This is a genomic window from uncultured Parolsenella sp., assembly GCF_958346945.1.
Taxonomy (GTDB): domain Bacteria; phylum Actinomycetota; class Coriobacteriia; order Coriobacteriales; family Atopobiaceae; genus Parolsenella.
This window is the reverse complement of sequence record NZ_CATVTL010000010.1, coordinates 1-52,619: the sequence shown is the minus strand read 5'-3', so window position 1 is coordinate 52,619 and position 52,619 is coordinate 1. Positions and strand designations below refer to the sequence as shown.

The window sequence follows — 52,619 nt, the reverse complement described above, 5'->3', positions numbered from 1 at the left end:
GAACCCCCATTGACGGAACCAGAATCCGCTGTCCTGCCATTAGACGACATCCCAAAGTTGCAATGCCTGTCTTCGCCTCAGCGCGAGAAAGAACTATACGGAAGAGCAAGGGTCCGCGCAAGTACTTTTTGGAAAAATTTTTGTGAGAAGCGTAAAAATATTCTGCCTACGCAATCCACCTGCGGTTTTAATAGGACATTCGTAACGAGAGGCCATGATACCCACCAAGAAGAGCCCTGAGGGCGCCCCGCTATCCGCGTCCCAGCCATGCGAGAAGCGACAAACGGTCGTTGGGAACGCGCTCAGCCATGACGTCGGCAAGCAGGGCCGAGAGTCTCTCGCCCACCGCGGGGCCAGGCGCGATGCCGCAGGCGGCCATGACGTCGGCGCCGCTTACGGCAAGGTCTCGGGTGCTCCAGCACAGGCCCTCGCGCTCGATCTTTTCGAGAACGGCCTCGTGGTCATCGAGCTCGCGGGCGTAGATGCGGTAGGCCGGCGCCTTCGCGAGCGCGTCGGCGCGCCTCAGGCAGACGAGCTCGCGCATGAGCTCAAGGACCTCGTCGCGTCGCTTGAGCCCGCTCATGGCGGCCACCGAGGCCGTGAGCTTGAGCACGGGCTCGACCTTGGGAGCGCAGGGGCGGTCGTGGTAGCGGACGAGGGCAAGGATGGGATTGGCGAGCTCGTGAGGGATGGCGAGACGACGCAGGAGAGTCGCGGAGATGTCGCGGCCCCGTCCGGGGTGGCCATAGAAGTGTCCCTGGCCGGCCTCGTCGACCGTGAAGCTCGTGGGCTTCCCTATGTCGTGAAGCATGGCGGCCCAGCGCAGGCGCTCGCTTGCCTTGCCAACAGTGAGCTGCTCGACACCCTCCATGACGCAAATGGTGTGCTCGAGCACGTCGAAGCAGTGATAGCGGCTTCGCTGGTCGAAGCCCTCCATCGGAGCAAGCTCGGGAAGCGCGGCGAACATGACCTCGCGCTGGTGACGAAGCGCCCACGCGGCGCGGCCAGACACCATGATGCCTCGCAGCTCGGTGCCGATGCGCTCTTGGGCCACGCCCGCAAGCGTGGGGGCGGCGGCGCGCAGGGCCGCCTGCGTGGCAGGCTCGATGTCAAAGTCAAGGCGGGCCGCGAAGCGCACCGCGCGCAGGATGCGCAGGGCGTCCTCGTCGAAGCGCACGGCGGGGTCGCCCACCGCGCGGATGACGCCCACGGCAACGTCCTTTGCCCCGCCAAAGGGGTCGAGAAGCCCACGGGTTGGATGCCAGGCCATGGCATTAACCGTGAAGTCGCGGCGTGCGAGGTCCTCGCGCACGTCAGTCACGAAGGTCACGGAGTCGGGGTGACGCTGGTCGGTGTAGGCGCCGTCGATGCGGTAGGTCGTGACCTCGACGGGCTCGCCGCAGACGACGGCTGTGACGGTACCGTGAGCCGTGCCCGTCTCGTGCACGACAAAGCCCGCCGCCTCGAGGGCGACCTTCGACTGTGGCCAGGGGGCACTCGTGCACACGTCGACATCGTGAGCCGCCACGCCGCGCAGGGCGTCTCTCACCCAGCCGCCCACGACCCAGGCCTCGTGACCGGCATCCTCGAGCGCCCGTAGGGTGAGCAGGCCATACTGGGGTGCGAGGGCGGGATCGATCGTGGCTTGTGGCATATGCGGCGACTCCCCTGATGGCGTTGGCTGGCTTAATGGTGCCAAGTATAGCGCCGCGGCGGCTGGCCCCGAATGCCCTCATTCCACAGCGTGATGCGTCTCTTGCCCCAGCCTTGCAGCGAAGGAATCAGATTCCTAGGAAAACGAGGTAATTAGCTTTTAGGGGATAGCTATATGCCCATATTCCTAGGAATTTGAAAGGAGGGATAAGGAAGAACCACCGATTGAGAGGAGTGGGATAGAACCGGGTTAGCCCACGGCGCGGGTGGCGATGACGTCAACACCCGTGTCGCAGACGTTGGCGACGATGACGTCGCCCGGGGCGATGGGGGCGGAGCAGCCCTCCCCCGCCGCCTTGGCCGCCGCGACGACGCAGGCCATGAGCCCCTTGGGGACGGGAGCGCTCGTGCGCACGGACAATGGCTCGGCCACGCCCGGCACGCACACCGTGGTGGTCACGACGCGCTCGGGGTGGGTCAGCTCGGCAGGTCCGTAGCTCTTGCCGCGGGCGCATCCCGCCCCCGAGACGTAGACGGCCTCGCCGGACGACGCGAGTTCCACCACAAGCGTGCACCCCATGGGGCAGCACGTGCACGTGACCTCGCGCAGCTGCTTGTCTGCCATTAGCGCTCATCCCCCTCGATGCGGACCTCGACGCCCTCGACCTCGTCCCACGACGTGGGCGGGCGCACCGCGACGCGGCACATCTCCGCAGGCAGGGCAACCTTGAGCCTGCGGCTCGCAAGCTCGGTGACGTCGCCCCTCCGCCTGGCCTCGATGACGAAGCGGGCGCCGCGCATGACCTTGCTTGGCCTAAAGGCAAGCGTCACGGGGTCGCTCCCAGCGCCGTCAATGCGGCTCGGCACGACGTAGCGCACGCCGGCCCCCGCCTCGACGGGGGCGGGGTCGCTCGCCCCGCGCGCACCGCTAGCCACCCAGGCCGCGGCGGCCTCGCCCGCTAGCGCGCCCTCGGCGGCAGCGAAGTCCGCGAGGTCGTGGACGTGCAGGGCGTTGCCGCAGGCGAAGACGCCCGGCGCGCTCGTCTCGAGGCGCTCGTTTACCACCGCGCCGCCCGTGACGGGCGAGATCTCGATGCCCGCCTCGCGCGCGAGCTCGCTTTGCGGGATGAGCCCGCACGAGAGCACGAGCGTGTCGCACGCGACGTTCACCTCGGTGCCAGGGATGGGCCGGCGCGTCGCGGGGTCGACCTCGGCGATGTCGACCGACTCGAGGCGCGCGGAGCCGTGGGTGGCGACGACCGTGTGCGAGAGGTGCAGCGGGATGCCAAAGTCGTCCAGGCACTGCACGATGTTGCGCGTGAGGCCGCTCGGGTGGTCGAGCAGCTCGTAGACGCCCTCGACCTCCATGCCCTCGAGCGTCATGCGGCGGGCCATGATGAGGCCGATGTCGCCCGAGCCCAAGATCACGGCGCGGTGGCCCGGCACGCAGCCCTGCAGGTTGATGAGCGACTGCGCGGAGCCCGCGGTGTAGATGCCCGAGGGACGCTCGCCCGCGATGCCCAGGGCGCCAAAGCCACGCTCGCGCGAGCCGCATGCGAGCACCACCGCACGGGCGCGCACCGTGTACGAGCCCCGCGGACGAACGACCTCGAGCGTGGAGGGCGCGCCGTCGTCTGTTACGTGGAGCGAGATCACGGTGGCGCCGTCCCAGACCTCGACGCCCGCGCGGGCGAGCTCCTCCGCCTCGCGAGCGGCAAACTCGGGGCCCGTGAGCTCGTCCTTGTAGCGCTTGAGGCCAAAGCCATTGTGGACGCACTGGCACATGATGCCGCCCAGCTCGCTCGCGCGATCGACGAGCAGCACGCGGGCGGCACCCCGCTCGCGAGCGGAAGTAGCTGCCGCCATGCCCGCGGCTCCCCCGCCAACGACCAAGACGTCGTAAGGCTCGTCGACGGGCGCGCCGCTGGCGTCAGCAGAGGTCGCGTCGCCCTTGCGCGCCTTGCGCTCACCCCGGGCGAGCTCCACATAGTCGGGGCGCGCGCTCGCCACCATCCACGAGCCACGCAAGCGCTTGTCGACGTCCTGGGGAGCCACGCCGAGCTCGGCAGAGACAACGCGCAGAAGCTCGGGCGTGCAGAATCCGCCGTGACAGCGGCCCATCATGGCGCCCGTGCGCCACTTGAGGGCGTCGAGGCACAGCACCGGCACGGGACCGTGGAGCGCGGCCACGACCTCGGCCGCACTCACGTTGCCGCAGCGGCACACGACCTCGCCCCAGGCGGGGTCCTTGGCGATGGCCTCCTCACGCTCGGCCGCGCTCATGTAGGCAAGGCGGCGTCGCGGCGGATTCGTGGGCCAGAAGTCAGACCGGCGCGCAAGGCCAAGGCTTTCGCCCACCTGCGAAGCGATCTCGACGCCCACGGCAGGCGAGCTCGTAAGCCCCGGCGACTCGAGGCAGGCGACATCGAACAGGCAGGGGACGTCATCGCAGGCGCCGATGACGAAGTCGTGGTTGGTGCCCTTGGCGCGCACGCCGGCGAAGTTGGTGATGGCGTCTCGCGCGCTCGCGCCGGGCCAGGTGCGCCGCGCGCCCTCGACGATGCCCGCGAGGCCAGCTGCCGAGGTGCCGAGCGCGTCGGGGTCGTCCTGCTCGGTGGCGCTGGGACCCACGAAGAGGTTGCCGTGGACGGTGGGGCTCACGAGCACGCCCTTCCCCTTGGCCGTGGGCACCTGGAACACGGTGCGCGCAAAGGTGGAGCCCAGGCGCGGGTCATAGAGCAGGTACTCGCCGCGCACGGGAACGATCTTTAGCTTGCTTGCGCTCAGCAGGTTGTGGATCTGGGCCGAGTGCACGCCCGCGGCGTTCACGATGGCGCGCGCCCGCACGACCTCGCCGCCAACGAGCACGAGGTCAAAGGCACCGTTGCCGGCGCGGGTAATATCAAAGACGCGCGCGTCGAAGCGGACTTCGACGCCATTGCGCACGGCGTTCTCGAGGGCCGAGAGGGCCACCTCGTACGGGTCGCAGATGGCGCCGGTGCGCACGCGCAGGGCGCACGTCACCTCGCCCGAGAGCGCGGGCTCGAGCACGCGTGCCTCGTCGCCATCGATGAGCTCGAGCCCCTCGACGCCGTTTTGGCGCCCGCGCTCGAGCAGGCCCTCGAGGGAGGTGCGGTCGGCCTCGTCAAAGCCCACGACCAGCGACTCGTTACGCGCGTAGGCAAACTTGAGCTCGGAGGCCCAGGTGGGAAAGAGCGCGGCGCCCGCCACGTTGTAGCGCGCCTTGGCGGTACCCGGCTCGGGGTCGTAGCCGGCGTGGACGATGCCCGAGTTTGCTCGCGTGGCGCCGCAGGCGATGTCGTCTCCCGCCTCGAGCACGACGACGCGGGCGTCATAGCGCGCGAGCTCGCGGGCGCAGCAGCACCCCGCCACGCCCGCGCCGATTACGGCCACGTCATAGGGGGCCGCCTCGGCGCCGTCCCTGTCGAACCCGCCTGCCAGCGAGGTCTCACTCATCATGGGTCTCCTCCCCAAGGGCTGCGCATTTCCCCCATTGTCCCCGCTTAATACGGGCAAGAGACGAGCCCATCGGCGAGCGAGCGCACCCAGCATGGCCGAGGCCATCGGCACCGGACGCTCGACCCTCAAGTTTGCACCAAGCCATCGTGCTACCATGCTTTGGGCAAAAAGACGCCCGCGGGCAAGCCCCGCGGGACACAAGGATTGGACGGCACAACCATGAACGTGGCACAGGCCCTCGAGCACGCGAACGCGCTCGTGTTCCCCGAGATCGTCTACTGCGGTGGCTTTACCGCGATGGACGCGGAGCGCCAGAAGAACGAGGAGGCGCTCGCAACGCTTCGCGACGAGTACGCCAAGAACGACAACCCCGGCTTTGGCTACGACGTCATCCGTGACCTCGCCGACCGCAACCGCGAGCTGTGCGACCAGATTGGCATCGAGCGCCTCAACAACACGCGCGACTCGAGCCTGGCGCGCGGCATGAGCGACTTCGACCTGTGCGCGGGCGTGGCGGCCCTGCAGAAGCGCAAGGCCTCGACCGTCGTGCGCGAGGTGGGCGGTGACCGCAACAACCTGGGCGTGGCCTACGTCACCAAGCCCATCCGCGGCACAGTGCTGGGCATCGACATCGAGACGACCGACCGCTACCCCGACCGCGGCTACATCATCAACGTGGGCTTCGAGCTCATGGAGCTCACGGCAGACGCCGCCCCCACCGACGCCGAGGCGCACTTCTGCGGCATCCCCGACCTCTATGCCGAGAAGGGCGTGCCGCTCGAGCGCATCCACCACATCTCATGGGCAGACGTCGAGGGCAAGACCCCCTTCCGCGAGGACAAGAAGCTGCAGGCAAAGCTGCTCAAGCTCATGCGCAAGTACCCCTACATGGCCCACAACGCCGCCTTCGAGGACTCCTGGTTCACGCTGCACCTCGACGGCTACGCCGAGGCGCGCCGCGCGGGCAAGATTGTTCCCGTCGACACGCGCGACATCTGCCGCCAGCTCGACCCCGAGGTAAAGACGCTGCCGCGCGAGTCGAGCCCGGCATCGCTCGAGAACTGGGCGCGCCGCCGCGGCACGCTCGCCGCAGCCGAGGCCGAGGTGCACCAGGGCCTCGATGACACCGAGCTCATGCTGCGCACCGTGCAGGCCGAGTTCGTCGCCCGCCACTGCTTCAAGGAGTAGGCGGGAAGCTCGCCGCGCCAAGGGACACCAGGGGGCGCCAACGCGCCAAGAAGGTCAGCCCCGAAAAGCCACGCGACGGCCGGCCGCGCACTCAGCGGCGCCCTTACCAAAACGTAACGCTCTTCGCCCCACACGAACGCCATCTCTGCGAGATACTAGAACCTCAAGGGAAGCCACGTCGTGAGGGGCGTTTTCTATGGGCAAGAAGAAGGACAAGAAGCGCGAGGCAAAGCTCGACGAGCTGGGACGCCGCGCTGCGGAGTTCGCGGACGAAACGCCCAGCCCCGCCAACGAGAGGAAGCCCAAGCGCGGCTTCAAGCGCGACTTCTCCTACACGCAGAACCGTGAGGTCAGCTGGCTGCGCTTTGATGACCGCGTGCTCGACGAGGCCTTCGACGAGACGGTGCCGCTGTTCGAGCGCATCAAGTTCTGCGCCATCTTCCAGAGCAACATGGACGAGTGGTTCATGATCCGCATCGGCGGCCTGTCCGACCTCGCCGAGCTCAAGCACCAGCCCGCCGACAACAAGAGCGACGAGACGCCCGCCGAGCAGCTCGAGAGCGTCTTCGGGCTGCTCCCCGGCATGTACGAGCGCCGCGAGAGCTGTCTCACCGACCTCGAGGCGCGCCTTGCCCTCGAGGGCGTGGAGCGCGTGAGCCCCGCCCAGTACACCGACGCGGACCTCGTGGCCGTCTCGAGGCGCTTCGAGGCCTCGCTCGCCCCGATTCTCTCGCCCATCATCATCGACCCGCGCCACCCCTTCCCCAACCTGAGAAACGACGTCATGTACGTGGCGTGCTCGCTCGACGGCGTCGACGAGCACGACATGCTGGGAATCGTCGAGGTGCCGCCCACCGCGGCGCGCATCGTGTGGCTGCCGAGCGGCGAGGGCCGCGTGCGCTACACACTTGTCGAGGACGTCGTGAGCTCGATGCTCTCGCGCTGCTTTGGCTCCTACGTGCCCACGAGCTCGGCCGTCGTGCGTGTGACGCGCAACGCTGACATCGACCCCGACGGCGAGGGCGTCGAGGAGGAGGAGGACTACCGCCAGCACATGAAGAAGGTGCTCAAGCGCCGCAGCCGCCTGCAGCCCGTGCGCCTCGAGCTCACGGGCGCGCTCGACGAGAGCCTCGTGACGCTCGTGCGCAAGGAGCTGGGGCTCGAGAAGCGCCGCGTCTTTCGCCTCTCGACCCCGGCCGACCTCTCCTACGTCTACGCGCTCGAGAACCGCCTGCCCGCAACCCGCAAGGCGGTCCTCACCTTCACCCCGTTCGAGCCGCAGCCCTCGCCCATGGTCGACGCCAGCCGCCCGATGCGCGACCAGATCGAGGACCACGACGTGCTGCTCACCTACCCCTACGAGAGCATGGGGCCGCTGCTGCGCCTGATCCACGAGGCCGCCAACGACGACGCCTGCATCTCGATCAAGATCACGCTCTACCGCGTGGCGCGCCACTCGCGCCTGTGCGAGAGCCTCGTGGCGGCCGTCGAGAACGGTAAGGATGTCACGGTGCTCATGGAGCTACGCGCCCGTTTTGACGAGCAGAACAACATCGAGTGGGCCGAGCGCCTCGAGGAGGCCGGTTGCACGGTCATCTACGGCTCCGAAGGCTTCAAGTGCCACTCGAAGATCTGCCAGATCACCTACCACGACAACCGCGGCCTGTCGCGCGTCACCTGCCTGGGCACGGGCAACTTCAACGAGAAGACGGCCCGCCTGTACAGCGACTTCATGCTCATCACGGCGCACCCCGGCATCGCCGAGGACGGCAACGCCTTCTTCCGCAATCTGTCGCTGGGAAACCTGCGCGGCACCTACCGCTTCCTGGGCGTGGCCCCCCTGAGCCTGAAGCCCCTCGTGATGGGCGGCATCGACCGCGAAATCGCCCGTGCCCGCGCCGGCGAGCCCGCACGCGTCTTCCTCAAGATGAACTCGCTCACCGACCGTGACGTCATCGACCGCCTCGCCGACGCGAGCCAGGCGGGCGTCGAGGTGGTCATGATCATCCGCGGCATCTGCTGCATGCTGCCGGGCGTCAAGGGACGCACGACGGGCATCGAGATCCGCCAGATCGTGGGACGGCTACTCGAGCACGCGCGCATCTACTCGTTTGGCGTTGGCGCCGACACGATCTACCTCAGCAGCGCCGACATGATGACGAGAAACACCGAGCGCCGCGTCGAGATCGCCTACCCGGTGCTCGACCCCACGTGCCGCCGCATCGTCTGCGACTACATGGCCCTGCAGCTCTCCGACAACGTGAAGGCACGCCGCCTCACGAGCAAGGGCACCTGGGCCCCCATCAAGCGCAGGGAGGGCGAGCCGGCCATCAACTGCCAGGAGCAGCTCATGGCGCGCGCCTACGCCCGCGCCCACGAGCTCGAGCCGCAGGCGGTGGCCCCGCTCGCGCCCGAGCCCATGCCAACCACGACGATAGCCGCGGTGGACGAGACGGTCGCCGCCACCGAGGCGGCCGCGCCCATGACGGCCGCCGCCAAGGCTAAGCAGGTCGAGCAGGTCGAGCAGGTCGACCAGGCAGCCGCAGCCAAGCATGGGCCCGCGGTCGCACCCATGGCGCAGCCAGCCATCGAGGACGAGCCCGAGCCGGCGGCTCACGTCGAGGCCCACGTCATCGAGGATGAGCAGCCCGCCCAATCGAAGGTCGCCGACGCAGACGCGCCCAGGGAGCAGCCCGCCGCGCCCGGAACGCTTGCCAAGCGCGCCCCAGGCCGCCTCGTGCGCGCCCTCGCGATCTTTGGTCTTGGCTTCAAGACGCTGTTCGGAAAGGACGAACAGCGCTAGCATCTAAGGGTTGAAAGATACCCAGACGCCCCGCGGGCCAACCCCATGCCCGCGGGGCCAGAAAGCAGGACACGCGCATGAAACTCGCCATCGAACGCATGACCTACGGCCCCGACGCCATCGCCCACACCCCCGAGGGCAAGACCGTCTTCGTGAGCGGGGCGGTGGCCGGAGACGTCGTCGAGGCCGAGCTCGTGAGCGACGGCAAGTCCTTCTCCAAGGCCCGAACGGTCAAGGTCCTCGAGCCCTCCCCCAACCGCGTGGCCTGCGAATGGATGCTCGCCGACGTGCTGGGCTGCGCCCCCTGGGCGCACCTTGCGCGCGCCGCGCAGCTCGAGGCCAAGCGCACCAACGTCGTCGACAGCCTGCTGCGCGTGGGGCATCTCGCCGACGCGGAGGAGCTCGTGGCCCCCTGCGAGGCCCCAAGCGACGGCTGGCGCTACCGCAACAAGGCCGAGCTCGCCTTTGTGCGAGACGGGCGCCACGCCACGCTGGGCATGTACGGCACGGACGGTTCCACGGTCATCAAGGTCGAGGACTTCCCGCTGCTCGACATCCCGGCGAAGGGCCGCGAGTCCAAGCTCGTGAAAAACGTCTCGGGCGCCCTGTCCTACCTCGCGAGTTCCCATGAGCTCGACATCGAGCGCGTGGGAATCCGCCGCTCGAGCCGTACGCGCGACCTCGAGATCGCCATCTGGACGCCCACGGGAGCTTTCCCACGCGCCCAGGCGCGCCGCGTGCTCGAGAACGTGGGCGCCACCTCACTCGTGCGCGTCATGACCAAGGGCCCCGCGAAGGCGCGCAAAGTCGCGGGCGTCGAGCGACTCGACGGCGCCGGCAGCTGGACCGAGCGCATCGCCGGTAACGTCATGCGCCTCTCGGCCCCGAGCTTCTTCCAGGTGAACACCCTGGGCGCCGAGCGCCTCGTCGACCTCGTGCTCGACGCGCTCGACCCGCAGGAGAACGACATCGCGATGGACCTCTACTCGGGCGCCGGCACCTTCACGCTGCCGCTCGCGCGCTACACGAGCTTCGTCGACGCCGTGGAGTCCTACGGCCCGGCCGTACGCGACCTGCGCCGCAACCTCGAAGACGCACGCCTCGACAACGTTGATGCCGTGGGCGGCGACGCGGACCGCGAGTTCCCCGACGACGAGGCCGACATCATCGTGGTCGACCCGCCGCGCGCGGGCCTTGCCGAGAACGTCGTGCGCCAGCTCTCCGAGCAGCCCGCGCGCGCCATCGCCTACGTGAGCTGCGACCCGGCGACGCTTGCCCGCGACCTCGCGCGCTTCCGCGAGTTGGGCACCTACGAGATTGCCTCGGTAACGCCCGTGGACCTCTTCCCCCAGACCTTCCATGTCGAGACGGTCACTAAGCTCGTCCGCCGCTAGGGCACGGCCGCGCGCCGCAGGCGGTGCCCAAGGCCCAGGCGCAAGGCAACAAACTCCCGCTACGACACGAGGCTCCCTTCGCGATACCATGGATGCGACCATCCACGCGAAGGGAGCTTTTCCATGCCTAGGGTTGCCATTCTTCTTGCCGACGGCTTTGAGACGATCGAGGCCCTGGCCCCTGCAGACGTGCTGCGCCGCGCAGGCGTCGACATCTCACTCGTGACCATCAACGACACGCCGCACGTGACGTGCTCGCACAACATTGGCATCGACTGCGACGCCACGATTGACGCCTACGACTTCTCGGCCTGCGACCTCATCGTTTTGCCCGGCGGCATGCCCGGCACCAAGAACCTGCGCGCCAGCGAGCGCGTCTGCGAGCTCGTGCGCGACTTCATGGCCACGCGAAAGGTGGGCGCCATCTGCGCAGCCCCCTCGATCCTAGCCGAGCTTGGCCTGCTCGTGGGCCGCACCGCCACCTGCTACCCCGGTTGCGAGGGCGCCTTCCCCGCGGGCGTGAGGCCCACCGAGCTCGGCGTCTACGTCGACGGCAACCTCGTGACGGCCTCGGGTCCCGGGTTTGCCGTGGCGTTTGGCCTGGCCCTGCTCGAGCAACTCATGGGCGAGAAGGCCGCGAATGACGTTGCCACCGGCATGCTCGTTGCGGGGCGTGAGTAGCGCATGGGCCTCTTTGACCTCAAACTTCCGGGGCGCCTCATTCTTGCCAGCGGCTCGCCCAGGCGCGTCGAGCTCGTACGCGAGATGGGCATCGAGCCCGCAGTGCTGCCTCAGGACGTCGACGAGACGCCGCTGCCCGACGAGGGCGCCCGCGCGCTCGTGACGCGTCTCGCCCAGCTCAAGGCCACCAGTGCCCTGGCAGATGCACGGGAGGGCGACATCATCCTCGCCGCCGACACGACGGTTGCCATCCACGACAAGGAGCTGGGCAAGCCCGCTGGCGAGGCCGAGGCTCGCGCCATGCTTGCCGAGCTCTCGGGGCTCACGCACGAGGTCTACACCGGCGTCTGCCTCATCCGCAAGGGCAACCCTAACCAGAAGGTTTCCTTCTCGGAGGTGACCGAGGTCGAGTTCTATGACCTTTCCGAAGAGGAGATCGCCGCCTACGTGGCCACCGGCGAGCCGCTCGACAAGGCGGGCGCCTATGGCATCCAGGGCCTGGGCCGTGCTCTCGTGCGCGAGATTCGCGGCGACTACTTCAACGTCGTGGGCCTGCCCGTGGCTCACACCCTGCGCGAGCTCGCGAGGCTTGCCGAAGCCAAGGCCTAGCCGGGGCGCACCCAGATTAGACAAATTAGGGAGGGGCTCGCCGCACGTACGCGACGAGCCCCTCCCCTTTACCAATAAACTGCAGCTAGACGGCCTAGAACTTCATCTTGCCGCCAGGCATACCGCCGCCCATGCCCATGTTCTTCATCATCTGCTGGAGCTGGCGCTTCTGCTGCTTGCGGTTGCCGCCCGCTCCCATCATGCCGCGCACCTTGCCCATCATCTTGTTCATCTCGCCCCACTGCTTCATGAGCTGGTTGACCTCCTGGACGGAGTGGCCCGAGCCCTTGGCGATGCGGGCGCGGCGCATGCCGTTGATGGTCTTGGGACGAGCACGCTCCTCCTTGGTCATCGAGTAGATGATGGACTCGATGGCGCGCATCTGCTCCTCGGTGTTGTCGCCACCCATCTGGCGCAACGCCTTGTCGCCGCCGGGCAGCATGCCCAAGATCTTGCCGACGCCGCCCATCTTGCGAATCTGCTTCATCTGGTTAAGCATGTCGTCCATCGTGAAGCCCTCGCGCAGCATACGCTCGGCGTCCTCGGCGGCCGCGGCGTCGGCATTGGCCTGGGCGGTCTCGATGATGCCCACGACGTCGCCCATGCCCAGGATGCGCTTGGCCATGCGGTCGGGGTGAAACACCTCGAGGGAGTCGGGCTTCTCGCCCATCGAGACGAACTTGATGGGCTTGCCGGTGACGGCACGCACCGACAGAGCGCCGCCGCCACGGGCGTCGCCGTCGAGCTTGGACATGATGACGCCGTCGAAGTCCGTGCGGTTCGCGAACTCGGTCACGACGTTCACGATGTCCTGGCCGGTCATGGCGTCGACGACCATGAGCACCTGGTCGGGCTTCACGGCGCGCTTGATGTCGACGGCCTCCTGCATCATGAGCTCGTCGATCTGCAGGCGGCCCGCGGTGTCGACGATCACGATGTCACGCAGGTGGTCGACGGCGTCGCGCACGGCCTCGGAGGCGATCGCCACGGCGTCCTTGCCATCACCTCGGTAGACCGGCACGCCGATCTCGCCGCCGAGGGTCTCGAGCTGGTCTGCCGCCGCGGGACGGTGGGTGTCGCAGGCGGCGAGCTCGGGCGAGTGGCCCTGCTTCTTGAGCATGTAGGCGAGCTTGGCGGCCGCGGTGGTCTTGCCCGAGCCTTGCAGGCCCACGAGCATGATGACGTTGGGCGTGCGGTTCTGCATGAGCGTGAGCTTACTCTCGCCCGAGCCGAGCAGCTCGGTGAGCTCCTCGAGCACGACCTTGACGACGTTCTGGGCGGGCGTGAGCGAGCTCAGGATGTCGGCCGTGAGGCAGCGCTCCTTGCAGCGGGCCACGAAGTCCTTGACCACGCGGAAGTTGACGTCGGCCTCGAGAAGCGCCATGCGAATCTCGCGCATCGCGACGTTGATGTCGTCCTCGGTGAGCTTGCCCTTGCCGCGCAGCTTGTCAAAGGTGTCTGTGAGGCGGTCGGAAAGCGAGTCGAACATGCAGGTCTCCTTGCTGGAAGTGCGAATACGTAGCTGGTAGAGGGCGTGCCCACGGGGTCATGTGACCCCACGGGCACGCGAGGAAGCAACCTAGAGGCTCTCGCCCACCAGGGCGCGGCAGAAGGCCAGGGCGTCGAAGCGCTGGAGATCCTCCATCTGCTCGCCCACGCCGATGCGCCAGATGGGCAGGTCGAGGTCGTGGGCAATCTTGACGGCGATGCCACCCTTGGAGGTGCCGTCAAGCTTGGTCACGATGAGGCCGTCGAGGTCGAGAGCGTCGTTGAATTCGCGCGCCTGGTTGAGGCCGTTCTGACCGGTCGTGGCGTCGACGACGAGCACGACCGTCACGGGCATGCTCGCGCGCTTGCGCGTGACCGAGACGACCTTCGCGAGCTCGCGCATGAGCTCGGGGCTCGTATGCAGGCGGCCCGCCGTGTCAATGAGCACGAGGTCAGAGGCCTGCTTCTCGGCGCTCTCGATGACGTCGTAGCAGACGCTCGCGGGGTCGGCGCCGCGCTCGCGCGTGACGACCTCGACGCCACTGCGCTCGCCCCAGACCTTGAGCTGCTCGATCGCCGCGGCGCGGAAGGTGTCGGCACCGCCGATGAGGACGCGTTCGCCGCGCTCCTTGGCGGCACCGGCGAGCTTGCCCACCGTGGTGGTCTTGCCCGCGCCGTTGATGCCCACGAACAGCACGCAGCTCGGCGTGTCGTCGAACGGGTCGGTCTTGACGACCGGGAACGTCTCGGCCAGGCGCTTGGCCAGGGCCTCGCGCATCTGGTCGGCCGTGTGGAGGGCCTTCTTGGCGGCCAGCTCGCGCAGGTCGTCGACGACCTCCATGGCGACCTCGGGGCCCATGTCGCCCATGACGAGGGTGTCCTCGAGGTCCTCCCAGAACTGTTCGTCGACCTCGCCGCCCATATAGAAGATCTGGTTGAGCGCCTCGCGAGACTTCTCGAGGCCCTTCTTCAAGCGGTCAGCAAGCCCCATCAGGCATCGACCACCTTTCCTGTCGTGCGGTCAAGCCGCTGGGATACAACATGGCTCACGCCGTCAGCCTGCATGGAGACGCCATAGAGGACGTCTGCCTGCTCCATCGTGCGCCTCTGGTGAGAGATGACGATGAGCTGCGTGGTGGCCTTGAGCTGTTCGATGGCGTCGAGCAGCTTGTCGAGGTTGGAGTCGTCGAGAGCGGCCTCAACCTCGTCGAAGACGTAGAACGGCACCGTGCGGGTGCGGTAGACGGCGAAGAGCAGCGCGAGGGCCGTAAGCGACTTCTCACCGCCACTCATGAGCGTCATCTTTGCGATGCGCTTGCCGCGGGGCTGGGCCACGACCTCGATGCCCGTCTCGGCCGGGTGGTCGGGGTCGGTCATCTCGAGGTGCGCCCTGCCACCAGGGAAGAGCATGCCGAATATCTCGACGAAGTTAGCGTTCACGGCCTCGAACGTCGAGAGGAACTGGCGGCGCATCTTGCGGTCGATGGCCGCGGTGATCTTGGTGAGGGCGCCGCGGGCGCTCTCGAGGTCCGCGAGCTGAGCTGCGATGTAGTCCGCGCGCTCCTTGAGCTTGGCGTACTCGTCCATCGCCACCTGGTTCACGGGGCCCAGCCCGTCGATCTGGCGGCGCAGGGCGTCGACCTCGCGCTCGGTGGCCTCGCGGTCGTCGGGTTCGGGCATCTGGAGGGCCTCCTCGAGCACGTGGCGGCCGTCTGCCGTGATCTGCGCGATGGCCTGCTCGACGCGTACCTCGAGCTTGCCCGAGTCGACCTTGAGGGAGTTCTGGGAGGCGCGGGCGGCCTCGAGCTCGGTGGTGACGTCGGCCACCTGCTTCTTGGCGTCGCCGATCGTCTTCTTGAGGGAGTCGGAGTCTGCCTCGGCAAGGCTCGCGCGGTCCCTCAGGCGCTCGGCCCACTCGAGGCAGGCAGCATGGATTGCCTCGTAGCGCTCGTGGAGCGGGTCGATGCGCAGGCGCAGAACCTCGAGCGAGCGCGTGCCCTCGCGGGCGGCGCGATCGCGCTCGGTAAGCTCGTCGATGCGGGTCTTGAGCTGGGACTCGCGACCCTCGAGGTGGCTCAGGCGCTCGCGCGAGGTGGCGAGCTCGAGGCGGGCGTCGGCCGCCTTCTTGGTGGCGCTGTCCTCGGCACGCGACGCCTCGCGGCGGCGGTCCTGGGCCTTCGCGAGGTCTTCGGCGATCTGCGCGAGGCGGGCGCGCCCCTCCTCGATCTTGGAGGCGAGCTCGTCCAGGCGCGGGCGGGCCTTTGCGACGCGCTCGGTGGCGGCCTCGCGCTTGGCGGTGACCTGTGCGCGCTCGTCGGCAGCGCTCGCGACCTGGCCCTCGAGGCGGCCGATCTCGGACGTGACGGAGCCGTGCTCGCTCTCGAAGCGGCTCACCTCGCCCTTGGCCTCGCTCACGGCGGCGCGGGCGTCCGCGAGGGCGCTCGCGGCGGCGTCGACCGCGGCCGATGCATCTGAGACGGCCTGGTCATGCTCGGCAAGGCCTGCCTCGAGCTCGGGCAGCTGGCCCTCGAGCTCGGCGATGCGGCGGCGGCGCTCGAGGGTGCCGGCCGCGGCGCCCGCCGAGACACCCGCCTGGGTGCGGCCGTCGGGCAGGGCCACGACGCCCTCGCGCGTGACGTAGGTGAGGTCAGGGTTGGCGGCGTGACCCGCCACGGCATCGGCGGCGCTGGCGACGACGCGCACGTCTCCCAGCAGACGCTCCATGAGGCCGCGGGCGCGAACGTCGACCGTAAGCAGGTCGACGAGGCGCTCGCCGGCCTGTGCCGCGTGGGCCGGGGCCTGCTCGGCAAGCGATAGCACCGTGAGGGCGCCGGCGGCGTTCTTGGTTGCGGCGGCCGCGTCCATGAGCGACACGACGTCCTCGGAGGTGGCGACGACGGGCGCCGCGAGCACGTCACCGAGGAGGCGCTCGACGACCTCATCGAGCTCGGCCGGGGCGCTCACGACGTCTGCGAGGCGGTAGCGAACGAGGCTGGCAAGGCTGCCGTTGGCAAGCACCCTGCCCTCGAGGGAGCCCGTGGCGGCGCCCAGCTGGGCGTCGACGTCGCGCAGCGCGCGTAGCGTGGCACGGGCCTGGGCAAGGGCGCTTCGGGCCTCGTCGAGCTCGTGGCGCGCCTGCCTGGCCGCCGCGCGGGCCTCGTCGTGGGCGGCCGCGCGCTCGGGCACGGCGGAGCGGGCCTGCTCGGCAGCCTCGCGGGCGCAGACAAGCTGGCCCTCGAGCTCCTCGGCGCGCGCACGTCGGGACGCCAGCGCGGCGTTGGCGGTCTCGACCTGCTCGTCAATCTGGGCGAGGCGGCTCGCGAACATCTGGTCCTGGACCTCGGCGTTGCCGATCTCCTCGTTGAGCTTCGCCTGCTCGAGCGTGGTGTGGTCGAGCTCGCGCTGGCAGGAGCGCTGCTCGTCGGTGAGGCGGGCCTGGGCGGCTCCGGCCTCGCGGCGCTCGGCGGTGGCCGCCTTGGCGGCGGGGTCGAGCTCGCGCACCTGGCGCGTGAGGCTCTCGACCGCGGCGCGCGTCTCGACGAGGCGCTCGGAGACGTCGTCGGCCTCCTTGCGGGCCTCGGTGCGCTGGCGCTCGACCTGCGAGAGCGTAAGGCGCGTCTCGGAGAGGCGGTCGACCATGTTGCGGCCCTTCTCCTCGAGCAGGCGCATGTCGCTCTCGAGGCGGCCGAGGATGTCGGCGCAGCGGCGGCGCTGTTCGCCGAGGTCGCCCACGAACAGGCCCTTCTGCTCGAGCATGCTCTGGAGCTTCTCGAGCTCGCGGGTCTTCTCATCGACGCGGTACTGCGCGAGCTCGACGGCAGCGGCGGCCTCCTTGGCCTGGGCCTGGAGGTCTGCCCACTGGCGCTGCAGGCGGCGCACGTCGTCAACGGCGAGCTGGCAGGTGAGCTCGGAGAGGCGTGTATCGAGCTCGTTGAAGCGCTTGGCGCGATCGACCTGGCGCTCGAGGGGGCGCAGCTGGCGGTTGATCTCGCGCGCGACGTCGCGGGCGCGCACGAGGTTCTTGTCCATGTCCTGGAGCTTGCGCAGCGAGCGCTCCTTGCGGCGGCGGTGCTTGGAGATCCCGGCCGCCTCCTCGATGAGGGCGCGGCGCTCCTCGGGGCGGCTCGAGAGGATCGAGTCGAGCTTGCCCTGCGAGATTATCGAGTGGGTGTCCTTGCCCAGGCCCGAGTCGTGCAGGATGTCCTGGATGTCCATGAGGCGGGCGGGGGCACCGTTGATGAGGTACTCGGACTCGCCCGAGCGATACATGCGCCTCGTGATGCCAACCTCGGTGAAGTCGACCGGCAGCGTGTGGTCGGTGTTGTCGAGCACGAGGGTGACCTCGGCCACGCCCACGGGCTTTCTGGCCGACGAGCCCGAGAACACGACGTCCTCCATGGCCTGGCCGCGCAGCATCTTGGCGCTCTGCTCGCCGAGCACCCACAGGATGGCATCGCTCACGTTCGACTTGCCGGAGCCGTTGGGGCCCACCACGACGGTGAGGCCCGGGTCGAAAACCATGTGGGTGCGGTCGGCGAAGGACTTGAAGCCCTTCAGCGTGAGGGACTTCAGGAACAATTGACGCCCTCCTCGGCAAGGCGCTTGATGGCGTCGTCGGCCGCCGCGCTCTCGGCGAGCTTCTTGGACGAGCCCTGGCCGCGGCCCATGCGCCTGCCCTCAACGAGCACGACGGAGGTGAAGGTGGGGCTGTGGGCCGGGCCCTCCTCGCCCTCGAGCTTGTACTCGGGTGCGCAGCGGAGCTCGCGCTGCGTGATCTCCTGCAGGCGACTCTTGGGGTTCTCGGGGCGCTCGGCGAGCTCGGGCGACATGTGCGGACCAAGCGTGCGCGAGACGAACTCGTGCGTGACGTCGTAGCCACCGTCGAGGTAGAGGGCGCCCACGACCGACTCGTAGACGTTCTCGAGGGCGGAGTGCAGGCCGCGCGCGCCCGTGCCCTTCTCGGACTCGCCGAACACGATGCACTCGCCAATGCCCAGCTGCTCGGAGACCATGGAGAGCGTCTTGCCCGAGACGAGCGAGATCTTGAGGCGGGTGAGCTCGCCCTCGTCCATCTCGCCGAAGCGCTCGAAGAGGTCGGTGGCGACGATGGCGCCGAGGATCGAGTCACCCAGGAACTCAAGGCGCTCGTAGGAGGCCGAGACGGGCAGGTGCTCGACGGCGCTGGGGTGGGTTATGGCGGCCGTGACGAGGTCGCGGTCGCGGAAGGTGTGGTTGCAGATCTTCTCGATGTGTCGAATCCGCTCGGTTGCGGCGCTATGGGGCATGCGCGCTCCCAATCTGTTGGTAAGTGTCAGATACGAGCAGGCCGCCCGACGGCGGCCCGCAAACGCTTCAATTGTACCCGTACCAGCACCGTTGCGCGAGCGCCGCGCGGCCAGTGGAAGAGGACGAACAGACGCAAGAGTCTGGGTCTCGGAGCGCGAAGAGCCGTCCCTCATTTTCAGGAAACATGACAAAGGGCTCTGGCCCCTTTGTCACGCCTACTTGGCCGAGGCGATGGCCTGGGCGAGCCTGCCGCAGAGGTCCTGGCGCACGCAGCGGGCCGCAGTAAGGGTGCCGTTCATGATGGCCTCGGGGTTGGTGGCGCCATGGCCCACGAGCACCGGAGCCTTGAGGCCGAGCAAGGCCGCGCCGCCGTAGGCGTCGCCCGACAGCAGGCTCGCCACGCCCTTGAGCGCGGGCTTCACCATGAGGGCGCCAAGGCCCGCCCTCTTGCTCTTGGCGCCCTCGGCCTTGAGGGCGGCCACGATGAACTTGGCCGTGCCCTCGACCGTCTTGAGGGCGACGTTGCCCGTGAAGCCATCGGTCACGATGACATCGATGGGGCCGGTGAGGATATCGCGGCCCTCGCAGTTGCCGCTGAAGTTGATGCCCTCGGCGGCGGCGAGCGCCTCGTGGCGGGCGAGCGCGGCCTCGGAGCCCTTGGTGTCCTCGGTGCCGTTGTTGAGCAGGCCCACGGTGGGGTCGTCGACGCCCAGCACGATCTGGGCGTAGGCCGTTCCCATGCGGGCGAACTGCACGATCATCTCGGGCGTACAGTCGGCGTTGGCGCCAAGGTCGAGGAAGGTCGTCATGTGGCCGTTGACGCCGGGCATGGCCGTAGCGAGCGCCGCGCGGGCGACGCCCTTGACGCGGCCCACGACGAGCGTGCCGGCAGCCAGGATGGCACCCGTGGAGCCGGGCGAGAAGAACGCGTCAGCGTCGCCGCTGCGCACGGCGCGGCAGCCCCGCACGATCGAGGAGTCGCGCTTGGCGCGGACGGCGGCCGTGGGGTGCTCGGCCATCTCGATGACCTCGGTGGTCACGAGCGCCTCGGTGCGGGCATGCTTGGCGCAGAAGGGCACGACGACGTCTTCGTTGCCCGCGACGACGACCGTGAGGTCCTCGTCGGCCGCGAGCGCGCGCTCGACGCCCTCGAGCACGGCCTTGGGCCCCTCGTCGCCTCCCATGGCGTCGACCACAACTCGAACCATCTGTGACTCTCCCCTCTTGCGCCGGACGTGCCGGCCACGACATAAAAAGGAGGCCGGCCCGCTGGGACCGGCCTCCTGGCCACTCTAGGATTTGGGCAGCTACTCGGTGACGATGACCTCGCGGCCCTTATAGTAGCCACAGCTCGGGCACACGCGGTGCGGGAGCTTAACAGCGCCGCACTGAGGGCACGTGGAACGGGCCGGCATGCTGAGCTTGCTGTTGGCCGAGCGACGGGTGTGGGTCGCGCCGCGGCCCTTCTTCTGCTTGGGTACTGCCATTGTTGACCTCTCTTACGAATCTCACGCCGCCAAGTACGCGCGACGGTCTTTCACATACAAACTGGAACTATAGCACGTTTGGTGCCGAGGGCACCAGCACTCCACAGGATTTGGTGCAATTCGCTATTCCTGCGCAGAATCTTCGCCTTCGTCGTCGAAGTTGAGCCCCGCGAGCGCGGCAAAGGGGCCGGTGGCGGCCTCGACCGACTCCATCTTCTCGGCGCAGCCGCAGTCGCCTTCGTTGAGGTTGGCGCCGCAGTGAGGGCACAGGCCCTTGCAGTCCTCGCGGCACAGCACCACGTAGGGCGTCTCCATGAGGATAGCGGCGAAGATGGGCTCGGCCAGGTCGATCGTGTCGTCGTCGGACACGAGCGAGAAGTCGACCTCGTCCTCGTCGTCGTTCAGCTCCTCCTCGGCGGGCGCCTCGAACAGGAAGTACTCATCGACCTCTGAGGCGATGTCGAACTCGGCGTCCTCGAGGCAGCGGTCGCATGTTCCCACGACGTGGGCGCGCACCATGCCGGAGGCCAAGATGCCCTCGCCGGCGTTGGTGAGCACGAGGTCGTAGTCGATGCCGGACGGCAGCGCGAAGTCGTGGTCGCCGAGCGAGTAGGAGTCCTGGTCGATGTGACCCGAGATAGGCAGGACGCTGCCGGCACCCTCGAGACGCTCGTCGACCTTGATGATGATGGAATCCATGGCCACCTGCTACCTGCGCGAGTTCGAGCCGTCGTCAAGCGCCTGGCGGCTGCGCTCGAGCTGGCCGATGACGCTCTTGAGATTGTCGGAGATGCCGGTGAGCACACCCTCGGCGTAGTCGTTGATGTGGTAGCGCAGGTCCCTCTCGTACTGGGAGGCCTGGTCGCGGATCTCCTCGGCCTGCTGGTTGGCGAGGCGCACGACCTCCTGGTCGCCGGCGAGGATCATGGCCTGCTGCTGCGCGTCGGCCACGATGGAGTCTGCCGTCTGGTGCGCGTGGGCGAGGATCTCGTCCTCCTGCTTGAGGACGCGGCGGGCCTCCTCGAACTCGCGCGGGAAGGCATTGCGGATGTCGTCGATGAGCTCGTAGACGGCTTCGGCGTCGATGATCTTGGGGTTGGTCCCTGTGCCACCCATGAGAGGCTTCTTTGCGTCGGTGACCATCTGCTCGAGCTCGTCGACCAAGCTGCCGATCTCCTCACCTGGCTGCATGCGCAGGCTCCTTTCGTGCTATGTCCCGCAGTAGACGCTTGCGGGACCCTCGGGCGGCACGGCGATGCCGCGCCATTGGCGCTATCCGTATTACCTTACCATAAGCACTGCTATGGGGACGCGGCGCCGCCCGCGGCGCGGGCCATGAGTCCCAAAACGTCACAAAATGCGGCGCGCACGGACCGTGCCACACGCACGAGAAAAGGCGCGCCCCCGGACAAGCCGGAAGCGCGCCCCACTCAGACGTATGCCGAGCCCCCTTCGCCTCGGCCTACATCGAGTTAACCATATCATGACAGAAAACTAAACCCCTGAGCGTGCCATGATTCGCGTACACATTGGCTGCACGGCACCACCTGGGGCTCGTTGCGCAGCGGCGCACGGCGACTCGGGGCGCCACGATGCCTCGCGGCCGCGCGCCCCACGCACGCGCGCATCAAAGAGGCGCGCCCTCGCATCTGACCGAGACTCCCTACGCCTCCTCGAACTGGGAGTTGTAGAGCTCGGCGTAGAAGCCGCCCTTGGCGAGAAGCTCCTCGTGGGTGCCCTTCTCGACGATGTCGCCGTCGCGAAGGACGAGGATGACGTTTGCGTTGCGGATCGTGGAGAGGCGGTGCGCGATGACGAAGCTCGTGCGGCCTTGCATGAGGGCGTCCATCGCGCGCTGGATGAGCTCCTCGGTGCGCGTGTCGACGTTTGAGGTCGCCTCGTCAAGGATGAGGGCAGGGCGGTCGGCGAGAAACGCGCGGGCGATCGTGACGAGCTGGCGCTGGCCCTGCGAGAGGTTCGTGCCCTCCTCGTTAATCTCGAAGTCGTAGCCGCCGGCGAGCGTGTGGATGAAGTGGTCGCAGCGGGCGGCGCGGGCAGCGGCCTCGACCTCGGCGTCGGAGGCGTCGGGCCTGCCGTAGCGGATGTTCTCGCGAATCGTGCCACTGAAAAGCCACGTGTCTTGTAGCACCATCGCGAACTGGCTGCGGAGCTCGGCGCGGTCCCAGTCGCGCACGTCGACGCCGTCGACCTTAAGCGAGCCCCCATCGATGTCATAGAAGCGCTGGAGCAGCTTGATGAGCGTGGTCTTGCCCGCGCCCGTAGGGCCCACGATGGCCACCGTCTGGCCGGGCTCGGCCGCGCAGGTGAAGTCGTGGATGATCGTCTTGTCGGGCGTGTAGCCAAAGCGCACGTGGCTGAACTCGACGCGGCCGTCGCGGACGGCGGGCACCTGGGCCTCGACGGCTTGCTGCTCCTCGGGCGCCTCGAGGAACTCGAAGACGCGCTCGGTGGCGGCGGCCATCGACTGCAGGGTGTTCGAGACGTTGCCGAGCTGCTGCACCGGCTGAGTGAAGTTGCGCACGTACTGGATGAAGCTCTGGATGTCGCCGGGGGTGGCGGAGCCGGTGAGCGCGAGCTGGGCGCCCACGACGACCACACCCACGTAGCCCATGTTGCCCACGAGGCCCATGAGCGGCATCATCACGCCCGAGAGGAACTGCGAGCGCCAGCCCGAGATGAACAGGCGGTCGTTCTTCTCGTCGAACTCGGCCACGGCGGCGTCGGCGCGGTCGAAGACCTGAATGACGTTCTGGCCGGCGAAGTCCTCCTCGATGATGCCGTTGACGGCACCGAGGACCTGCTGCTGCTCGCGGAAGTAGGGCTGCGAGAAGTGGATCATGACGACCATGATGATCGCCGCGGCCGGCAGGGTGAGCACCGTGACGCCCGTGAGCGGAAGCGAGATCGACAGCATCATGACGAGCACGCCGATGACCTGCGTGACGGAGGTGATGAGCTGGGTGATCGACTGGTTGAGCGACTGGCCCAGGGTGTCGACGTCGTTGGTGATGCGAGAGAGCACGTCGCCCTTGCTGTGGCCGTTGAAGTAACTCATGGGCACGACGGCGATCTTCTCGGCGATCTGCCTGCGCATGCGGTAGCAGATCCTCTGGGTGACGCCCGTCATGAGCCAGCCCTGGATGAGGTTGCAGGCAGACGATGCGAGGTAGAGCCCCAGCAGGATGAGCAGCGTGCGGCCAATCCAGTCGAAGTCGACCGAGCCCGTGCCGCTCACCTTGGCGACGAGGCCCTCGTAGAGCTTCGTGGTGACCTGGCCCAGGACCTTGGGGCCGACGATGTTGAAGATGACCGAGCACATGGCGAAGGCGACGCCGAGGAAGACGGCGATCTTGTGCTGGCCCACGTAGGTGAGCAGCTTGAGCATGGTGCCCTTGAAGTCCTTGGCCTTCTCGACCGAGCGCCCGCCGCCAAAGTTGGCCGCGCGCTTGCCCATGGGCCCGCGCTGGTTAGCGTTGCTCTGCGTCATTATCGCTCGCCTCCCTTCATGACCTGGTCAATCTCGTCTTGCGTGAGCCCCAGCTCGGCAGCCGAGAGCTGCGACTGGGCGATCTCGAGGTACGCGGGGCAGCTGCGCAGCAGCTCCTCGTGCGTGCCCTGTCCCACGACCTTGCCCTCGTCGAGCACGACGATCTGGGTCGCGTGCATGATCGTGGCGATGCGCTGAGCTACGACGACCACCGCGCTGTCCTTCTCGTGCTCCGCCAGCTGCTCGCGCAGCTTAGCGTCGGTCTTGTAGTCGAGCGCGGAGAACGAGTCGTCGAACACGACGACCTCGGGCCTCTTGGCGAGGGCGCGTGCGATGGCGAGGCGCTGTCGCTGCCCGCCCGAGACGTTGGAGCCGCCCTGGGAGATGTCGGAGGCGTAGCCGCCCTCGCGCTCGGCGATGAAGTCGCTCGCCTGGGCGATGCCGGCCGCGCGCTCCATGTCGGCATCCGTCACGGAGTCGCCGGCGAACTTGAGGTTGCTCTCTACCGTGCCGGAGAAGAGCATGCCCTGCTGCGGCACGTAGCCGATGCGGCGGCGCAGCTCGGAGAGGGCCATGTTACGCACGTCGACGCCGTCGAGGGTGACGCGGCCGCCCGTGACGTCGTAGAGGCGCGGGATGAGCTGGACGAGCGTCGACTTGCCCGAGCCTGTCGAGCCGATGATGCCGAGGGTCTGCCCGGCGCCCACCGTGAAGCTCACGTGCTCGATGACGTCTGCCGAGGCGTCGGGGTAGGCAAAGCTCACGTCGTCGAAGACGAGCTCGCCGCGCGGCGCATCGGCTGCCGGGAGCTGGGGGTTTGCGGGCTCCGCGATCGAGGTCTTGGTCCTGAGGACGTCGTCGACGCGCTCGGCGGCCACCTCGGCGCGGGGCAGCATGACCGAGACCATCGTGAGGATCATGAAGGCCATGACGATCTGCATCGTGTAGGACATGAAGGCCATCATGTCGCCTACCTGCATGACGCCGTCGTTCACGCCATGGGCGCCAAACCAGACGATCAGCACGGTGACGCAGTTCATGACGAGCATCATGAGCGGCATCATGAAGCTCATGGCGCGGTTGGTGAACAGCTGGGTGCTCATGAGGTCGCGGCTCGCGCCGTCAAAGCGCTCGAGCTCGTGGTCCTGGCGGCCAAAGGCGCGGATGGGCATGATGCCGTCGAGCATCTCGCGGGCGACGAGGTTCACGCGGTCGACGAACTTCTGCATCGCCTTGAACTTGGGCATCGTGAGGCCCATGAGCACGCCCACGACGGCGCAGACGGCGATGACGGCCACACCGATGGTCCACTCGAGGCCCGTGTGGGTGGCGAGCACGCGCAGCACGGCGACCACGCCCATGATGGGTGCCATGAGCACCATGCGGATGAACAGCGTGGTGGCCATCTGGATCTGCTGGATGTCGTTGGTGCAGCGGGTGATAAGCGAGGCCTGGCTGAACTTGCCCACCTCGGCCGGGCTGAAGTGCATCACGGCGTCGAAGGTCTGGCGACGCAGGTCGCGGGCGATGGTGCAGGCGGTGTGCGAGGCCACGGCGCCCGTGAGCACGGTGGCGACGAGCGACACGAGGCACAGGCCAAACATCTTGAGTGACATCTGCGAGAGGTAGGCGTTCTGCACGTCCTCGAGGCTGATGCCCTGGGCGGTGTACTGCTGCTGCACGTAGGTGATGGCGCGTTGCTTGACGATGGAGCCGCCCATGGAGCCCATAGAGTCGCTCATGGCGCTCGCGACGTCGACGAGCTTCTGCTGCGGGACCATGCCGGCCGCCACGGCTGCACGCACGGTGTCCATGTCGAGCGCGCCCGTCATACCGTCGGCGAGCGTCGAGGCGTCGACGCCCTGCTCGAGCGACAGCACGACCGTCTCGGGCAGGCTCATGGCGTTGGTCACGGCGCCGTCCTCGGCACGGTCTGCCTCGGAGCCCACGTAGGCGCGGACGCCCTCGTCGTTGGCCTGCCCATAGGCGGCCTCTACGGTGTCCTGGTCGTCCTGGCTCATGAAGAGCTCGAGGTCGGACAGGGCGTCTGCCTGGATGGTGTTGGGCACGGGGCTCTCGATGCCGCCCTGTTGGATGCCCACGTCGACAATCTCGCTCATGTAGGTGGGCAGCGCCAGGTCTGCGTTGCAGCTGATGACGATGAGCGCGATGGCAGTGACGAGCGCCAGGATGTGGTTCTTGAAGAGCCTGATGATCTTCACGCGGCTGTGCCTCCTTCTTGGTTGGTTGCAGCGGGAGCCCGGCCCGCGGCGCGGCCTGCGGGGCTCCCCGGTGGATGGATATCTGTGGTGTGCGCGGCGGCTGCGGCGCGCGCAACGCTCGCGACCCTCGCGCACTTGCGGGGCGCGGCGAAGATGGCGCGCGTAGCGGGCTAGATGTGGACCTGCCGGCCTTCTGCGCGGCGAGCCTCCATAACCTCGCCGATGCGCCCCACGACGTGCACGAGGGACTCGGTGTCCTCGGGCCCCAGCTCCTCAAGGAAGCGCGCGATGAGGTCGAGGCACTCCTCGAAGTGCTTGCTTGCCACCTCGTAGCCCTTCTCGGTCACGAGCACCTCGACGCGCCTGCGGTCGTGCTCGCAGCCGCGTCGCTCCACGTAGCCGCGCTTCTCGAGGGCGCGCAGGGTGTTGGCGATGCGCGCGTCGGACACGCCGGCCTTGCGGGCGAGTTCGCTGGGAGACATCGGGTGGCCCTCCTCGATGAGCGCCTGCATCACGGCAGGCATGCCGCGCGTGGCCTCGCTCACGGTGGGCTCGGGTCGCAGGCTCATGACCCTGCGACCCTCCCTCAGAAGCTCGAGGGCGCGCGCGAGCCACTCCTCGCTGGGCGACGAAGCGCTCGCATCCCGCATAAGCCCGGAGAATGCGTCATGCTGGGTCATGCGTAACTCCTCCAAATAGTTTCTAGCGTTAGTTTTCATTGTTAGGAATATAGCCATTTGGTTCCTCCGATTTCACGAGACCCCACATTGAGGTAGACTTCACATCAAGGACACAACATCTCGGCGAAAACTGCTTGCAGGGCGCTGGTGCTGTGTTATTCTTAACCAGCTATGCGTCGAAGGCGGTTGCAAGATGCGCCGCTTACATGGAGGTACAACAATGTCTAAGGTTTGCGCCATCTGCGGCAAGCACGCCGTTGCCGGTCGTTCGATCAGCCACTCGCACCGCGTCACCAACCGCAAGTTCCGTCCGAACATCCAGCACGTCACGGTTGTCGTCGACGGCCACAAGCAGAAGATGAACGTCTGCTCCACCTGCCTCAAGTCTGGCAAGGTCGCCCGCTCCTAGTAGCGAGCTCGCTGCAAACGCAGCTCATATGCATTGTCGGGGAGTCGCCGGTTTCGGCGGCTCCTTTTTTTGTTGCCGCTCCCCCGTTGACCGGGCACGAGCGGCGCGGCGCCACGACGAGGTGCGCACGTCCGGGTTCGCAAGCGGCACGCGACGCCGTGGAACGCGTAGCCCGGGGCACGACCGACGCCGCCCGTGAGAACAAGGGGACGACACGAATATGGCCCCGCACCAGCAACTGCTCGTACGGGACCAACGCAATCGTTAAACAAGGACCTAGCGGATGAGAAACGCCGCCACGATGCCCACGTGGCAGGTGATTGCGGCGTCATCGGCGTCGATGACGTTCGAGATGCCGCGGTCGCGCAGGGCGTCGACGCGGAAGTGGTCGAGCTCCCAGCGCATGCCGCGTTCGCTCACCACGCTCGCGTCGGCAAGCGCCACGAAGGAGAAGTGACAGCCGCAAGCTCGCTCCCCCAGCTCCCACGTCTGGCTGCCGCGCGGCGAGAGGATGCGGCAGGTGAAGGCGTCCTCGACAAGCGAGGGCGCGAGGTCGGCGTTCGAGGCGAGCACCCCAAAGACGGCCAGGGCATGGTCCATACGGCCAGCGCTCGCACAGGTGACCGTGACCTCAAGGTCCTCGCCACGCTCCGAGGCGATCTGGCGGGCACAGGCAAAGCCCAGCGAGAGGTCGGTGTCGTACTTCGCGGGCGGAAAGAGCCGGATACCCAGCTCACCGTGAAGGCCGTGAATCTGGGGCGTCTCGCGCACGTCGTCAGCGGGCGTCACGTCGAGGTGCTGGCCGGTGGTGGCCGCGGCCGAGGCGCTCGCGTGGTCGCGCACCCAGGCGAGGGTGTCCGCGCTCACGGTGTCGGCGTCGCCGCAAAAGGCATCGGGAACAATGCCCGCCGCCCGGCACGCCTCGGCGCCACGGTCGATTGCCACGACCGTCTCGGCCTCGCGGGCAAGCTCGGAAAGGGTGGCTGCGCTGCTGGGCTCGGGAGAGCCTGCTACGAGAAGAACACGCATGGGAGCCTTAGACCTCCTCGGGGCTGGGCCTGCGGGTGGCGTCGTCGAACGCCTCGATGGCCGAAAGCGAAATGCTGCCGTAGTTCTCGGAGTAGAGGTCGGACCAAGAGCGGATGAAGTTGGCGTCGCGCCCGTCGTGGTCGTTGTGGATGCCAGCGACGTGGAAGCCCGCGCGGCGCGCGGAGCGCACGGCGAACGGGGCGTCCTCGAAGACCCAGGTCTCGGCAAGCGGTGTGCCCAGGCGCTCGAGCGCCTCGAGGTAGACGTCGGGGAAGTCCTTGTCGCGCCCGTCTCGCACGCCCTCCGTGCACAGGACGTCGTCGAAGTAGCCAAGCAGGCCGTGGCACTCGAGCGCACGGATCACGAGCCGCCGTGGCGTGGAGCTCGCGACGATCATGGGCACGCCTGCCTGGTGCAGACTCTCGACGAAGGCGTGGGCACCCGGCATCTCGACGATGTCGTTCTCGTAGGCGCGCGTCACGAAGTCATAGATCTTGACGAGCAGAGAGTCGGGGTCGTCGCTCATGCAGAACTCGCTGTGGAGAAACTCGCAGGCCTGCATCAGCGTCATGGCCTCGACGGTGTCGAGGAGCTCCTGCGTGGGCTCGACGCCATAGCCCGAGATGAGGGTCGAGAACATGTTCATCCACATGCCCATCGAGTCGAGCAGGGTGCCGTCACAGTCGAAAATGGCGCCAGAGATCTTTGACACGGGTGCCTCCCCTAGGTTTGCCGCGGGCGCGGCGAGACAGATGTTTTAAGTATACGAGCTTGTCGAGGTAGCGTTCTAAACGTCGCGCCGGTGACACGCGAGCCAAAGTTTGGGTAAAGTATCTCCTGCGGCCGCAGGGCCGCATTTCTATGCACAGAGCTCGCCCGCGCGGCGAGGGTTCACGGAGGTTTTGGCACATGGCACGTTACGACTATCGATGCACCGGCTGCGGCAAGGTCTTTGAGGTCGAGCACCCGATGTCGGAGCGCCCGAGCATCACCTGCCCGAACTGCGGCAAGCCGGCCGAGCGCGTCTTCTCGGCCTCGAGCATCACGTTCAAGGGCTCGGGCTTCTACAACACCGACCAGCGCGGCGGCAACAGCGCCACCGACGCCACCTCGGGCTGCTCGGGCTGCGCGGGCCACGACTGCGCGAGCTGCGGCGCGTAAGGGGCTTGGCGGGAGCCTCGCTGCCCCGCACCGGCCGGGCTAGCATACCCGCTGTGACCCATCAATGCGAGAAGGGCGCAACGCCACCCACGGCGTCGCGTCCTTCTTCTGTTTTGGGACAAATTAGCCCGTAGCCTTTCTGTCCCAAACCGCAGGTAAGGTGGGACAGTAAGGCTACGGGCGAAAGTGTCCCAGCTAGCGGTGGACGAGACGGGCGCAGAAGTGGCCGTCGGGGCCACCCGCGCAGGGAATCGAGCGGTACATGCCGCGGCTAGTGACCCAGGAGAGAGCTCCAGGCTCGAGCAAGGCGATGCCGAGGGAGTCCGTCACACTCGCAAGCTCGAAGGCACTACCGGCGTCGCTCGCGAGGAAGGCATCGACGACGTCCTCGTTCTCGCAGGCAAGCACCGAGCAGGTGGCGTAGACGAGCGAGCCGCCCGGCACCACGCGCCGGCTCGCGGCGGAAAGAATCGAGAGCTGCAGGGCCGGCAATCCCTCGGGGTTCGCGGGATCGAGCGAGGAAGCCTCGAGCGTCCAGGGAATCTCGGGGTGGCGGCGCATCGTGCCGGTGCCCGAGCAGGGGGCATCGACGAGCACGGACGAGAACGAGCCCGAGAGCTCGGCAGGCAGCTCGTCCTCGCCAAGCCTGGTGGCGTCGAACTCGGTGCAGCTCACGGTCCCGGCAAGGCCCGCCGTCTTCATACGCGCACGGGCGAGGGCCACCTTGGAACCCACGAGCTCGCACCCCGCGATGGAGGGCGTGGCACCCAGCTCGTCCATGGCACGCGCGAGCAGCAGCGACTTGGTGGCGCGTCCCTGCCCCACCTCGAGGACACGGCCCTGGGCGGGAGCGGCCACGCGGCAGACGATCTGAGCCGAGAGGTCCGCGACCGCGACGTCGCACGACGCCACGAGCCCTGTGCGGGCAAGGCGCGCACCGCTCGAGAGCTTCCAGCTCGCGGGAAGACTCGTGGGCTCGCACTCGTCGGCCAGGCGCGAGAGATGGTCGGCGAGGTCCGCCGTGTCAACCTCCGCGCGGCCCTGGGCCACGTAGATGGGCGCGGGGTCGAGCGCGGCGCACGCCATCCTCGCGGCGTCACGCTCCCCCAGCTCGGCAAGCACGGACTCGCACAGCCACTGGGGATAGCCCGAGGCAACGGCGAGGTCGAGGGTGCTGAGCGCGCACTCCTCGCCCTGGGCGAGGCGGCAGACGCGGCTGCGGGCGGCGTCGACCTCGGGGCGGCACGCCTTGACGCGGCGCAGCACGGCGTTGGCCATGCCCGCGGCGCGCGGCTGCACGCTGCGCACGAGCTCAACGCCCTGGCTCACGGCAACCTGCGGGGGCGTCTCGAGGTAGAGGACCTCGAACGATGCGAGGCGCAGGGCGTCGCGCACACGGGGCTGGATGGAGCCCGGGCGGCTCGCGAACGAATCGATGCGGCGATCGAGCTCGCCTGCGGCGACGTTGACGCCCAGCACGAGCCTCGTGGCGAGCGAGCGCGCCTTGCGGCCGAGCGCATCCATCTCGTGGGCGCTGCGGAGCAGGTCACGGGCGCGGGCGCCACGGCGGCGTTGGAGCGACAGGAGGCGCAGCGCCGTGGTGCGCGCGGGGCTTGCGACCGTCATCAGACACGCTCCCAGGCAAGGTCGTCGCCGCGAAGTCCCGCGGCCCAGGCGCTCGCGGCCATCTGGCGCTTTCCGTCGGGCTTGACCTCGAGCACCTCGAGCGCACCGTCGGCGCAGCCCAGCACGACGCGGCCATGGCTCACGAGCACGTGCCCCTGTGCCACGGAATCATCGCAGGTGGCGGCGCGCATGAGGCGCACGCCCTTGCCGGCGACCGCGCAGCGGGCGGGCGCGGCGTCGGTGCTCGCGAGCACGCGGCGCACGTTGTCGGTGGCGGAGTCGACGGCATCGAGGCGCATCTCGGCCTTGTCGATCTTGTGCGCGTAGGTCACCAGCGTCTCATCCTGCTGCGTCCAGGTGGCCGTACCGGCGGCGATGTCGTTGATGGCGTCGACGAGCGCGGCAGAACCGAGGCGGCCCACCTCGTCGAGCAACTCGCCGGACGTCTTGCCCGCGGCCGCGGTGCTCACCTGGGCGCAGTAGGCGCCCGCGTCGAGCTCGTGCACGACCTCCATGATCGAGGCGCCCACGAGCTCGTCGCCCGCGAGGACCGCACGCTGGATGGGTGCGGCGCCGCGCCAGCGCGGCAGCAGCGACGCGTGCACGTTGACGCAGCCCAGGGGAAAGAGCTCGAGCAGGGCGTCGGGCAGAATGCAGCCATAGGCGGCCACGACGCACAGGTCTGCCCCGAGGGCGCGAATCTGGTCGATGACCTCGGGCGTCATGCGGTTGGTCTCGGTGACGGAGAGGCCCAGCTCCAGTGCCTTGGCCTTGACGGGGCTCGGCTCGAGGCGCTTGCCGCGGCCGCGCACCGCGTCGGGGCGCGTCACGACGCGGCAGACCTCGAACGCATTGGCAACGGCCTCGAGGGAGGGCACGGCAAAGTCGGGCGTGCCCATGAAGACGATGCGCATGGGTGCTCCTCGCTACTCGGTCTCGCCGGGACGGGCGCCCTCGGCCATGGCCCTCTCGCACTCCTGAAGCGCCTTGGCGCGCTTGAGGGGCGGCAGGTGGTCGACCATAGTCACGCCGTCGAGGTGGTCGATCTCGTGCTGCAGGCACACGGCCAGCAGGTTGTTCTCGGCCTCGTACTGCATGAGGTCACCGTCGAGGTTCGTGGCGTGAACGATGACGTGGCTCGGGCGGTCGATGTCGACCGAGATGCCCGGGAACGACAGGCAGCCCTCGCTGAAGCGGCGCAGGGCACCGTCGGCCTTAATGATCTTGGGATTGATGAGGACGTAGGGGTTCTCGCTGCCCTTCTCGTCCGTGTAGTCGCAGTCGATGACGACCATGCGGACCATCTCGCCGATCTGAGGGGCGGCGAGGCCGCAGCCGTCGGCCTCGTACATGTCCTCGAGCATGCGCTGGGCCAGGGCGCGCACGTCGTCATTGATCTCGGTGATGGGCTCGCAGACCTGCGACAGGCGCGGGTCGGGGGTAAGCAGGATGTCCTTGGTGCTCATGGCGCTCCTCACACAAGCCCCGCTAGCGGGGCGAACAGTCAGTTGCAACAATCATACCAACCAGCGCGCGCGGCCTTGCAAAGCCAAGAGAATTAGCACAGCGAACGACCGCTGGGACAGTGTCCCGGAGTTCTATTGTCCCAAATTGGGACAGTGTCCCGGAGATCTATTGTCCCAGCGGGCATGTCACAGCAGGTCGTAGGCATCGACGTCGATCGAGAGCGCCACGTCGCGGCGCGCAGGCAGGGCGTCGGCCGCGACCGTGAGGACGGGTCCCACGTTGGCCGCGGCAGGGGCCTTCACAACCACGTGGCGGCGGAAGCGGTCCTTGACCTTGGCGCGCACGCACTCGGCGGGGCCCAACACCTCCCACTCGCCCGGCAGGTCGAGCACGCGGGCGCGCAGCTCGCGGGCAAACGCCGCCGCGCAGTCGCGCACGACGCCCTCGTTAAGCCCGGCAAACGTTACGTTGGCGAGGCGCGAGAAGGGCGGGTAGTAGGCCTCCTCGCGCTCGTCGAGCTCGTAGGCCACGAAGGGGCCGCGGCGGTGCTTCTCGACCGCACGAATCGCAGGATGCGTGGCCCAGTAGGTCTGGATGACGACCTGCCCCGGGCGCTCTCCCCTGCCCGCGCGGCCCGCGACCTGCTCGAGCAGGTGGTAGGTGCGCTCGGCGGCGCGAAAGTCCGGCAGCTTGAGGGTGGTGTCGGCGTTAACCACGCCCACAAGCGTGACCTCGGGAAAGTCGAGACCCTTGGCAATCATCTGGGTACCCACGAGCACGGCGCACTCGGCCACGTCGAACTGCTCGAGGAGCTTCGTGTGGGCGCCCTTGGTGGCCGTGGTGTCGGCGTCCATGCGTATGACCTCGACGTCCTCGGGCAAAAGCATCCGCAGCTCGTCCTCGACGCGCTGGGTGCCCACGCCATATTGGGCGAGGTAGCGGCTGCCGCAGTTGGGACACTTGGTCGAGGGGTCGGGGTAAGCGCGCACGGGCCAGACGCTGCCGCAGGTGTGGCAGGCGAGGCTGTGCGTGCGCTCGTGGTAGGTGAGCGCCGTGGAGCAGTGCGGGCAGGTGGGCACGCAGCCGCACTCGCGGCACATGAGGAAGCTCGCGAAGCCGCGGCGGTTAAGGAGCAGCACCGCCTTCTCGCGGCGCTCGGCCACCTCGAGAAGGGCGTCTCGCAGGGTGCGCGAGAAGACCGAGCCTCCCTTGGCACCCGGCTGGGAGCGCATGTCGACCACGTGCACGGTGGGCAGAACGGCGCTACCGGGGCGCTCGGGCATGCTCGCACGCGTCCACGAGACGCCGCGCCAGCTGCCCGCCCGGCAGCGCTCGAGACTCTCGAGCGAGGGCGTGGCGCTACCCAGCACGAGCGCCGCCCCGCGGCGGCGCGCAAGCTCGGCGGCCACCTCGCGGGCATGATAGCGCGGGGCCTGGTCCTGCTTGTAGGAGCCCTCGTGCTCCTCGTCGATGATGATGAGGCCCACGTTCGCGAGCGGGGCAAAGAGAGCCGAGCGCGCGCCCACGACCACGTGCGCGGCGCCGCTGCGCAGTAAGTCCCACTGATCAAAGCGCTCGCCGGTCGAGAGCCGCGAGTGGAGGATCGCCACGTCGTCGCCGAAGCGGCTACGGAAGCGCCCCACCGTCTGGGCGGTGAGCGAGATTTCGGGCACGAGGACGATGGCGTCCCTGCCCTGGGCGCGCACGCGCTCGATGGCGTCGAGATAGACCTCGGTCTTGCCCGATCCCGTGACGCCATCAACGAGCACGACGTCGCCGCGCCTGGCGGAGACGGCCTCGCCGATTGCGGCAAGAGCACCCTGCTGACCTGCGGTTAATTGGGTGGGGCGCGGGGCGTTGGCGTTCGAGAGGGTCGAGGCCTGCTCTCCCCCGCGGATGCGGCGGCGATGCTCGACCTCCACGAGGCCGCGCTTGGCAAGCGCCGAGATCACGCCCGCGGCACCCGACACCATCGCCGCGAGCTCGGCCACGCGCATAGGGCCGGCCGCGAGGGCCTCGACCACCTGCCGCTGGCGGCTTGCGTTCTTGCGCGGCGTGAAGGCGCGGCCGGCATCGGTGAGCGCGGACCAGCGATCGTCGACCGCCTGGGCACGGTTGCAAACAAGCTCCCAGGCGCCCTCGTCGCTCTTGCGCACGCGCACCGTCTGGCCGGGCGCAAGCATGAGGCGCAGGCACGACGCCAGGGGCGCGGCGTACTCGCGGGCCATCCACAGGGCAAGGCCCGCCGCCACCTCGTCAAAGGCAGACGGGGCAAGCACGCGCTCAACGCTCAGCACGCGCAGAGGGTTCACGCCCTCCGACACCTCGGCCGAAGTCGAGACGACGTAGCCCACCGCCAGGCGATGGGCAAAGCTCACGAGCACCGTGCAGCCGGCCACGCAGCTCGTCTCGAGCTCAGCGGGGATGGCGTAGTCAAAGCACCCGTCAATGGCGCGGGTGGGTATGTCCGGAACGACCTGTGCGTATCTCATGGCTCCCAGTTTGCCACGTTGGACGGACAAAAAGAAACGAGACGGAAGGTGATGGCCTTCCGTCTTGTCATGAAGTTCAAGCGTGACAAAGTGCTACGACCCCTTTGTCACCTTTTCTGAAAGAACTAGGCGCGCTTGCGTCAGCGGTCGAGGCCCAGGGCGAGAAGGGCGAGTCCCTTGCGGGCGCCATGGCACATGCGCCCCCTCCCCTCGCCGGAAAGAAGGGTCTGGCGAACTCGACGGGCGAGTCTGTCCACGGTTACTCCGATCGGTCATATGCAGTCGAGAAGCAGGCTCCGAATGCCCCCCCCCGATAATTTCATCGGTATAGACGTTCATAATTTTATCAAAATAGGTGGCAAAACGTTTTGCCCCTCCCCCAGTTTCGCAGGTCTTACAAGTTGCGGAAATCAACGCAACAAGGGCGCAGCCAGACGGCCACGCCCTCGTCAACGCTTGTTAATTTGTTGCTGGGACAATAAAGCCCGTAGCCTTATCGTCCCAAACCGCAGGAAAAGTGGGACAGAAAAGCTACGGGCGGAAGTGTCCCAGATTCTGGTTAGGCCAGCTCGGCCACCGCGGCCTTGAGCTCCTCGGTGCGGTTCGTGGCCTCCCAGGTGAAGTCGGGGTCCTTGCGGCCAAAGTGACCGTAGGCGGCCGTCTTGGCAAAGATCGGGCGGCGCAGGTCGAGGTCGCGGATGATGGCGCCCGGACGCAGGTCAAAGACGCGCTCGACGGCACGCTCGATGGTGCGGTCGCTCACGGTGCCGGTGCCCTTGGTGTCGACGAGCACGGACAGCGGGTGCGCCACGCCAATGGCGTAGGCCAGCTGCACCTCGCACTTGTGCGCCAGGCCCGCGGCCACGATGTTCTTGGCAACCCAGCGCGCGGCGTAGGCGGCCGAGCGGTCGACCTTGGTGCAGTCCTTGCCCGAGAAGGCGCCGCCGCCGTGGCGGCCCATGCCGCCGTAGGTGTCGACGATGATCTTGCGGCCAGTGAGACCCGTGTCGCCCATGGGGCCGCCCACGACGAAGCGACCGGTGGGGTTCACGTAGATGTCGGCGTCCCTCCAGGGGATGTTCGCCGCGTCAAGCACCGGCGCGATGACGTGCTCGGTGACGTCAGCCTTGATGACGGCCATGTCGTCGACCTCGGGGTCGTGCTGGGTCGATACGACGATGGCCGAGACCTCGACGGGGCGGCCCTGCTCGTAGCGCACGGTCACCTGGGTCTTGCCGTCGGGGCGCAGGTAGGAGAGCTCACCGCTCTTGCGCACGTCTGCCAGGCGCTTGGCGAGGCTCTGGGCCAGGTAGATGGGCATGGGCATGAGGACGTCGGTCTCGTCGGAGGCGTAGCCAAACATCATGCCCTGGTCGCCCGCGCCGATGAGGTCGAGCGGGTCGGTGGTGCGGCCGGCCTGCGCGTCGAACGACTCGTCGACGCCCTGGGCGATGTCGGGGCTCTGGCCGTGGATCATGTTGATGACGCCGCAGGTGTCGCAGTCAAAGCCGTACTTGGCACGGTCGTAGCCTATTCTACGCAGCGTCTCGCGGGCGATCTCTGCCACGTCGACGTAGGCCTGGGTGCGGATCTCGCCGGCAACGACCACGGTGCCGGTGGTCACGAACGTCTCGCAGGCGCAGCGCACCTCGTCGACGTTGGCGGGCTGGCCGCTCGGCGAGATGTAGCCCTCGGCCTGCAGGCGCGCTTCCTTGGCAAGGATCGCGTCAAGCACGGCGTCGCTGATCTGGTCGCAGATCTTGTCGGGGTGGCCCTCGGTGACCGACTCAGACGTGAAGTAGTAGCTCTCGTTGGTGGACTCGCTTGCGCTCATCCCTTCTCCCTTCTGGCGGACGTGCCGCCACGTTGTGGGCGCCGCGCGCGGGCGGGCGCCCCGGAGACGAAAAACGTCCCCTCACCTGTGCAAGGGGACGTCGATGACGCGCGAGTCATGCTTCCCCCGTCTTCCGGCCAGCAAGGCCGCCGAGAATTGGCACCCTGCCAGCGGGGCTGGTGGGTTGTCGGAGCGTCATCGGGCTCGGTCCCTCGGCTCTATGCGCCATGTGCGGGCCTCAACGCGCAAGGTCAGCGGCGCCTCTTGACGAGCGCCCTTTCGGGCCTGAACAGTGTATTCCCACAGGGACGTCGTGTAAACAAAGAAATTATGTAAACTTCTCAGCTACGGCCCCACTTATTGTCAAGCTGTTAGGGTATATCACGCTTGTTTGCGGGTGCGTGCGGCGAGCGTCGCCGCGCATGCCCGCGCCAGTTCCATAAAACCAGCGCTTCTCGCATACTTATATAAGTTGTATGAGTGCGAGAAAGGTGCCGGCAGCTCGACCTCAGGCAAGGAGTCTCCAAGTGAGAACTGCGTTCAAGATCTTCAAGCGCGACCTCAAGCGAATCCTCGTGAACCCGGTCGCCATCGTCATCGCCATCGGCGTGGCGATCATCCCCTCCCTCTACGCCTGGTTCAACATCCTGGCGAACTGGGACCCCTATGAGAACACCTCGACCGTGCCCATCGCCGTCGTCATCGAGGACGAGGGCGCAGACATCGGCGACATGGGCTACATCAACGCCGGCGACATGATCGAGGACCAGCTCAAGGAGAACGACCAGCTGGCCTGGACCTTCGTAGACTCCGAGGACGAGGCGCTCGACGGCGTCAAGGCGGGCACCTACTACGCCGCCTTCGTCGTGCCGAGCGACTTCACCGCCTCGCTGGGAGACATCCTCGATGGCGACACCAACCAGGCGCACATCACCTACTACGTGAACGAGAAGGTCAACGCCATCTCGCCCAAGGTCACCGACACGGGCGCCACCACCCTCGAGAACCAGATCGCCAACCAGTTCGTCGAGACGGCCTCGCAGACCATCGTCGAGAAGGTCTCGGCCCTCTCCGGCTCCATGCTCGACGCCACCAACAACGCCGTGGCCACCGCCGCGGGCGACCTCACCGACGTCCAGAACCTGCTCACGGGCCTTACCGGCGACCTCGACGGCGCGCAGGGCCTCATCAGCGAGGCTCGCGGCACCATCTCGAGCGCCCGCTCCACCCTCTCGCAGGTGAGCGGCTCCACAACCTCGCTCTCAGACGCCCTGGGCCAGTCGATGGACACGCTCTCCACCACCCGCATGCAGGCGCAGGCCCTGGGCGCGCAGCTCTCGAGCGCGTTGGGCACCGGCGTCACGAGCGTCACGGGCATCTCGAGCCAGGCCAACTACGACATCGGCCAGATCTGCGGCAACATCGGCTGGGCGCAGGGCCAGCTCGACGGTGCCATCTCGCAGGCGGGCGCCCTGGGCGGCTCTACCCTCTCCACCGTGCGTGCTCAGCTCGTGAGCGTGCGCGATAAGGTTAACACCGCCATCCCCGACGGCACCCCCGGCAAGGCCGACGCCCTCGCAAGCCTCGACTCGGCCATCGCCGCTCTCGACGGCGTCACCGGCGACCTCTCGGGCAAGCTCGACGGCCTGCAGCAGACCTCCGACGCCATCAAGGCCGGCAACGACGCCGTGAGGAACCTCTCGGACAGCGTGAACGACGCCGTCCAGAGCAGCGCCAAGACGCTCAACGACCTCCAGGGCACGCTCGCCACCACCACGATGCCGGCCCTCTCCAACTCGCTCGACGCCTTTGCTGACGCCGGTGGCCAACTGCAGGGTCTCTCGCGCTCGCTTGCCCCCATGCTCACGCAGGTGGACGCCACGCTGGGCCAGCTCGACAGCATGCTTGCCCAGAGCTCAGACGCCCTCTCCAAGACCTCCGCGGCCGTGAGCTACGCCGCAGACGGCGTGGGGACGCTCGCGGCAGACACCGCGGCCCTGCAGAGCGCCGAGACCATGAAGCTCCTCAAGGACGCCATGGGCCTCGACGCCGAGCAGGTGGGCCAGTTCATGGGCTCGCCCGTCGAGATGGTCTCGCAGCCGATCTTCCCGGTCGAGAACTACGGCAGCGGCGTCACGCCGTTCTACACCAACCTCGCCCTGTGGGTGGGTGGCATCGTGCTCGTCGCCATCTACAAGCTTGAGGTCGACGACGAGGGCATCGGCTCGTTCAAGCCATGGCAGGGCTTCTTTGGCCGCTGGCTGCTCATGAACCTCATCGGACAGATCCAGGCTATCATCTGCTGCGTGGGTGACATCCTGCTGGGCATCCAGTGCCTGAACCCGGTGGCCTTCGTGTTTGCCGGCATGGTCGAGAGCTTCGTCTACGTCTTTGTGGTCTACGCGCTCTCCGTGGCGTTCAAGCACATCGGCAAGGCGCTCGCCGTCCTCATCGTCATCCTACAGATCCCGGGCGGCTCGGGCACCTACCCCATCGAGATGCAGCCCGACTTCTTCAAGGCCATTCACCCGTGGCTGCCCTTCACCTACGGCATCAACGCGATGCGCGAGGCCATCGCGGGCTTCTACGGCGGCTACTACGGCTTTAACCTCGCGATGGTGCTCGTCTTCCTCATCCCAGCCGTGTTCATCGGCGTCACGGCGCGCAGGCACCTGCTCAACATCAACGCCCTTTTCGACCGCAAGCTGGGCGAGACGGACCTCATGATCTCGGAGCGCACGGGCCTCGAGGGCGCACACTTCCGCCTGTCGACCATAGTCAAGGTCATCCTGCACTCGGCCGACTACAAGCAGACCTTCCTCGAGCGCGCGGCGAAGTTCGAGCTCATGTACCCCACCCTCATCAAGCGTGGGTTCGCGGCCCTCATCTGGTTCCCGCTGCTCATGCTGGTGCTGGTGTTTGTGACGCCGTTCAAGTTTGCCCTGCTCATCGCCTGGATCATGTCGCTCGTCGTCATCTGCACGTTCCTCATCGTGGTGGAGTACTTCCACTCCCGCGTGGCCGAGAAGACCACCCTCGCCGACATGACGCGCGAGGACCTCTTTGCCCTGCTCGACGACGAGCTGCGCCAGGAGTTCATGGCCTTCGCGCCCATCGACAAGATCTTGCTCGAGCGCAAAACCGACGCGCCTGCCGCCCCCATCCCGCACGACGCAGACGGGCCCCTGAGCCCCGCCGCCGCGTGGCACGCCGTGAGTCTCACGGACGATGCCGAGGTCAGCGAGGAGCGCAGCGCAGACAACGCCAATGCACACGACGGATCCGAGAAGGGAGGCGAGGCGTAGGATGTCCAAGATCTTCCAGCTCATCAAGCGCGACCTGTCGAGCATCCGCGGTAACGTCATCGCCCTCGTGGTACTCGTGGGCATGATCGTGGTGCCCACCTTCTACGCCTGGTTCAACATCGCGGGTTCCTGGGACCCCTACGGCAACACCGCCAACCTCAAGGTGGCCGTAGCCAACTCCGACAAGGGCTTTAGCTCGGACATCCTGCCCATCGAGCTCAACTTTGGCGAGCACGTCGTGGCAGACCTGCGCAAATCGACCTCCATTGGTTACACCGTGACGACCGAGCAGGAGGCCATCGAGGGCGTGCGCTCCGGCGAGTACTACGCCGCCGTGGTGATTCCCGAGGACTTCTCGACCGACATGATGACGGCGCTGTCGTCCAACCCGGTGAAGCCGCAGGTCAAGTTCTATCAGAACGAGAAGAGCAACGCGATTGCCCAGATCGTGACCAACAAGGCGAGCACCGCCATCGAGAGTGACATCGACGCCTCGTTCGCCGAGTCCGTGACCACCGTGGGCTCGGGCGCGCTCGAGCAGCTGGGCGGCGTCCTCGACGGCGACAAGCTCTCCGAGGTGGCCGACAAGCTCGACGACGCCATCTCGCGCGGCTGCGACACGCTCGCCTCGACCGCGAGCGACATCCGCGGCTTTGCCGACATCCTCTCCTCCACGCAGGGCCTGCTCGACTCCGGCTCGGGCTCGTTCTCGAGCTCGCTGTCCTCCACCCTCGACGTAAGCGGCACCCTGCAGGCGACGGCGAGCAACGTGCGCGACCTCGGCAACGCCCTCGACGGCACCACCGACTCGCTGAACGACGCCCTGGCGAGCAGCGCCGGCAGCATCGACTCGGTGGGCAGCGCCATCGACGCCGCGCTCGATGCGGCCGACAAGCCCACGAGCGATCTGAGGGACGCCCTGGGCCGCGCGGCAGACCTCGCCACGAGCAACGCCACCAAGCTGAGTGACCTCGCCGCCAAGCTCGACAACACCGCCGCCTCGGCCTCCACCGCAATGGACAACATCGACGCACAGCGTCAGGCCCTCGACCCCACCGCCGCCGACTACGCCATCCGCTACGAGGCCCTCACCCGGGCCTACAACGCGGCCGCGAGCCTGCGCGACCAAGCCACCGAGAACGCCAAGCGCCTGCGCACTTCCGCAGACGAGATGACCACGCTCGCGACCAAGCTTGGAGAGGCACAGACCAACATCGACAGCGTGCGCAACAACACCGAGCAGGTGCGCGACGAGCTCAAGAGCGCCGTCGAGACCGCCAAGGCAGGTATCGGCCAGGTCCAGGGCACCTACGAGGCAGACCTCAAGGGCACGCTCGCGACGCTTGCGGGGCAGATCTCCGAGGCGTCCTCGGGTGCCGACGCCATTGTAGCGAGCCTCGATGACACGCTCGGCTCCGTGGGCTCGACGGCCAGCGCTGCCGCCTCGACGCTCGGCGACGCCACGAGCTCGCTCAACAGCACCGCAGACGCCCTCGAGAAGGCCGCTGGCCAGCTCTCCAACCTGCACACGAGCCTGCGCGCCGCGCTCGACTCCGATGACCTGCAGCAGGTACGCGACATCCTCACGGCCAACCCCACCTCGCTTGCCGAGTTCATCTCCTCGCCCGTCTCGGTCGACCGCACGCCCCTCTATGCCATCGAGAACAACGGCAGCGCCATGGCGCCCTTCTACACGACGCTCGCCATCTGGATTGGCGGCGTGGTGCTCGCGGCTCTGGTTAAGACCAACCCGAGCGAGAAGATCGCCGAGGAGTTGGGGCTCAACCCCACGCAGGGCTATCTCGCCCGTCTCTTTCTCTTTGCGCTGGTGGGTCTGCTGCAGAGCTCGCTCATCTGCGCCGGCGACCTCTACTTCCTGGGCACGCAGTGCGCCAATCCCCTGCTGTTCTTTGTGGCCTGCTGGGTCGCGAGCTTCACGTTCGTGAACATCATCTACGCGCTCACGGCGTCGTTTGGCGACGTGGGCAAGGCCATCGCCGTTGTGCTCATGGTCATCCAGGTAGCGGGCTCGGGCGGCACGTTCCCGATGCAGATGCTTCCCCAGGCCTTCCAGGCGATCTATCCGTTCCTGCCCTTTGTCCACGCCGAAAACGCAATGCGCGCCGCGATGTTTGGTCTCTACGGCAACGACTTCTGGACCTGCCTGGGCACGCTCGCGCTGTTCATCATTCCGTCGCTTTTGCTGGGCCTCGTGTTGAGGCGTCCTATCATCCACCTCAACGAGTGGGTCGAGAAGAAGCTCGAGAGCACCAAGATCATGTAGCGGAGCCTAGCCGGTCGTGTTGCCTCGAGACGCGAACGGCACATACGCACGCCAACGGGCGCCAGCGACCAATCGTGTCGCTGGCGCCCCGTTTCTTTGCGGCTCGATATGGTCCGTCTTCTTTGAGGTAGACAGAGTCAGCTAATAGCAATATATGGCCGCTGGCAACTACGCCAGAGTCGGTCGTTTGCTGCAAACTGACGGCGGCGGCGTTTATTGCCCCATACACAATGAACTGCTTGGTCTACCCAATGAATGAGAGGTCAAGCTCGGCAGGCTCGCCGCCGCGAACGCCCAGCAGCAGGTACTCGTGGTTGCCCTTGGCGCCCGTGATAGCGCTCTCGCAGCAGCCCGCCACGGCAAGGCTAGCCTCATTGAGGCCCTGAGCCACGCGTTCCACGCAGGCGCGACGCACCTCGGGGCGGCGCACGACGCCGCCCTCCCCCACGTCCTCGCGAGCCGCCTCGAATTGCGGCTTCACCAGGGTAAGAAAACGCCCCTGCGGGCCCAAAAGCTCGCAGACGGCGGGCAGAATCGTCATGACCGAGGTAAACGACACGTCGCACACGGCCAGGTCATAGCTCCCACGGTTCTCGGCGGTGGGAACGTCGACGATGTTGGTGCGCTCGAGCAAGGTCACGCGCTCGTCCTGGCGCAGCGACCAGTCAAACTGCGCATAGCCAACATCGACAGACGTAACGTGAGCGGCCCCGCGAGAGAGCAGGCAATCGGTAAAGCCACCGGTTGAGCAGCCCACGTCAACGCAGGTAAGACCGGTAGGGTCAACACCAAAGAATTCGAGGCCGCGCTCGAGCTTAAGCCCGCCGCGGCTCACATAGGGAAGCGAACCGCGCACATGCAGCTCACAGCCGGGACGCACTTGCGTCCCGGCGCTGGTATAACGCATTGAAGGTCCCGAGACGTCGCCGGCCATAACGGCACGCATCGCGTCGTCGCGAGACCTAAAGTACCCCTGGGCAACGAGCTCCTCGTCGAGCCTACGCTTGCCCAAGGCTATTTGCCCTCGGAAGCAACAGTCGAGGAGTCGCCCTGCTCAGCGGCGTCGGAGCCGTTGGTCGAGACAGCATCGCCGTCCTCGGCGAAAGGAGAGGAATCGTCGCCTTCCCCCACAGGCTCGGCCAGGCGCTCGCGCTCCTCCGGCGAGAAGGCGGCCTTATCGACCAGGTCAACGGCACGCGTGCCCAGAGCGATGGCCTCGTCGAAAAGGTCGAGCGAGCGCTCGAGCGACGTGTTCTTGTCGCGCACGGCGCCAATGATCTCGTCGAGGCGCTGAGTCACGTCTGAGAAGCGCTCGTATCCCGAGGTGTCTGGACCCTTGGCCATCTGAGCTACTCGCCCTCGTTGGCCCAGGAGGGCACGTCGTCAGACGAAGAGCCAACGGAAGCGCCCTGCTCGGCGGCAGACTCGTTCTCATAGCCGTAGCCATCATCGTAGGCGGCGTTCTCGGCCTCCTGGCGAGCTCGCTCCTCGGCCTCGCGGGCAGAACGCTCAGCGGCCTCGGCGGCCTCCTTGGCAGCTCGCTCGCGGGCCACGGCCACAACGTCAACGCCCTCGTCGAGCTGGGCGGCGATGCGGCCGAGGATGCCGTTCACGAAGCGAGACGACTCATCGGAGCTACCAAAGTCCTTGGCGAGCTCAACGCACTCATCGATGCTCACCGAGACGGGCACCTCATCGTTGTGGAGCATCTCGTACAGGGAGATGCGCAGCAGGTTGCGGTCAGTCGCAGACATGCGCGAGAGGCTCCAGTTGCGCGTGGCGCCAGAGAGCACGTGGTCGAGGTCGCTGCGGCACTCGTCGGCACCGCGAGCGAGGAACTCGCCGTACTCGTCGAGCGGGCCGGGATCAACCGCGTACTCGCCAGCGAGCACGTCAGCGACGGAACGGCCACAGGCCTCGGCCTGGAACATGAGCTGCAGCGCCTGGCAACGGGCCAGCGTGCGCCCACCGATGTGGTGAGAACGAGAAGACAAGGCTACTCCTTGGGGAAGACGAGTTCGTCGATGCAGACGTCGATGCTCGAGACGCGCACGCCAATCTGGGCGTCGACGGCGGTGGCAACGGCCTCGCGCACGTCGGCGGCAAGCTTGGTGAACGGGTAGCCAAAGAAGACGGCGAGCCTCACAGTGATGGCAAGGGAGTCGTCCTCGGCAACCGTGGCCTCGACGGCATTGGTCGTCGGCTGGGGCTTGGAGGTCAGCATGGCGATGATGCCGCTCGCGATGTCCTTGCCGTAGACGGAGGCAACGCCCTCGACCTTCTCGGCCGCACCGCTCACGATCGTGGTGATGACGCTCTTGGAAACGCCCATGCCGGCGATTCTCAGCTCATTGCTCATGTCTGCCCCTTTCGAGGTGAATGAGCCCGCGCGCCGGATTGACGCGCGGGCAAGTGACGGGTGAAGCTAGACGCGGGCGACGAACTTGCCCTCGCGGGTGTCAACCTTGATGACGTCGCCCTCGTTGAGGTACATCGGGACCTGGATGACGGCGCCAGTCTCGATGGTGGCAGGCTTGCCACCGCCCTGGACGGTGTCGCCCTTGAAGCCCGGGTCGGTCTTCGTAATCTCAGCCTCGATGAACATGGGAGGCTGGACGGTCAGCAGGTCGTCATCGGCGTACATGAGCTGGCAGGTATCGTTCTCCTTGAGCCACTTGTAGTTCTCGCCGATGAAGTCCGTGGACACGGGAATCTGCTCGTAGGTGTCCATATCCATGAAGTAGTAGTTGTCGCCGTCATTGTAGAGGTACTGCATCTCCTTGGTGGAGAGCATGACGGAGTCGAACTTGGAGCCGGCGTTGCAGGTCTGGTCGCCGATAACGCGGCCGGAGCGCAGATCCTTGATCTTGTAGCGAACGAAGGCGCCGCCCTTGCCCGGCTTGACGTGCTGGAACTCAACGAGCGTATAGATCTTGTCCTTGATCTTGAGGCCCATGCCGTTCTTGAACTCGGCGGTGCTGATCTGCTGCATCTAAAGACTCTCTTCCTGTCTTGGCCCAACGGTGGCGGGCCACATACGTTCATGCATTTGGAAATTCTAGCATACCGAGCCTGTCGATTATGTGTAGCAGCAGCTACCAGCAGCAACGCACGCACGGGACGGACGGGCACGATTCCGCCCGAGATGGTTGAGAGAGACATGGCACTGGCCCCGCCAGTTAGAGCCTGCATTCGCAAGTGGCGAACGAAGGAGCGTCGAGCCCTCGTCAGGCATGACGCCACGGCATCCAGAGCGGGGACAAAAGACACGCCCCCTTGTCCCCGCTCCTCCATTGATGCAAGCAAGCACCCGCTTTTACGTGCTGGGAGGCTTCCTAGCACGTAAAAGCGGGTGCTCAAAGATTCGGACGCGTAAAAGCGGGTGCTCGATGGACCAGACGCGTAAAAGCGGGTGCTCGGTGGAGGCAGCAGTAGAACGATGGGCGCGGCAGGAGAAAAGCAGCGAGCGACCCCTATTTCTTGCGGTTCACGAGACTCTTGACGTTGCCCGGAATGCTCGCGACGCCGCGCTTGAGCACGCCAAAGAACGTGGGCGAGCGCACGAGCTTGTCGTCGCCGATGTGCTCGCGGATGGCGCGCAGCGTCTTCTTGTTGTCGCGCGTCGAGAACGAGAAGGCGTTGGTGTTAAGCGTGGTAAAGACGGCAAAGCGGGCAATCGTCTTGTCGTGGTTCATGACCGAGGCCGCGATGTGGTCGATGCACTCCCACGGAATCTGGATGTAGTCCTCGCGGTTGCGCTCGTTGTAGAACTCGAGTGCGCGGTCGCCTACCATCATGTCGCCATAGGTGGCGAGGCCCATGAAGGAGGTGGCCTTGATCGTGAGCTCGACCTTTGTGTTGAGTGACTGCGCCATGCGCCTCTCCTTGCCAAAGAGGGCGGGCCGCCCAGAGAACTGGAGGCGGCCCGCCCAGACTTACTTGTTGTGGCAACCGATTGCGCGGATGCCTCGCGAGCACATCTTACATGAAGCCGAGGAGACGGCCGATGATGCCCACGGCGAAGAGAGCCAGGATGATGACGATCGGGCTGACCTTCTTCTTGAGGAGCTTGCAGACCAGCAGGGTCAGGCACACGGCGGCAAGGCCGGGGATGAGCTGATCGAGGTTGGCCTGAAGCGTGGTGACCTTCATCTGATCAAGGGCGGTAGCACCGACGGAGTTGTACATCGTCAGCGCTTCCTTGATACCCTCGGAACCGGAAGGCAGGCTAGCCCAGTCGATAAAGGCGCCAGCAGACTGCTTGACCGTGGAGACGATCGGGGTGAAGGAAATGGACACCCAGCGCTCGACCAGGGCACCGATGATGAACATACCCAGGATGGAAGCGCCCTCGGTGACCTTGCCCATCAGACCACCGGAGAGGTCCTTGGCGATGGAGGAGCCGACCTTGTAGCCAAACTCCTGCGTGTACCACTCAAACGCCATACGAATGACGTTCCAGGCCACGAAGAACAGAATCGGGCCGAGGATGGAGCCGCCCAGCGCGAGGGACGCGCCGAGGGCGCCGAGAATCGGGCGCACAGTGAACCAGAACACGGGGTCACCAACGCCGGCCAGCGGGCCCATCATGCCAACCTTGACGCCCTGGATGGCGGCGTCGTCAACGGGAGCACCGTTGGCGCGCTCCTCCTCGAGGGCCAGGGTCACGCCGATAACCGGGCTGGAGACGTAGGGGTGCGTGTTGTAAAACTCGAGGTGACGCTTGAGGGCGGCAACCTGGTCTTCCTTGGCCGGGTAGAGCTTCTTGATCGCGGGGATCATCGAGTAGCACCAGCCGCCGTTCTGCATGCGCTCGTAGTTCCACGAGCCCTGCAGGAACTGATGACGCCACCAAACCTTCTTGCGGTCAGCAGAGGTAAGTTCGATCTTGTCCTGTGCCATGTCAGTCACTCTCCCTTCCTACTCGTAGTCGTTCAGGATGTCGCCGAGCGGGTCACCGGAGCCGCCGCCGTTACCACCCTGCTTGGCCATGTCCTTAAGGCCAAGGTAGATGAGGGCGAGCGAGATGCCGATGAGGCCAAGGGCGATGAGCGTGAGCTCGGAGATGGCGGCGAGGACGAAGCCGAGGATGAAGAACGGCCAGACCTCCTTGGTCGCCATCATGTTGATGACCATGGCGTAGCCGACTGCGGCGACCATGCCACCGCCGACGGCCATGCCGCCGGACAGCCAAGCGGGCATAGCGTTGAGGGCGCTGGTGACGGCCTCAGCAGGAATGACGCAGAGCAGCGCGGCCGGAATGGCAATACGAACACCCTGCATCAGGATGGCAACAACCTGCCAGACCTCGATGCCCTTGAAGTCGCCCTTCTCGGCGCAGGCGTCCATCGCGTGGACGATGGCGGTGGCGAGGGTACGGCAGATCATCGTAAGGAACAGGCCAGCGACGGACAGCGGGATGGCCAGGGCCACGGAGGTGTTGATCGCGGTCTGGGCGTCGGCGTTGCCACCGTTGAGGGCCAGCACCATGAGGATGGCGGAGGCGACGGAGGCGAGAGCGGCGTCCGGGGCAACGGCAGCGCCGATGTTGGCCCAGCCAAGGGCAATCATCTGAAGCTGGCCGCCGAGGATGATGCCCTCCTGCAGGTGACCACTAACGAGGCCAATGAGCGTGCAGGCCACCAGAGGCTGGTGGAACTCAAACTCGTCGAGAATACCCTCCATACCAGCCAGGAGGGCAACAATGACGATGAGAATGATCGTGATTGGAGACATGAGTCAAACCCTCCCTTACTTCTGAGCGGCCAGATCGGCCTTTACCTTCTTGAGCATGGCGTCAATGTTCTCGGAGCTGTCGGACGGAACCTTGCGGACCTCGAACTCAACGCCGAGGCTCTTGAGCTCCTCGATCGCCTTGACGTCGTCGGCGCCCATGGCGACGGCGTTGGTCACGACGACCTTGCCCACGGAGTGCGCCATCGAGCCGATGTTGACCTTCTTGATGTCGACACCGCCCTTGATGGCAGCAAGCAGATCCTGGGGGTTCTCGAAGAGAAGCATGACCTTGGTAGCACCAAAGCGCGGATCCTTCGTGACCTCGATCATCTTGCTGATGGGCACGACGTTGGCCGGAACTCCCGGGGGCGCGGCCTGCTCGATCATCGTCTTGCGCAGGTCGTCGTGGGCGACGCCATCGGAGACGACGATGATGCGGTCAGGGGCGATCGTCTTGGTCCACGTCGTGGCAACCTGGCCGTGAAGCAGGCGCGTGTCGATGCGGACGTGAGCGATCTTGATGTGACCGTCACCAAGGACCGTACCCGGGGCAATGGCGCCAGCCTTGGCAACCGGAGCCGCAGCCGCAGCCGCGGGCTCGAGCGCCTCGGGAAGGACGCGCACGCCCTTGCGACCCTCGCCAACCAGGTGAGCCGCGATCTCATGCGCGGTCTTCGACGCATCCATGCGCGCCGAGTAGGCCTCGATGAGCATCGGCAGGTTCAGACCCGTGACGATGGCCCAGGTGTCGTGACCCTTGATGAGGGCGCTCGTCTGGTTGAACGGCGTGCCTCCCCAAAGGTCAACCAGGAACAGGACCTGCTCCTGGTCCTCGAGTTGGCTTACCGCCTCCTCGAGCTTGGCCCTGAAGTCATCAGGACCCATGGAGGGCTCGAGGCTCACGACCGCGACGTTCTCCTGGTCACCAAAGACCATGGAGCCCGTCTGCCGGACGCCCGCCGCAAGCTCGCCATGACTTGCTAGGACAATCCCTACCATTCCTACCTCCCATGCAGTAATGGGGTAAACGAACGGGACAGGAGAAATAATAAGTGGATGGGCGTGAGTTGTGGACAAATCGTTTGTCAACGGTGGTTTTTTAGTTGGTTCAATCTTTAATATCGTGCGCATATATAATGCGCACCGTTTCCACTATGTAATCGAAATACTTACCAAAATAGGCTGCTTATACGGATAAGTATTGACCACATAACGTTACCGGTAGGTAATCTGCAAAACATAACGCTACCGTTCATCGATTATTTTGGCAAGTTAGAAGAAAGGCACCGGGCAATTGGCAATATCGCCATGCGCCCGGTGCCTTTTGTCAAGAAGTCGATATGCCTTCTTGACCAAACAATGAGCTAGAACTAGCAGGGAATGACGGTGAGCTCGTGCGGGGACTCGGTGAAGGGCTCGTAGCCGTCCTCGGTGACCAGGCCAAAGTCCTCGAGGCGAATACCAAACTTGCCCGGCAGGTAGATGCCCGGCTCGATGGTAATGACCGCGCCCGCGGGGATGGGCTCGGTGTTGCGGCGGTTGAAGTTGGGTTCCTCGTGGATCTCGACGCCCACGCCGTGGCCCAGGCCGTGCTTGTAGTAGTCGCCGTAGCCGGCGTCGCTGATGACCTTGACCGAGTGGTCGTAGACGTCCTTGCCGATGACGCCCGCACAGGCCATGGCGGCGCACTCCTCATGGGCCTGGCGCACGACGCCATAGACGTGGCGCTGCTCCTCGGAGGGCTCGCCCACGCACACGGTACGCGTCATGTCGGCGTGGTAGTCGGCCACGGTGGCGCCGTAGTCCATGACGATCATGTCGCCCTTCTCGACCACGCGCGGGCCCGGCTGGGCGTGCGGGTTGGCGCCGTTGGGGCCGCTCGCGATGATCGTGCCAAACGACAGGCCGTCGGCGCCATGGGAGAGCATGTAGTTCTCGAGCTCGGCGCGGATCTGCTGCTCGGTGACGCCCGGCTTGATGTAGCCGCAGATGTGGCGGAAGGCGGCATCGGTCACGCGCTGGGCGGCACGCATGAGCTCGACCTCCTCGGCATCCTTGACGGCACGGGCGCGGATGAGGTCGCCGTGCAGGCGCGGCAGGGCGGGCGCCACAGAGCGGGCGGCGAGGGCAACCTGAAGGGCGTCGTAGAACTCGAGCGTGCAGGTGTCCTCGACGGCCACGACGCGGGCGCGGGCCTCGACGATGCGGTCGGCCGCCCACTCCTCGGCGCCAACGATCGTCTGGTCGAGCTCCCAGGCGGTGTCCGCGCCCAGGCGCTCGCAGAAGGTGTTGTAATAGCGCGAGTCTGTGTGGAGCATCTGGCGCGTGGGCGTGATGACGGCGGTGTGGGCCACCTCGTCGTCGAACGTGCGCTCGCAGCCGGTGAGCCAGCGCAGGTCCGGGTTGTTGCGCAGAATCACGGCGTCATAGCCGCGCTCCTCCATGATGGCGCGCAGCTTCGCCACGCGCACGGCACATGCCTTCTCGTCTGCCATGTCTGTCCTTTCGACGAATGGGACAATAGGTGCCTGGCATCTATTGTCCCAGGTATGGGAACCAAAGTAAGAATGCGTGGCGAGAGGAGCGGCTCTCTCGCCTTGGGCGCGGCGTTAGGCCTCGCGGGCGCGGCGGCGGGCCAGCTTACGGCGCGACTTGCACCAGGCACCCAGGTGCTCGGCGATCATGTCGTCCTCGAGCGAAGTGAAGCGCACGCGGCCAAAGCCGAGCGGCAGCGGGATCATGCAGCGGTTCGAGCGCTGAAGCTCGTCTGCCTTGAGCGCGGCGGCGAGTTCGACGGGGTCGAGCGCGCAGGCGACCTCGGCAAGGCCGAACTTCTCGAGCAGGGCGTCCTGGGTGAACACGAAGTCGACCAAGGCCTCATCGGGCGCCTGGCGTGCGGCGGCAAGGCGGGCCGAGATGCGCAGTGCCTCGGCGAAGAGGCGCGCGGTGCCGGGCCTCTCCTCGACGAGGAAGCGCTCGTCGGCGGCAGGGGCGCCGTCGAAGGCGCGCTCGAGGGCACGGCCCACGCAGCGGCCGTAGAGGATGCCCTGACGCATGGCGAGGGCACTCGAGGAGGCCACGCGGGCGCGCGCCTTCGTGACGTCGAGGATGGCGTCGACGAGCTCGGCCTCGCGGGCCGCGATGATGCCGTCGGCGCGGACGCACAGCTCGGAGAAGGAGTTCTCCCCCGCCGCGACGCAGCCGGCGACCATCACGGCGCGACCCATGAGCTCGCCATCCGCGTCGCGGCCCGCAGCCATGACCGAAGGGTCGCAGATGGCGAAGCGCGCGTTGCCGCGGCACGAGAGCATCTCAGGCGCGCCGGGGGCGTCGATGGCGCGTGGCGTCACGGTGACGTCGACCGCGCCGTCGAGCGTCGTGGGAACGGCCACGACGGGCGAGCCGGTGTGCCAGGTGGCCCCGGCGAAGATCGCGGCGGAGATGACGTCGGCGTCGCCCACGACGACAACCGGGTCGTCGGCCGTAACGCGCGCCCCACTCATTGCCTCGTAGAGGTGCTGCACGCAGGCAAGGCTGCGGCTCGCGCGGCCCGCCACGGCGCTCGTGATGCTCACGGTAAAGCCCTGGTCGACGAGCAGCCTGCGGCAGCGCTCGACCAGCTCGGCGTCGGCGTCCTCGCCCTGGACGAGAAGGGCGCGGCAGGGCTTGCCGGCCGCGATCTTGGCAGCCTGGCCCAGCTGCTCGAGGGCGCCCGTACCCACGCGCATGTCGCACGAGCCCGTACGCATCACGATGGACTGGCGGCGCACGACAGGCGCCGGCTCGGGCGCAGCAGCCGGCGCCTCGGGCTGCTCGGACACCTTAGCCTCGCTCGTCTCGTCACTCATAGCAGTCCCCTTTCCCAGAGCAGCCCCGCCACGTCATAGGCAACCTGCTCGAACGTCTTTCCAGAGATAGAAACGCGGTAGTCGGCCGCCTCCTCGTAGAGCGGGCGGCGGTGCGCGTAGAGCGCGCGGGCGTGCTCGAGGTCTCCCAGGTCCGGGCGCTTCTCGGGCCGGCGGATCTGGCGCAACGAGTCCTCGAGAGTGCCGTCGAGATAGACGATGCTGCCCATCTCGTGCATGATGCGGGCGTTATCGGGCCCCTCGACGATGCCGCCGCCGCAACTCACCAGCAGGCTCTGGCGGCTCCTCAGGCTCTCGAGCGAGCGCGTCTCGGCACGGCGGAAGGCCGCCTCACCACGCGTCTCGAAGATGCGCGCCACGCTCTCGTGCAGCTCGCGCTCGACCATGCGGTCGACGTCGACGAACGAGCGATGGAACATGTTGCCGAGGTTGCGCGCGACCGTCGTCTTGCCGGCACCGAGAAAACCGATGAAGAAGACGTGGTCACAGCCGCGGTGGCCAAGACCCGCGCTGTCCTTGTCCATGTGTGAGGCCACCTCCCCCGCTCGCAAAGAGCACTGCCGGCACCCGTGACGGCGAGCCGGCAGTACGACCACAGCAATACATGAGATTCTAGCGCAGCGAGGGCGCAAGACCTATTGGACAAGCCTGCCAAGAAGCGCAGCGAGGGCGCACGACCTAACGGAGGAGGGCCACGACGAACGCGCAGGCGAACGCGAGCGTGAGCCACGGCGCCATGGCGAAGGTGCGCTCGCGACGGATACAGGCATAGAGTGCCCCGCCCAGGCACGCGGCAGCCAGGGCTGGCACCACCCACCAGCCCAGTGCGCACGCCCAGGCGGCCATGTACTTGACGTCGCCAAGCCCCAGGCCCACCCACCCCCAGACCGCGCGGTAGGCGCCCACGGCGGCCACGCCAAGCAGCAGCCTG

General features: G+C 67.0%; 42 protein-coding genes and 1 pseudogene. 9 read left to right on the top strand and 34 right to left on the bottom strand.

The window, feature by feature from the left end:
- Positions 1-250 precede the first annotated feature (250 nt).
- The 3 genes from Q3866_RS06430 to Q3866_RS06420 all read right to left on the bottom strand — a co-directional run bounded on the left by Q3866_RS06430 (position 251) and on the right by Q3866_RS06420 (position 5,133).
- Positions 251-1,654, bottom strand: coding sequence for a CCA tRNA nucleotidyltransferase (locus tag Q3866_RS06430; RefSeq protein ID WP_301830491.1), 1,404 nt, complete (start codon positions 1,652-1,654; stop codon positions 251-253).
- Between the two features lie 249 nt (positions 1,655-1,903).
- Entirely contained in the window at positions 1,904-2,278 is a 375-nt protein-coding gene (locus tag Q3866_RS06425; protein WP_301830489.1) for a DUF1667 domain-containing protein, read from the bottom strand.
- Positions 2,278-5,133 (bottom strand): FAD-dependent oxidoreductase, encoded by a 2,856-nt coding sequence (locus Q3866_RS06420; RefSeq protein ID WP_301830488.1) that lies wholly within the window; start codon positions 5,131-5,133, stop codon positions 2,278-2,280. The genes Q3866_RS06425 and Q3866_RS06420 overlap by 1 nt, the downstream gene beginning before the upstream one ends.
- Before the next feature lie 219 nt (positions 5,134-5,352).
- Here Q3866_RS06420 and Q3866_RS06415 point away from each other — a divergent pair, with 219 nt between their 5' ends.
- The 5 genes from Q3866_RS06415 (at position 5,353) to Q3866_RS06395 (ending at position 11,808) form a co-directional block, all read left to right on the top strand.
- Positions 5,353-6,321: a 3'-5' exonuclease gene (locus Q3866_RS06415; protein WP_301830487.1), complete on the top strand. Its 969-nt coding sequence runs from the start codon at positions 5,353-5,355 to the stop codon at positions 6,319-6,321.
- 196 nt (positions 6,322-6,517) lie between these two features.
- Entirely contained in the window at positions 6,518-9,124 is a 2,607-nt protein-coding gene (gene ppk1 / locus Q3866_RS06410) for a polyphosphate kinase 1 (protein WP_301830485.1), read from the top strand.
- A 77-nt stretch (positions 9,125-9,201) separates the two neighbouring features.
- Positions 9,202-10,518: a 23S rRNA (uracil(1939)-C(5))-methyltransferase RlmD gene (rlmD, locus tag Q3866_RS06405; protein WP_301830483.1), complete on the top strand. Its 1,317-nt coding sequence runs from the start codon at positions 9,202-9,204 to the stop codon at positions 10,516-10,518.
- Between the two features lie 123 nt (positions 10,519-10,641).
- Positions 10,642-11,199, top strand: a complete 558-nt coding sequence (locus Q3866_RS06400; protein ID WP_301830481.1) for a DJ-1 family glyoxalase III — start codon at positions 10,642-10,644, stop codon at positions 11,197-11,199.
- A gap of 3 nt (positions 11,200-11,202) precedes the next feature.
- Positions 11,203-11,808 (top strand): nucleoside triphosphate pyrophosphatase, encoded by a 606-nt coding sequence (locus Q3866_RS06395; protein ID WP_301830479.1) that lies wholly within the window; start codon positions 11,203-11,205, stop codon positions 11,806-11,808.
- A gap of 94 nt (positions 11,809-11,902) precedes the next feature.
- On the opposite strand, the gene ffh is transcribed toward Q3866_RS06395, so the two are convergent.
- The 11 genes from ffh to Q3866_RS06340 all read right to left on the bottom strand — a co-directional run bounded on the left by ffh (position 11,903) and on the right by Q3866_RS06340 (position 26,479).
- Positions 11,903-13,297 carry a signal recognition particle protein gene (ffh, locus tag Q3866_RS06390; protein WP_293674047.1) on the bottom strand — a complete coding sequence of 465 codons (1,395 nt, stop codon included), beginning with the start codon at positions 13,295-13,297 and terminating at the stop codon, positions 11,903-11,905.
- 90 nt (positions 13,298-13,387) lie between these two features.
- Positions 13,388-14,287: a signal recognition particle-docking protein FtsY gene (ftsY, locus tag Q3866_RS06385; RefSeq protein WP_301830476.1), complete on the bottom strand. Its 900-nt coding sequence runs from the start codon at positions 14,285-14,287 to the stop codon at positions 13,388-13,390.
- Positions 14,287-17,874, bottom strand: a complete 3,588-nt coding sequence (gene smc / locus Q3866_RS06380) for a chromosome segregation protein SMC (protein WP_301830474.1) — start codon at positions 17,872-17,874, stop codon at positions 14,287-14,289. The genes ftsY and smc overlap by 1 nt, the downstream gene beginning before the upstream one ends.
- Entirely contained in the window at positions 17,865-18,581 is a 717-nt protein-coding gene (gene rnc, locus Q3866_RS06375; RefSeq protein ID WP_301830472.1) for a ribonuclease III, read from the bottom strand. Before rnc ends, smc begins: the two co-directional genes overlap by 10 nt.
- A 216-nt stretch (positions 18,582-18,797) precedes the next feature.
- Positions 18,798-19,790, bottom strand: a complete 993-nt coding sequence (plsX, locus tag Q3866_RS06370) for a phosphate acyltransferase PlsX (RefSeq protein WP_301830469.1) — start codon at positions 19,788-19,790, stop codon at positions 18,798-18,800.
- Between the two features lie 99 nt (positions 19,791-19,889).
- Positions 19,890-20,069 (bottom strand): 50S ribosomal protein L32, encoded by a 180-nt coding sequence (gene rpmF, locus Q3866_RS06365; protein ID WP_293674014.1) that lies wholly within the window; start codon positions 20,067-20,069, stop codon positions 19,890-19,892.
- A 123-nt stretch (positions 20,070-20,192) separates the two neighbouring features.
- Positions 20,193-20,768, bottom strand: coding sequence for a DUF177 domain-containing protein (locus Q3866_RS06360; protein WP_293674015.1), 576 nt, complete (start codon positions 20,766-20,768; stop codon positions 20,193-20,195).
- A gap of 9 nt (positions 20,769-20,777) precedes the next feature.
- Positions 20,778-21,260: an ATPase gene (locus Q3866_RS06355; RefSeq protein WP_293674016.1), complete on the bottom strand. Its 483-nt coding sequence runs from the start codon at positions 21,258-21,260 to the stop codon at positions 20,778-20,780.
- A 472-nt stretch (positions 21,261-21,732) separates the two neighbouring features.
- Positions 21,733-23,577 (bottom strand): ABC transporter ATP-binding protein, encoded by a 1,845-nt coding sequence (locus Q3866_RS06350; protein WP_301830466.1) that lies wholly within the window; start codon positions 23,575-23,577, stop codon positions 21,733-21,735.
- Entirely contained in the window at positions 23,577-25,799 is a 2,223-nt protein-coding gene (locus tag Q3866_RS06345) for an ABC transporter ATP-binding protein (RefSeq protein ID WP_301830464.1), read from the bottom strand. Before Q3866_RS06345 ends, Q3866_RS06350 begins: the two co-directional genes overlap by 1 nt.
- 170 nt (positions 25,800-25,969) lie before the next feature.
- Complete coding sequence (locus Q3866_RS06340) at positions 25,970-26,479, bottom strand: MarR family winged helix-turn-helix transcriptional regulator (RefSeq protein WP_301830463.1); 510 nt, start codon at positions 26,477-26,479, stop codon at positions 25,970-25,972.
- 220 nt (positions 26,480-26,699) lie between these two features.
- Here Q3866_RS06340 and rpmB point away from each other — a divergent pair, with 220 nt between their 5' ends.
- On the top strand, positions 26,700-26,888 hold the full coding sequence (gene rpmB, locus Q3866_RS06335) for a 50S ribosomal protein L28 (RefSeq protein ID WP_293674020.1): 189 nt from the start codon (positions 26,700-26,702) through the stop codon (positions 26,886-26,888).
- Between the two features lie 276 nt (positions 26,889-27,164).
- On the opposite strand, the gene Q3866_RS06330 is transcribed toward rpmB, so the two are convergent.
- Complete coding sequence (locus Q3866_RS06330) at positions 27,165-27,917, bottom strand: thiamine pyrophosphokinase (protein ID WP_301830462.1); 753 nt, start codon at positions 27,915-27,917, stop codon at positions 27,165-27,167.
- A 7-nt stretch (positions 27,918-27,924) separates the two neighbouring features.
- The gene (locus tag Q3866_RS06325; protein WP_301830461.1) at positions 27,925-28,629 is read right to left on the bottom strand and encodes an HAD family phosphatase; all 705 of its coding nucleotides are present in this window, start codon (positions 28,627-28,629) and stop codon (positions 27,925-27,927) included.
- Positions 28,630-28,826: 197 nt separating this feature from the next.
- On the opposite strand from Q3866_RS06325, the gene Q3866_RS06320 reads away from it, so the two are divergent.
- Complete coding sequence (locus Q3866_RS06320) at positions 28,827-29,078, top strand: FmdB family zinc ribbon protein (protein ID WP_293826771.1); 252 nt, start codon at positions 28,827-28,829, stop codon at positions 29,076-29,078.
- Between the two features lie 195 nt (positions 29,079-29,273).
- On the opposite strand, the gene Q3866_RS06315 is transcribed toward Q3866_RS06320, so the two are convergent.
- The 5 genes from Q3866_RS06315 to metK all read right to left on the bottom strand — a co-directional run bounded on the left by Q3866_RS06315 (position 29,274) and on the right by metK (position 36,497).
- Positions 29,274-30,704 carry an RsmB/NOP family class I SAM-dependent RNA methyltransferase gene (locus Q3866_RS06315; RefSeq protein WP_301830460.1) on the bottom strand — a complete coding sequence of 477 codons (1,431 nt, stop codon included), beginning with the start codon at positions 30,702-30,704 and terminating at the stop codon, positions 29,274-29,276.
- Entirely contained in the window at positions 30,704-31,618 is a 915-nt protein-coding gene (gene fmt / locus Q3866_RS06310; protein WP_301830459.1) for a methionyl-tRNA formyltransferase, read from the bottom strand. The genes Q3866_RS06315 and fmt overlap by 1 nt, the downstream gene beginning before the upstream one ends.
- Before the next feature lie 12 nt (positions 31,619-31,630).
- On the bottom strand, positions 31,631-32,170 hold the full coding sequence (gene def / locus Q3866_RS06305; RefSeq protein WP_293673431.1) for a peptide deformylase: 540 nt from the start codon (positions 32,168-32,170) through the stop codon (positions 31,631-31,633).
- Between the two features lie 186 nt (positions 32,171-32,356).
- The gene (gene priA, locus Q3866_RS06300; protein ID WP_301830457.1) at positions 32,357-34,663 is read right to left on the bottom strand and encodes a primosomal protein N'; all 2,307 of its coding nucleotides are present in this window, start codon (positions 34,661-34,663) and stop codon (positions 32,357-32,359) included.
- 559 nt (positions 34,664-35,222) lie between these two features.
- Entirely contained in the window at positions 35,223-36,497 is a 1,275-nt protein-coding gene (gene metK / locus Q3866_RS06295; RefSeq protein WP_301830455.1) for a methionine adenosyltransferase, read from the bottom strand.
- 527 nt (positions 36,498-37,024) lie between these two features.
- Here metK and Q3866_RS06290 point away from each other — a divergent pair.
- Together Q3866_RS06290 and Q3866_RS06285 are read left to right on the top strand one after the other, a co-directional pair.
- Positions 37,025-39,802: a YhgE/Pip domain-containing protein gene (locus Q3866_RS06290; RefSeq protein ID WP_301830452.1), complete on the top strand. Its 2,778-nt coding sequence runs from the start codon at positions 37,025-37,027 to the stop codon at positions 39,800-39,802.
- Position 39,803: 1 nt separating this feature from the next.
- Positions 39,804-42,086 (top strand): YhgE/Pip domain-containing protein, encoded by a 2,283-nt coding sequence (locus Q3866_RS06285; RefSeq protein ID WP_301830450.1) that lies wholly within the window; start codon positions 39,804-39,806, stop codon positions 42,084-42,086.
- A gap of 244 nt (positions 42,087-42,330) precedes the next feature.
- Here the strand turns inward: Q3866_RS06285 and Q3866_RS06280 are convergent, their stop codons facing one another.
- The 13 genes and pseudogenes from Q3866_RS06280 to Q3866_RS06220 form a co-directional block, all read right to left on the bottom strand.
- Complete coding sequence (locus Q3866_RS06280; RefSeq protein WP_301830448.1) at positions 42,331-43,098, bottom strand: TlyA family RNA methyltransferase; 768 nt, start codon at positions 43,096-43,098, stop codon at positions 42,331-42,333.
- A gap of 2 nt (positions 43,099-43,100) precedes the next feature.
- A complete protein-coding gene (locus tag Q3866_RS06275) occupies positions 43,101-43,430 on the bottom strand; it encodes an exodeoxyribonuclease VII small subunit (protein WP_293673424.1) in 330 nt (109 codons plus the stop codon).
- A 5-nt stretch (positions 43,431-43,435) separates the two neighbouring features.
- The gene (gene nusB, locus Q3866_RS06270; RefSeq protein ID WP_301830447.1) at positions 43,436-44,080 is read right to left on the bottom strand and encodes a transcription antitermination factor NusB; all 645 of its coding nucleotides are present in this window, start codon (positions 44,078-44,080) and stop codon (positions 43,436-43,438) included.
- A 2-nt stretch (positions 44,081-44,082) separates the two neighbouring features.
- Positions 44,083-44,445, bottom strand: a complete 363-nt coding sequence (locus Q3866_RS06265; protein WP_293673422.1) for an Asp23/Gls24 family envelope stress response protein — start codon at positions 44,443-44,445, stop codon at positions 44,083-44,085.
- A 66-nt stretch (positions 44,446-44,511) separates the two neighbouring features.
- Positions 44,512-45,078 carry an elongation factor P gene (gene efp / locus Q3866_RS06260; protein WP_293673421.1) on the bottom strand — a complete coding sequence of 189 codons (567 nt, stop codon included), beginning with the start codon at positions 45,076-45,078 and terminating at the stop codon, positions 44,512-44,514.
- A gap of 481 nt (positions 45,079-45,559) precedes the next feature.
- A complete protein-coding gene (locus Q3866_RS06255) occupies positions 45,560-45,961 on the bottom strand; it encodes a DUF956 family protein (RefSeq protein WP_293673420.1) in 402 nt (133 codons plus the stop codon).
- Between the two features lie 106 nt (positions 45,962-46,067).
- Positions 46,068-46,988 (bottom strand): PTS system mannose/fructose/sorbose family transporter subunit IID, encoded by a 921-nt coding sequence (locus tag Q3866_RS06250; RefSeq protein ID WP_301830444.1) that lies wholly within the window; start codon positions 46,986-46,988, stop codon positions 46,068-46,070.
- Positions 46,989-47,006: 18 nt separating this feature from the next.
- Entirely contained in the window at positions 47,007-47,822 is an 816-nt protein-coding gene (locus Q3866_RS06245) for a PTS mannose/fructose/sorbose transporter subunit IIC (protein ID WP_301830442.1), read from the bottom strand.
- Positions 47,823-47,837: 15 nt separating this feature from the next.
- A complete protein-coding gene (locus tag Q3866_RS06240; protein WP_301830441.1) occupies positions 47,838-48,821 on the bottom strand; it encodes a PTS sugar transporter subunit IIB in 984 nt (327 codons plus the stop codon).
- A 371-nt stretch (positions 48,822-49,192) separates the two neighbouring features.
- Positions 49,193-50,317, bottom strand: a complete 1,125-nt coding sequence (locus Q3866_RS06235; RefSeq protein WP_301830439.1) for a Xaa-Pro peptidase family protein — start codon at positions 50,315-50,317, stop codon at positions 49,193-49,195.
- A gap of 114 nt (positions 50,318-50,431) precedes the next feature.
- Positions 50,432-51,670, bottom strand: coding sequence for a hypothetical protein (locus Q3866_RS06230; RefSeq protein WP_301830436.1), 1,239 nt, complete (start codon positions 51,668-51,670; stop codon positions 50,432-50,434).
- Positions 51,667-52,212 carry a shikimate kinase gene (locus Q3866_RS06225; RefSeq protein ID WP_293826637.1) on the bottom strand — a complete coding sequence of 182 codons (546 nt, stop codon included), beginning with the start codon at positions 52,210-52,212 and terminating at the stop codon, positions 51,667-51,669. The genes Q3866_RS06230 and Q3866_RS06225 overlap by 4 nt, the downstream gene beginning before the upstream one ends.
- A gap of 154 nt (positions 52,213-52,366) precedes the next feature.
- Positions 52,367-52,619 (bottom strand): annotated as a pseudogene (locus Q3866_RS06220) (hypothetical protein); the annotation flags it as partial.

Bases quoted from the DNA above. Each gene is read 5' to 3' on its own strand.
- plsX (WP_301830469.1), bottom strand. From the start codon at position 19,790: ATGGTTCGAGTTGTGGTCGACGCCATGGGAGGCGACGAGGGGCCCAAG.
- rpmB (WP_293674020.1), top strand. From the start codon at position 26,700: ATGTCTAAGGTTTGCGCCATCTGCGGCAAGCACGCCGTTGCCGGTCGT.
- Q3866_RS06395 (WP_301830479.1), top strand. From the start codon at position 11,203: ATGGGCCTCTTTGACCTCAAACTTCCGGGGCGCCTCATTCTTGCCAGC.
- ffh (WP_293674047.1), bottom strand. From the start codon at position 13,297: ATGTTCGACTCGCTTTCCGACCGCCTCACAGACACCTTTGACAAGCTG.
- Q3866_RS06255 (WP_293673420.1), bottom strand. From the start codon at position 45,961: ATGGCGCAGTCACTCAACACAAAGGTCGAGCTCACGATCAAGGCCACC.
- efp (WP_293673421.1), bottom strand. From the start codon at position 45,078: ATGCAGCAGATCAGCACCGCCGAGTTCAAGAACGGCATGGGCCTCAAG.
- metK (WP_301830455.1), bottom strand. From the start codon at position 36,497: ATGAGCGCAAGCGAGTCCACCAACGAGAGCTACTACTTCACGTCTGAG.
- Q3866_RS06265 (WP_293673422.1), bottom strand. From the start codon at position 44,445: ATGAGCAATGAGCTGAGAATCGCCGGCATGGGCGTTTCCAAGAGCGTC.
- Q3866_RS06415 (WP_301830487.1), top strand. From the start codon at position 5,353: ATGAACGTGGCACAGGCCCTCGAGCACGCGAACGCGCTCGTGTTCCCC.
- ftsY (WP_301830476.1), bottom strand. From the start codon at position 14,287: ATGGGGCTTGCTGACCGCTTGAAGAAGGGCCTCGAGAAGTCTCGCGAG.
- Q3866_RS06360 (WP_293674015.1), bottom strand. From the start codon at position 20,768: ATGGATTCCATCATCATCAAGGTCGACGAGCGTCTCGAGGGTGCCGGC.
- Q3866_RS06245 (WP_301830442.1), bottom strand. From the start codon at position 47,822: ATGTCTCCAATCACGATCATTCTCATCGTCATTGTTGCCCTCCTGGCT.
- Q3866_RS06400 (WP_301830481.1), top strand. From the start codon at position 10,642: ATGCCTAGGGTTGCCATTCTTCTTGCCGACGGCTTTGAGACGATCGAG.
- Q3866_RS06420 (WP_301830488.1), bottom strand. From the start codon at position 5,133: ATGATGAGTGAGACCTCGCTGGCAGGCGGGTTCGACAGGGACGGCGCC.
- Q3866_RS06315 (WP_301830460.1), bottom strand. From the start codon at position 30,704: ATGACGGTCGCAAGCCCCGCGCGCACCACGGCGCTGCGCCTCCTGTCG.
- Q3866_RS06275 (WP_293673424.1), bottom strand. From the start codon at position 43,430: ATGGCCAAGGGTCCAGACACCTCGGGATACGAGCGCTTCTCAGACGTG.
- rnc (WP_301830472.1), bottom strand. From the start codon at position 18,581: ATGCCCCATAGCGCCGCAACCGAGCGGATTCGACACATCGAGAAGATC.
- fmt (WP_301830459.1), bottom strand. From the start codon at position 31,618: ATGCGCATCGTCTTCATGGGCACGCCCGACTTTGCCGTGCCCTCCCTC.
- Q3866_RS06355 (WP_293674016.1), bottom strand. From the start codon at position 21,260: ATGCAGCCAGGTGAGGAGATCGGCAGCTTGGTCGACGAGCTCGAGCAG.
- Q3866_RS06230 (WP_301830436.1), bottom strand. From the start codon at position 51,670: ATGAGTGACGAGACGAGCGAGGCTAAGGTGTCCGAGCAGCCCGAGGCG.
- Q3866_RS06330 (WP_301830462.1), bottom strand. From the start codon at position 27,917: ATGCGTGTTCTTCTCGTAGCAGGCTCTCCCGAGCCCAGCAGCGCAGCC.
- def (WP_293673431.1), bottom strand. From the start codon at position 32,170: ATGAGCACCAAGGACATCCTGCTTACCCCCGACCCGCGCCTGTCGCAG.
- Q3866_RS06340 (WP_301830463.1), bottom strand. From the start codon at position 26,479: ATGACCCAGCATGACGCATTCTCCGGGCTTATGCGGGATGCGAGCGCT.
- priA (WP_301830457.1), bottom strand. From the start codon at position 34,663: ATGAGATACGCACAGGTCGTTCCGGACATACCCACCCGCGCCATTGAC.
- Q3866_RS06225 (WP_293826637.1), bottom strand. From the start codon at position 52,212: ATGGACAAGGACAGCGCGGGTCTTGGCCACCGCGGCTGTGACCACGTC.
- Q3866_RS06425 (WP_301830489.1), bottom strand. From the start codon at position 2,278: ATGGCAGACAAGCAGCTGCGCGAGGTCACGTGCACGTGCTGCCCCATG.
- Q3866_RS06285 (WP_301830450.1), top strand. From the start codon at position 39,804: ATGTCCAAGATCTTCCAGCTCATCAAGCGCGACCTGTCGAGCATCCGC.
- Q3866_RS06320 (WP_293826771.1), top strand. From the start codon at position 28,827: ATGGCACGTTACGACTATCGATGCACCGGCTGCGGCAAGGTCTTTGAG.
- Q3866_RS06430 (WP_301830491.1), bottom strand. From the start codon at position 1,654: ATGCCACAAGCCACGATCGATCCCGCCCTCGCACCCCAGTATGGCCTG.
- Q3866_RS06240 (WP_301830441.1), bottom strand. From the start codon at position 48,821: ATGGTAGGGATTGTCCTAGCAAGTCATGGCGAGCTTGCGGCGGGCGTC.
- rpmF (WP_293674014.1), bottom strand. From the start codon at position 20,069: ATGGCAGTACCCAAGCAGAAGAAGGGCCGCGGCGCGACCCACACCCGT.
- ppk1 (WP_301830485.1), top strand. From the start codon at position 6,518: ATGGGCAAGAAGAAGGACAAGAAGCGCGAGGCAAAGCTCGACGAGCTG.
- Q3866_RS06250 (WP_301830444.1), bottom strand. From the start codon at position 46,988: ATGGCACAGGACAAGATCGAACTTACCTCTGCTGACCGCAAGAAGGTT.
- rlmD (WP_301830483.1), top strand. From the start codon at position 9,202: ATGAAACTCGCCATCGAACGCATGACCTACGGCCCCGACGCCATCGCC.
- Q3866_RS06235 (WP_301830439.1), bottom strand. From the start codon at position 50,317: ATGGCAGACGAGAAGGCATGTGCCGTGCGCGTGGCGAAGCTGCGCGCC.
- Q3866_RS06350 (WP_301830466.1), bottom strand. From the start codon at position 23,577: ATGACGCAGAGCAACGCTAACCAGCGCGGGCCCATGGGCAAGCGCGCG.